The 57,671-nt window shown below is 52.6% G+C and carries 50 protein-coding genes and 1 pseudogene (2 of these 51 only partly in view); 14 read left to right on the top strand and 37 right to left on the bottom strand.

Features of this window, described 5'->3' with window-relative positions; translation table 11 throughout:
* From LKE13_RS10805 to LKE13_RS10790, 4 genes are all read right to left on the bottom strand, one after another.
* Positions 1-327, bottom strand: partial view of an NADPH:quinone oxidoreductase family protein gene (locus LKE13_RS10805; protein WP_227951177.1) — the 5' end (the start) only. 648 nt of this gene lie to the left of the window's left edge; only the first 327 of its 975 coding nucleotides appear in the window; its start codon is at positions 325-327; its stop codon lies beyond the left edge, outside the window.
* Between the two features lie 95 nt (positions 328-422).
* Positions 423-1,457: a TAXI family TRAP transporter solute-binding subunit gene (locus LKE13_RS10800; protein WP_227951175.1), complete on the bottom strand. Its 1,035-nt coding sequence runs from the start codon at positions 1,455-1,457 to the stop codon at positions 423-425.
* Between the two features lie 41 nt (positions 1,458-1,498).
* Positions 1,499-3,394, bottom strand: coding sequence for a TRAP transporter permease (locus LKE13_RS10795; RefSeq protein ID WP_227951173.1), 1,896 nt, complete (start codon positions 3,392-3,394; stop codon positions 1,499-1,501).
* Between the two features lie 24 nt (positions 3,395-3,418).
* A complete protein-coding gene (locus LKE13_RS10790) occupies positions 3,419-4,663 on the bottom strand; it encodes an acyl-CoA dehydrogenase family protein (protein ID WP_227951170.1) in 1,245 nt (414 codons plus the stop codon).
* Between the two features lie 105 nt (positions 4,664-4,768).
* On the opposite strand from LKE13_RS10790, the gene LKE13_RS10785 reads away from it, so the two are divergent.
* From LKE13_RS10785 to LKE13_RS10765, 5 genes are read left to right on the top strand one after another with little or no spacing between them, the layout of a single operon-like run.
* On the top strand, positions 4,769-5,980 hold the full coding sequence (locus LKE13_RS10785; protein WP_227951168.1) for a CaiB/BaiF CoA transferase family protein: 1,212 nt from the start codon (positions 4,769-4,771) through the stop codon (positions 5,978-5,980).
* Positions 5,977-6,810: an IclR family transcriptional regulator gene (locus LKE13_RS10780; protein ID WP_227951166.1), complete on the top strand. Its 834-nt coding sequence runs from the start codon at positions 5,977-5,979 to the stop codon at positions 6,808-6,810. Before LKE13_RS10785 ends, LKE13_RS10780 begins: the two co-directional genes overlap by 4 nt.
* A gap of 28 nt (positions 6,811-6,838) precedes the next feature.
* Positions 6,839-7,930, top strand: a complete 1,092-nt coding sequence (locus LKE13_RS10775; protein WP_227951164.1) for an NAD(P)H-dependent flavin oxidoreductase — start codon at positions 6,839-6,841, stop codon at positions 7,928-7,930.
* Between the two features lie 40 nt (positions 7,931-7,970).
* Positions 7,971-9,146, top strand: a complete 1,176-nt coding sequence (locus tag LKE13_RS10770) for an acyl-CoA dehydrogenase family protein (RefSeq protein ID WP_227951162.1) — start codon at positions 7,971-7,973, stop codon at positions 9,144-9,146.
* A gap of 59 nt (positions 9,147-9,205) precedes the next feature.
* A complete protein-coding gene (locus tag LKE13_RS10765; RefSeq protein ID WP_227951160.1) occupies positions 9,206-11,443 on the top strand; it encodes an arylsulfatase in 2,238 nt (745 codons plus the stop codon).
* Positions 11,444-11,462: 19 nt separating this feature from the next.
* On the opposite strand, the gene LKE13_RS10760 is transcribed toward LKE13_RS10765, so the two are convergent.
* Entirely contained in the window at positions 11,463-13,097 is a 1,635-nt protein-coding gene (locus LKE13_RS10760; RefSeq protein ID WP_227951158.1) for an acyl-CoA synthetase, read from the bottom strand.
* Positions 13,098-13,171: 74 nt separating this feature from the next.
* Entirely contained in the window at positions 13,172-13,996 is an 825-nt protein-coding gene (locus tag LKE13_RS10755; RefSeq protein WP_227951156.1) for an enoyl-CoA hydratase/isomerase family protein, read from the bottom strand.
* A 208-nt stretch (positions 13,997-14,204) separates the two neighbouring features.
* On the opposite strand from LKE13_RS10755, the gene LKE13_RS10750 reads away from it, so the two are divergent.
* The 3 genes from LKE13_RS10750 to LKE13_RS10740 all read left to right on the top strand — a co-directional run bounded on the left by LKE13_RS10750 (position 14,205) and on the right by LKE13_RS10740 (position 17,964).
* Positions 14,205-15,215: a lipid A deacylase LpxR family protein gene (locus LKE13_RS10750; protein WP_227951153.1), complete on the top strand. Its 1,011-nt coding sequence runs from the start codon at positions 14,205-14,207 to the stop codon at positions 15,213-15,215.
* Positions 15,216-15,354: 139 nt separating this feature from the next.
* Positions 15,355-16,863, top strand: a complete 1,509-nt coding sequence (locus LKE13_RS10745) for an aldehyde dehydrogenase family protein (protein ID WP_415776527.1) — start codon at positions 15,355-15,357, stop codon at positions 16,861-16,863.
* A 15-nt stretch (positions 16,864-16,878) separates the two neighbouring features.
* Positions 16,879-17,964 (top strand): saccharopine dehydrogenase, encoded by a 1,086-nt coding sequence (locus tag LKE13_RS10740; RefSeq protein WP_227951149.1) that lies wholly within the window; start codon positions 16,879-16,881, stop codon positions 17,962-17,964.
* A gap of 78 nt (positions 17,965-18,042) precedes the next feature.
* On the opposite strand, the gene LKE13_RS10735 is transcribed toward LKE13_RS10740, so the two are convergent.
* The 14 genes from LKE13_RS10735 to hemP form a co-directional block, all read right to left on the bottom strand.
* Positions 18,043-19,788 (bottom strand): AMP-binding protein, encoded by a 1,746-nt coding sequence (locus LKE13_RS10735; protein ID WP_227951147.1) that lies wholly within the window; start codon positions 19,786-19,788, stop codon positions 18,043-18,045.
* 115 nt (positions 19,789-19,903) lie between these two features.
* Positions 19,904-20,797, bottom strand: a complete 894-nt coding sequence (locus LKE13_RS10730; protein ID WP_227951145.1) for an alpha/beta fold hydrolase — start codon at positions 20,795-20,797, stop codon at positions 19,904-19,906.
* A 91-nt stretch (positions 20,798-20,888) separates the two neighbouring features.
* Complete coding sequence (locus LKE13_RS10725) at positions 20,889-21,992, bottom strand: cis-3-hydroxy-L-proline dehydratase (RefSeq protein WP_227951142.1); 1,104 nt, start codon at positions 21,990-21,992, stop codon at positions 20,889-20,891.
* Between the two features lie 10 nt (positions 21,993-22,002).
* Complete coding sequence (locus LKE13_RS10720) at positions 22,003-23,004, bottom strand: 4-hydroxyproline epimerase (RefSeq protein WP_227951140.1); 1,002 nt, start codon at positions 23,002-23,004, stop codon at positions 22,003-22,005.
* A 9-nt stretch (positions 23,005-23,013) separates the two neighbouring features.
* Positions 23,014-24,273 carry an NAD(P)/FAD-dependent oxidoreductase gene (locus LKE13_RS10715; RefSeq protein ID WP_227951138.1) on the bottom strand — a complete coding sequence of 420 codons (1,260 nt, stop codon included), beginning with the start codon at positions 24,271-24,273 and terminating at the stop codon, positions 23,014-23,016.
* Positions 24,274-24,361: 88 nt separating this feature from the next.
* On the bottom strand, positions 24,362-25,126 hold the full coding sequence (locus LKE13_RS10710) for a heme ABC transporter ATP-binding protein (RefSeq protein WP_227951136.1): 765 nt from the start codon (positions 25,124-25,126) through the stop codon (positions 24,362-24,364).
* Positions 25,123-26,166, bottom strand: coding sequence for a FecCD family ABC transporter permease (locus LKE13_RS10705; RefSeq protein ID WP_227951134.1), 1,044 nt, complete (start codon positions 26,164-26,166; stop codon positions 25,123-25,125). The genes LKE13_RS10710 and LKE13_RS10705 overlap by 4 nt, the downstream gene beginning before the upstream one ends.
* Positions 26,163-26,996, bottom strand: coding sequence for a heme/hemin ABC transporter substrate-binding protein (locus LKE13_RS10700; protein WP_227951132.1), 834 nt, complete (start codon positions 26,994-26,996; stop codon positions 26,163-26,165). Before LKE13_RS10700 ends, LKE13_RS10705 begins: the two co-directional genes overlap by 4 nt.
* On the bottom strand, positions 26,993-27,424 hold the full coding sequence (locus LKE13_RS10695) for an ExbD/TolR family protein (RefSeq protein WP_227951129.1): 432 nt from the start codon (positions 27,422-27,424) through the stop codon (positions 26,993-26,995). Before LKE13_RS10695 ends, LKE13_RS10700 begins: the two co-directional genes overlap by 4 nt.
* Positions 27,421-28,029 carry a MotA/TolQ/ExbB proton channel family protein gene (locus LKE13_RS10690; protein WP_227951120.1) on the bottom strand — a complete coding sequence of 203 codons (609 nt, stop codon included), beginning with the start codon at positions 28,027-28,029 and terminating at the stop codon, positions 27,421-27,423. The genes LKE13_RS10695 and LKE13_RS10690 overlap by 4 nt, the downstream gene beginning before the upstream one ends.
* Positions 28,019-29,110 (bottom strand): hemin-degrading factor, encoded by a 1,092-nt coding sequence (locus LKE13_RS10685; protein ID WP_227951118.1) that lies wholly within the window; start codon positions 29,108-29,110, stop codon positions 28,019-28,021. Before LKE13_RS10685 ends, LKE13_RS10690 begins: the two co-directional genes overlap by 11 nt.
* A 15-nt stretch (positions 29,111-29,125) precedes the next feature.
* Complete coding sequence (locus tag LKE13_RS10680) at positions 29,126-29,989, bottom strand: energy transducer TonB (RefSeq protein ID WP_227951116.1); 864 nt, start codon at positions 29,987-29,989, stop codon at positions 29,126-29,128.
* A complete protein-coding gene (locus LKE13_RS10675; RefSeq protein WP_227951114.1) occupies positions 29,983-32,019 on the bottom strand; it encodes a TonB-dependent hemoglobin/transferrin/lactoferrin family receptor in 2,037 nt (678 codons plus the stop codon). The genes LKE13_RS10680 and LKE13_RS10675 overlap by 7 nt, the downstream gene beginning before the upstream one ends.
* A gap of 83 nt (positions 32,020-32,102) precedes the next feature.
* The gene (gene hemP / locus LKE13_RS10670; RefSeq protein WP_227951113.1) at positions 32,103-32,276 is read right to left on the bottom strand and encodes a hemin uptake protein HemP; all 174 of its coding nucleotides are present in this window, start codon (positions 32,274-32,276) and stop codon (positions 32,103-32,105) included.
* 306 nt (positions 32,277-32,582) lie between these two features.
* Here hemP and LKE13_RS10665 point away from each other — a divergent pair, with 306 nt between their 5' ends.
* A complete protein-coding gene (locus LKE13_RS10665; RefSeq protein WP_227951110.1) occupies positions 32,583-33,359 on the top strand; it encodes an SDR family NAD(P)-dependent oxidoreductase in 777 nt (258 codons plus the stop codon).
* A gap of 27 nt (positions 33,360-33,386) precedes the next feature.
* A complete protein-coding gene (locus tag LKE13_RS10660) occupies positions 33,387-34,634 on the top strand; it encodes an acetyl-CoA C-acetyltransferase (protein ID WP_227951108.1) in 1,248 nt (415 codons plus the stop codon).
* A gap of 66 nt (positions 34,635-34,700) precedes the next feature.
* Here LKE13_RS10660 and LKE13_RS10655 read toward each other — a convergent pair whose 3' ends face one another.
* The 12 genes from LKE13_RS10655 to LKE13_RS10600 are packed head-to-tail and all read right to left on the bottom strand — an operon-like array spanning position 34,701 to position 48,935.
* On the bottom strand, positions 34,701-36,041 hold the full coding sequence (locus LKE13_RS10655; RefSeq protein WP_227951105.1) for a metal-dependent hydrolase family protein: 1,341 nt from the start codon (positions 36,039-36,041) through the stop codon (positions 34,701-34,703).
* Between the two features lie 12 nt (positions 36,042-36,053).
* Positions 36,054-36,824, bottom strand: a complete 771-nt coding sequence (locus LKE13_RS10650; RefSeq protein ID WP_227951103.1) for an alpha/beta fold hydrolase — start codon at positions 36,822-36,824, stop codon at positions 36,054-36,056.
* A 3-nt stretch (positions 36,825-36,827) separates the two neighbouring features.
* Positions 36,828-37,694, bottom strand: coding sequence for a fumarylacetoacetate hydrolase family protein (locus LKE13_RS10645; protein WP_227951100.1), 867 nt, complete (start codon positions 37,692-37,694; stop codon positions 36,828-36,830).
* Positions 37,691-39,196, bottom strand: coding sequence for a zinc-binding dehydrogenase (locus tag LKE13_RS10640; RefSeq protein ID WP_227951098.1), 1,506 nt, complete (start codon positions 39,194-39,196; stop codon positions 37,691-37,693). Before LKE13_RS10640 ends, LKE13_RS10645 begins: the two co-directional genes overlap by 4 nt.
* A 1-nt stretch (position 39,197) precedes the next feature.
* Positions 39,198-39,635, bottom strand: a complete 438-nt coding sequence (locus LKE13_RS10635; protein ID WP_227951096.1) for an SRPBCC family protein — start codon at positions 39,633-39,635, stop codon at positions 39,198-39,200.
* Positions 39,636-39,637: 2 nt separating this feature from the next.
* The gene (locus tag LKE13_RS10630; protein WP_227951094.1) at positions 39,638-41,695 is read right to left on the bottom strand and encodes a flotillin family protein; all 2,058 of its coding nucleotides are present in this window, start codon (positions 41,693-41,695) and stop codon (positions 39,638-39,640) included.
* A gap of 14 nt (positions 41,696-41,709) precedes the next feature.
* The gene (locus tag LKE13_RS10625) at positions 41,710-42,543 is read right to left on the bottom strand and encodes a phosphoenolpyruvate hydrolase family protein (protein WP_415776523.1); all 834 of its coding nucleotides are present in this window, start codon (positions 42,541-42,543) and stop codon (positions 41,710-41,712) included.
* Complete coding sequence (locus LKE13_RS10620; protein WP_227951092.1) at positions 42,530-44,782, bottom strand: ABC transporter permease; 2,253 nt, start codon at positions 44,780-44,782, stop codon at positions 42,530-42,532. The genes LKE13_RS10625 and LKE13_RS10620 overlap by 14 nt, the downstream gene beginning before the upstream one ends.
* A complete protein-coding gene (locus LKE13_RS10615; RefSeq protein ID WP_227951090.1) occupies positions 44,775-45,566 on the bottom strand; it encodes an ABC transporter ATP-binding protein in 792 nt (263 codons plus the stop codon). The genes LKE13_RS10620 and LKE13_RS10615 overlap by 8 nt, the downstream gene beginning before the upstream one ends.
* Positions 45,567-45,581: 15 nt before the next feature.
* Entirely contained in the window at positions 45,582-46,829 is a 1,248-nt protein-coding gene (locus tag LKE13_RS10610; protein WP_227951088.1) for an ABC transporter substrate-binding protein, read from the bottom strand.
* 18 nt (positions 46,830-46,847) lie between these two features.
* Positions 46,848-47,921, bottom strand: coding sequence for a branched-chain amino acid ABC transporter permease (locus LKE13_RS10605; protein WP_227951085.1), 1,074 nt, complete (start codon positions 47,919-47,921; stop codon positions 46,848-46,850).
* Positions 47,922-47,924: 3 nt separating this feature from the next.
* Positions 47,925-48,935 carry a branched-chain amino acid ABC transporter permease gene (locus tag LKE13_RS10600; RefSeq protein WP_227951083.1) on the bottom strand — a complete coding sequence of 337 codons (1,011 nt, stop codon included), beginning with the start codon at positions 48,933-48,935 and terminating at the stop codon, positions 47,925-47,927.
* 542 nt (positions 48,936-49,477) lie between these two features.
* Between LKE13_RS10600 and LKE13_RS18900 the strand changes: the two are divergent.
* The 3 genes and pseudogenes from LKE13_RS18900 to LKE13_RS10585 all read left to right on the top strand — a co-directional run.
* A pseudogene (locus LKE13_RS18900) lies at positions 49,478-49,663 on the top strand (winged helix-turn-helix domain-containing protein); the annotation flags it as partial.
* Between the two features lie 39 nt (positions 49,664-49,702).
* Positions 49,703-50,140 (top strand): FadR/GntR family transcriptional regulator, encoded by a 438-nt coding sequence (locus tag LKE13_RS10590; RefSeq protein WP_227951914.1) that lies wholly within the window; start codon positions 49,703-49,705, stop codon positions 50,138-50,140.
* A gap of 35 nt (positions 50,141-50,175) precedes the next feature.
* Positions 50,176-50,874, top strand: coding sequence for a hypothetical protein (locus tag LKE13_RS10585; protein ID WP_227951081.1), 699 nt, complete (start codon positions 50,176-50,178; stop codon positions 50,872-50,874).
* On the opposite strand, the gene LKE13_RS10580 is transcribed toward LKE13_RS10585, so the two are convergent.
* From LKE13_RS10580 to LKE13_RS10565, 4 genes are all read right to left on the bottom strand, one after another.
* Complete coding sequence (locus tag LKE13_RS10580) at positions 50,866-52,605, bottom strand: phosphoenolpyruvate hydrolase family protein (RefSeq protein WP_227951079.1); 1,740 nt, start codon at positions 52,603-52,605, stop codon at positions 50,866-50,868. The two genes, LKE13_RS10585 and LKE13_RS10580, sit on opposite strands and share 9 nt — an antisense overlap.
* 130 nt (positions 52,606-52,735) lie before the next feature.
* A complete protein-coding gene (locus LKE13_RS10575) occupies positions 52,736-53,728 on the bottom strand; it encodes an ABC transporter substrate-binding protein (RefSeq protein WP_227951077.1) in 993 nt (330 codons plus the stop codon).
* Between the two features lie 14 nt (positions 53,729-53,742).
* Positions 53,743-54,954: a Gfo/Idh/MocA family protein gene (locus tag LKE13_RS10570; RefSeq protein WP_227951075.1), complete on the bottom strand. Its 1,212-nt coding sequence runs from the start codon at positions 54,952-54,954 to the stop codon at positions 53,743-53,745.
* The gene (locus tag LKE13_RS10565; RefSeq protein ID WP_227951072.1) at positions 54,944-55,897 is read right to left on the bottom strand and encodes a PDR/VanB family oxidoreductase; all 954 of its coding nucleotides are present in this window, start codon (positions 55,895-55,897) and stop codon (positions 54,944-54,946) included. The genes LKE13_RS10570 and LKE13_RS10565 overlap by 11 nt, the downstream gene beginning before the upstream one ends.
* Positions 55,898-56,002: 105 nt before the next feature.
* Here LKE13_RS10565 and LKE13_RS10560 point away from each other — a divergent pair, with 105 nt between their 5' ends.
* Entirely contained in the window at positions 56,003-57,307 is a 1,305-nt protein-coding gene (locus tag LKE13_RS10560) for a Rieske 2Fe-2S domain-containing protein (protein ID WP_227951070.1), read from the top strand.
* 16 nt (positions 57,308-57,323) lie between these two features.
* Here the strand turns inward: LKE13_RS10560 and LKE13_RS10555 are convergent, their stop codons facing one another.
* Positions 57,324-57,671, bottom strand: partial view of a MarR family winged helix-turn-helix transcriptional regulator gene (locus tag LKE13_RS10555; protein WP_227951068.1) — the 3' portion only. It continues 213 nt past the right edge of the window; only the last 348 of its 561 coding nucleotides appear in the window; its start codon lies beyond the right edge, outside the window; the stop codon is at positions 57,324-57,326.

Here is a 57,671-nt window from a genome sequence, read left to right as displayed (position 1 = left end):
CGGCAAGGAAAATACTTCGAAAGCCTTGGCGCAAACGAATTCAGCATGGCCGCCTTCATACACCAGTGCGGCCACTCGATCCCCAACATCAAAATCCGATACATCGGGTCCCAGTGCTACAATCGTGCCGACAACTTCCATACCAGTGGAAAAGGGTGGTTCATGCTTGTTCTGATGCTTGTTTCTGCTCATCAGCACATCGACAAAGCTAATCCCGGCGGCAATCGTCTGAATTAATACTTCGCCTACAGCAGGTTCAGGCCTGTCAACTTCCGCCACATAAAGTGAAGACGGTCCATCATACTTTGAACAGATAAGCGCGCGCATTCTTTATCTTTCTTATAGCCGCCGAGCATCATTAGAAAAGCATGGGTTGCGCCGCTGCATCCAGATGCGAAACGGCACAACCCTTGGGAGAAACCTTACTTTGCTTCCGGCGGAATGATTTCTTCCGGAACATCGATACCAATTTCCTTGTAGTATTTATACGCACCGATATGCAGTGGCATATTCATCTGGCTCAAGGCCGTCTCCGGGGTAATGACTTTCATCCAGGCTGCAGCCTGCGCAAGGTCCGCAGTATGCGTTAAAATCCCCTTGGTAATGTTATAAGCGTCTTCTTCGCTCATCCATTTGTTCGTACCAAGGCCAACGATTGAGTTCAGAACACGTACGTCCGTTTCATTGACCAGGTTTTCGTACAAACCTTTCGGCAGCATAATGAATTCACGACCCGGCAAGCTTGACGCAGCCTTCATCTCATCAGATTCAAGTGCTGAATCAGGAATGCCGAGAATCCGGATTTCACCGATGGACGAGAGCTGAGCCATTTGTGGGCTTGGGACAGAGGTCGGAACGAAATACGCGTCAACTTGCCTATCCTGGAAAGCCTGCAAGGCTGAGTTAAAGTCAAGATTGATCGCTTCATAGTCTTTTTTGGGCTCATAACCGGTTGAGCCTTTAATGATCTGCTGCGAGACCGTCCGCGCGGCACCTGAAGGAGGGCCGGTAAAGACACGTTTTCCCTTCAAATCTGCGAAAGATTTAATGCCGGAATCAGCCCATACAACCGCATGATACGGCCCGATCGGGTAATTCAAAAGTCCGCGAAGATCGCTGAAAAGCTCTTTCGAGTCCTTCATTTTGGCATACATTCTGGTGCCGGTTTTCATGAAATGGTTAATTGAAACAGCGGTCACGAATAGATCCAGATCTTTCTTGGCGGCATCAACTGCCTGACGTGTCGCCGGAGCACCAGTTTGGAGTTGGATTTTATAGCCATAGGCTTTTTTCAGGATTTCAATCGCCGCAATAGAGAATGTCGTTGTTGAATTAGCGGCACCAAGTGACGCCATTTTAAACGATTCTGCTGCGCTGGCGGTGTGCGACATTGATAGTGTCGCCACTAACCCGAGGGTGGCCACCCCCATTGATTTAAGCAAGTTTCTTCTTTTCATTACTCTCTCCCTTTTCTTTTTTAGTTTAACGGAAACACCTTCTAGTTCTGCAATTTACGACGAGACCGGACGGTCCCGAAGGTAATCAACGACAATCCGATTACCAGAAAGGCAATCTGCAAGGTTGGTATTTGGATAAGCAATCCGGCACCCGAAAGCCCTCGCAATATTCGCTCAGCCGGTCCAAGATCTTGCCGTTCGTATCCAATCATAGCGGTATTTATAAGCCAGATGGCAAGGGACAGACAGACAGCAACCCGTACGAAACTCATCAAGTCGAATGTGCCAACCAGCAATAATGACGGTTCATAAATGAAGATAAACGGAATAATAAATCCAACAAGAGCAAGCCGGACCGCATAGACCGCCGTTGTAAATGGATGAGCATTTGCGATGGGCGCAGCGGCGAACGCACCAATGGCGACTGGCGGCGTTATCGCGGACAGAACACCGAAGTAGAACACGAACATATGCGTCGCCAGCAGTTCGGCACCCATTCTTTGCATAACCGGCCCAAGGACCAGAATAATAATCAGATAAGCCGGCAATGTCGGCATGCCCATACCCAGAACTAGCGCCGCAAGCGCTGTCGTGATCAAGGCCGCGAGCAATGAAAACTCACTAAACTCCGCGACCACTGAGGCGAAAGAAATACCTAGGCCTGTGAGGTTCAGAACGCCAATTATGACACCGATACAACCGACAGCGACAATAATCCAAGCGCAAGATCTTCCCGCTTTCACCAATGCTGTCCAGATAACCGAGGGATTTTCCCGGTTTTTCCTGTTAAACGCGCCCATGATGACGGCGGCTACAATCGCCCAGAACCCCGCAAGAGCCGGTGACCGCCCCATTACCAGCACAAAGACAATGATGGCTATGGGAATGACAAACATCAGGCACGCAATCAGATCTTTGCTGTTCAATGGAGGGCGCTCAGATTCTGGCAGCGGCTCGATGCCATCGGCTCCGGCCTGAATGGAAATAGAGGCAAACAACGAACCATAATAAAACAGCGCAGGAATAAGGGCCGCAATACAGATCGTCGTATAGGCCTCACCCGTCAGGTCGGCCATCAGGAACGCGGCCGCGCCCATAACGGGCGGAACTATCTGGCCACCGGTCGAAGCGGCCGCCTCAACACCACCAGCCATTGGCGCGGAAAACCCCCGGCGTTTGATCATTGGTATGGTGAAAGATCCGGTCCCTACCACATTGGCCGTCACGCTGCCGGACATGCTTCCGAACACGGCACTGGCAACGACAGCGGAATGCGCAGGTCCTCCCCTTGTTTTTCCGGTCAAGGCAACGGAGGCCCGGATAAGGGCATCACTCGCGCCGGTGCTTTCCAGAATAACTCCGAAGACCACGAAGATCAGCACCACCTGTAGGACAACACCCATCGGCAAGCCAAAAACACCCTGGAAGCTGTACCAGATCGTTTGCATGGACCGATTGAGACTGAAACCAGAATGATTAAGGAAACCCGGTAGATACTGGCCGTAAAGGCAATAGATGATCCCAAGCGATGCGATAATGACAATTGGCAAGCCGAATAGACGTCGCGTTGCCTCCAGTAGCACAAGAACAGCCGCGAATGCCGCCCATATATCTATTGATTCATATTCAAATATGGTTTCCTCAATGAGGATTTGTATGTCTATGAATTTCAATGTGCCGTAAATAAAAACGGCAACAAGGGCTAAATCGACCCCCCAAAGCAGCCATGCCGGAAGCCGGCCCGTCACCCCTTTGCTATATGAAGCCCTCTCTGCAAGTGGATTACCCAGCAATGCTATGACAACTGCGCCACAAAGGATCCATGATCGACCATAGGTAATATCCCAACTACCTGAAATGGCCACATAAATTGCCTGTAAAGCGAGAACGACGCCGACCAGCGCGACTCCCCAGGAAATGAGGGATTTGAAACTCATGCTCACGAAGACTCTCCTCTTTTCCTAAAACCCGTCAGGGGCAATATAGGGGCAATCGGCAATGGACCATTCCGGAACGGGTTCAGTCTTGAAAATCTGTCTCAGATGCACTTCATCTGGGCCGTCGCCGATACGAAACCAGCGGGCGTAAGAATGAGCATGATGAATCAATGTATCATCTGTCCCCCCCATGGCGCCGAAAAGCTGGACCGCTCTATCGGTCACTTTTTGTAACATGCGCGGTACAGATACCTTTACTTGCGATACGATCCGCCAGGTATTCTTGTCCGGACTTGTATCAAGCAGCCAGGCTGCCTTTTGGATAAACAAGCGATTCAGGTCTATATCAATGCGTGCTTCGGCAATCCATTTCTGAACCGTATCATACTCGATAATCGGGCGTCCAAACGTTTTCCGCTCATGCGCTCTGGCGACCATCTGCGCGAGAACCATTTCGGCCATCCCGACACACCGCATGGAATGATGAATACGCGCCGGTCCCAGTCGAACTTGCGCTCCCTTGAAACCCTGCCCTCGCTCACCCAGTAGGTTAGCTTTCGGAACGCGGACATTCTTCAGTTCAAACTCACCGATGGGCGCCACAAAATCTTCCCATCCCATAAAACGCAACTTACGGACCAAGGTAAGGCCAGGCGTACCGATCGGAACAATGACCATACTGTGCTGACCCGTCCGGCCTGCATCAGGGTCAGAAATCCCCATGACAATCAGAAAGGAACAATCCGGATGCGCGCCGCCAGTTGCAAACCACTTGCGACCATTCAGGACTAGCTCATCCCCCTCTTCATGGATTTTTGTCGCAATGTTAGTCGCATCGGAAGAGGCAACGTCCGGCTCCGTCATAGCAAATGAAGAACGAGTTTCCGCATTGAGCAGAGGGCGCAGCCATTTTTCTTTCTGTTCCGGCGTCGCGATGTCCTGAAGCATCGCCATATTCGGCACTTCTGGCGCGTGACAGTTAAAGACCTGAGATCCCCACGGCAATCGACCCAGAATCTCTGCAATCGGGGCAAATTCAAGATTGGTCAGCCTTGTTCCCGGCTCGTCATCCGCGAGTTGAGGCAAAGCAAGGTTCCAGAGACCTTCCTCCTTCGCTTTATCCTGAATTTCCTTAATGAAAGGAGCAGGTTTGCGCTCATGACAAACAGTCTGAACCCACTCGCGATGCCGCGGCAAAACTTCCTGCGAAAAGAAGCTTTCTGCACGCAGCCTGATATCATCGGCTTCCGAGCTTAAACTAAAATTCATTGTCCCCGTCGTTTTAATTATTTTTATGTTTGACGATAGTGTTTTATATATAGTAACAAACCATGTCAATAACTACAAAAATAAAAACAGTACTCGGAAGACTACATGACAGATAAAAACTCATCCGGCCCTCTAACCGGTCTGCGTATTCTTGACATTGCCACGATTATCGCTGCCCCCTTTGCCGGCACATTGCTTGCGGATATGGGTGCAGATGTCGTCAAGCTGGAACTGCCGGGCGTCGGCGACGGCATGCGCGGTTTTCCTCCTTTCAAGGACGGAAAATCTCTCTGGTGGAAGGCCGCGAACCGCGGCAAGCAATTCGGCACCTTGGACCTTCGAAAGAAAGAAGGTGCAGAACTTCTCCTCGAAATGCTGCCGGAATTTGATGTCCTGATCGAGAACTTTAAACCCGGCACTCTTGACCGCTGGGGCCTTGATGTAGAGAAACTGTGGAAGGCGAACCCAAAACTTGTGATTCTCAGGACAACTGCCTTTGGTCAGACTGGCCCGTATATCGACCAGCCAGGATTTGCGCGTATTTTTGAGGCCATGGGCGGCCTTACCCACATCACAGGGGATCCTGACCGCCCCCCTGTTCATACCGGTTACCCAATCTCGGATGCCTTTGGTGGCGTGTTCGGTGCGATGTCCATTCTTGCGGCCGTCCATAAGGTACGGGACGACGAAACTGCCATGGGCGAAGAGATCGACCTCTCGCTGACGGAGGCAACATTCCGCCTGCTTGACTTTCTCGCCATTGAGTATGACCAACTAGGTGTCGTGCGCGGACGAAGCGGCAACCGCAATCAATACTCGGCCCCCTCCGATGTTTACCTAACAAGTGACAAGAAATATGTATCTCTCGCAGGTAGCACCAACACCACCTTTAAAGGAAATGCCGCAGCCGTTGGACGACCCGAGCTTATAGATGATCCCCGCTTTGCGAACAATGGCCTGCGGGTGGAAAACGCCGAAGAACTTGACAAGATTTTCGGTAGCTTTATCTCATCTCATACACTTGAAGAAGTATTGGCCGCCTTTTCCAAGGCCAAGGGAACCATCGCGCCGATCTATTCGGTCGAGCAAATCTTCAATGATCCGCAGTATCAGGCGCGTGAGGCAATTACCTCTGTTCCGGACGAAGATTTTGGTTCCGTCCGGCTACAGAATGTTGTCCCTAAATTTTCCCAGAATCCGGGGAAAGTCAAATGGACGGCGAAAGACCTTGGTGCAGATAACGACGCTGTTTTCGAACGGCTTCTCGGGCTCACCAAAGAGGAAATAAATGCCTATCGTGAACGAGGTATTATATGAGCAGTGAGCATACCAATCTTATCGATCGCGTCGAAAGGCGCCATATCCCACTGGATGAAATGGTCGATGGCGATAGTTCACTTTCAACAACCCTGATCCGGGGGCTGGATATCCTTGCGTGCTTTCTCGACGGCGATCAAACCCTTACGAATGCGCAGATAGCCGCGCGGATCGGCATTAACAAGGCAACCGTATCGCGTCTTTGCAAGACCTTGATTGCTTTGCATTATCTTCGGCGCGACCCAAATGGAGGCTTCAAGCTTGCCCCCGGCCTACTTGCGCTATCCTATCCTATTCTCTCCCATATGAAATGGAGACGACAAGCGATCAACCTGATGCAGGATTATGCCGATTTCTCTAAAGGTAACGTCTCTCTTGCCGTCTTCAACGGAGGCGATGCCGTTTATATCCAAACCATCGGCGACATCACAAATTTCCCTCATGTCCCGGAGATGGGCATGACGGTTCCGGTGGCCGATTCCGCAACTGGTCGGTCATTACTTTCTCTGTTATCTGACGAGGAACGTGCAGAGAAATACCTGGAAGTTGAGAGTGCCTATCCCGGCGCTCTGGAGCGCTGCAAAGAAAAAATCGACAAGGGAATAAAGAGCTGTAAGGAGCATGGTTTCTGTACGTCTTACGGTGAGTGGCGTGAAACTATTTACGCAATGTCCGCGCCTGTCGGTCGGACTTCGGACGGTCTTGTTGTTACCCTGTCCTGTGGTATTCCCGCCTATCGTGCGCGCAAGGATGAAATAGAAAATGACCTTGCGCCACGCCTCGCGGCGGTTGCGGAAAATCTGCGTCAGTTCAACATTTTTGATACCTGACTAAAAAAATAAAAAGAAGGAAAAGATCATGGCCTTGACGTCACCGTTATGCGAGAAAATGGGAATTCGTTATCCGATCTTCGGTCTCGCCCACAATATTGACGTCATGGTGGCTCTGGGGAAAGCGGGTGGATATCCCGTTTTCGGTGCCGCGCGAAGCATGCCGGACGAAATTGCAGACATTGCCAGAATAATGAAAGAAGAACTTGGCGATCTGCCCTTCGGTATTGACCTGATGTTGCCATCGACTGTCGGCGACGATACCGACCGAGACGGAACTAAGACCAACCTGCCCGAGGAACATAAAAAATTTATTCAGGATCTAACGGGAAAATACAAGGTTCCGCCCGCTACGAAACCAACCTTCTTTTCCTCACAAATCCGATCGCAACAATTGTTTGAGGAACAGTTGGCAGCAACCCTTGAATCCGATGCACACAGTTTTGCCTCCGCCGTTGGCATGCCTCCAGAAATGATCAAAAAAGCAAAGAGCTACGGAAAGATCACTTTCTCCCTCGTCGGAGCGCCGCGCCATGCAGAAAAGGCGAAGGCAGCAGACGTAGACGTCATTGTTGCGCAAGGCTACGACGCAGGCGGTCATACAGGCCCAATCGGAACTTTCTCCCTCGTCCCGCAGGTTGTTGACGTCGCTGGGGATATCCCTGTTCTGGCAGCCGGCGGCGTGGGTCATGGACGGCATATCGCGGCTTCATTCGGCCTCGGCGCGCAAGGAGTATGGCTCGGTACTGCGTGGCTCGCCTCAAAGGAACATGCGCTTTGCGACGCGCTTTTGAACAAGCTGCTCAAAGCGAACAGTCTGGACACCACCATCTCCCTCAGCCATAGCGGAAAGTCCTGCCGTCTTATAAAGTCCGCCTGGTCCGAGGAATGGGATCAACCGGGTGCACCCAAGCCCCTCAAAATGCCCTTTCAACAGGTGCTCACGGCGGACATCATTGCCGGCATAGACGAGCATGAGATTGAACCGCTGATCTATGAGGCAACGGGCCAGAGCATTGCCTGGTTCAATGAACTCATGTCCGTTGAAGAAATTGTGCAGCGGCTCGTTTCCGAAAGCAATGCGGCACTCTCCAATATGAGAGACCTATTGGCCAACTGATCAGCCCCCGACTGCCATTATATTCAAAAGAGACAAACACATGATCCGCGATAAAGAACAACTAGAAAAACAACGCCTTGATGTCCGGGAATGGGTGGAAAAAGTCGCCATTCCAAACGAAGACAGGGTGGCGGAACTCAACGAGGTGCCTCAGGATCTCGTTGATGACATGCAATCACGCGGCTATTTCGCCTGGGCAATCCCAGAAGAATATGGCGGGCTTGGCCTGACCACGGAAGAATTGGTGCTGATGGCATTTGAGCTTTCCTACTGCTCAGTTGCCTATCGCGCCCGCGTTGGCTCAAATACCGGGATCGGTAGCGAGTCCCTCATCGTCGATGGGACGGAAGAGCAAAAGCGGAAATACCTTCCTAAACTGGCCGCCGGTGAAATTGTTGGCTGTTTTGCGCTCACCGAAAGGGAGGCCGGCTCTCAGGCCACGGCACTGACCACAACGGCCATCAAAAAAGGTAACCACTATGTCATGAACGGTTCAAAAGCGTTCATCACCAATGCGCCGATTTCAGATCTATTCACGGTTTTCGCACGGACGGATCCTGACGATGACAGCCATCGCGGCATCAGTGCCTTTCTGGTGGATAAGGACACGCCCGGCCTAACCGTTGGCCCGGCCTATAAAATGATGGGGCAGTCCGGCTCCCCCGTTTCAGAAGTTCATTTCGAGAATTGTGAGATCACACCTGATCGACTTTTGGGCGAAGAAGAAGGTGTTGGCTTCAAGACCGCGATGAAGGCACTCAACAAACAGCGTATTCATCTTTCCGCCCTTAGCACCGGACCGGCGATGCGAATGCTGGATGATGCGGCAAAATATTCCTTGGAAAGAAAACAGTTTGGACATCCTATTGGCGATTTTCAGCTCGTCCAGGCAATGATTGCTGACAGCCATGTGGATGTTGCGGCCGCGCGAACTTTAATCCTTGATACCGCGCGCAAACGTGACGAAGGGATCGATATCACTCTGGAAGCCTCCATGTGTAAATATTTTGCGACGGAGATGTGCGGTCGGATCGCGGACCGGGCCGTCCAGATATTTGGCGGGTCCGGCTATGTCGCGGATTACAGCAGTATTGAGCGGTTCTACCGCGATGTTCGGCTGTTCCGGCTGTATGAAGGAACCAGCCAGATCCATCAGCTCAATATCGCCCGTAAAACCCTTGATCAGATTGGGAAGACAGGCACAGTGCGGATTTAACGTCTATCCGTACGGAAAAACTATAATAAAGAACGCGCAAAGCGAGAGGGAGTAGTTCAATGGAAGAGTATAAGCCTTTTTGGCCGGAACCCGCAAAAGCACCGGATGGCGCACCGAACATTCTTGTGGTTCTCTTTGATGATGTGGGTTTTTCCGATTTTGGCTGTTACGGCTCGCCTATCAAAACCCCGACTATCGACAAACTCGCCGAAAAAGGCGTCCGATATACCGGATTTCATACGACAGCTATGTGCTCAACCACTCGCGCGGCACTCCTGACCGGACGGAATCATCATTCTGTCGGTGTCGGCTGCCTTGCCAATTTCGACAGCGGATATCCCGGCTATCGTGGCAAAATCGCAAAAACCGCCGGAACTCTCGCCGAGATGCTGCGCCCGAACGGCTATCGCAACTATATGATCGGAAAATGGCATGTAAACCCGCTCAACGAAAGTGGACCGACCGGCCCCTTCGATGGCTGGCCCCTGAGCCGCGGGTTTGATCGCTTCTACGGGTTTCTGGATGCTGAGACCGATCAATACGCCCCGGAACTGGTGCGGGATAACACCCATATTGATATACCGGGCACATATGCCAGTGGATATCACCTTACCGAGGATCTTGTGGATCAGTCTATCCGTATGCTCGCCGATCATCAGGCGGGCGCGGAAAAGACGCCCTGGCTTCTCTGGTGCGCCTTCGGCGCCTGTCATGCCCCCCATCAGGCGCCGAAGGATATTATTAAAAGCTATGACCCGATGTTTGAGGGCGGCTGGGATAAAGAGCGTGAACAACGCCTCGCCCGCCAGAAAGAACTCGGGATCGTCCCTGAAAACACCGAAATGCCGCCCCGCAATGACGGCGTCAAGGCGTGGGATGAACATACCGAGGACGAACGGCGTCTCTATACGCGGCTGCAGTCGGCCTACGCCGGTATGCTCGATCACACGGACCAGCATATTGCGCGGATTGTTGAATTTCTGGAAGAAACCGGCCAGATGGACAACACTCTGATCCTTATTCTCTCTGATAACGGCGCGAGTCAGGAAGGCGGGCGCAATGGGCTGGTCAATGCGATGGGACCGTTTAACCTGCGCCCAGAGCCAATGGAAGAGAAACTCGCTCGGATTGAAGATATCGGCGGGCCCGACACCCATACAAACTTTCCACATGGCTGGGCTATGGCTGCGAATTCTCCGCTGAAACGCTATAAACAAAACACCCATGGCGGCGGCATCCGCGATCCATTGATTATCAGTTGGCCGAAAGGTCTTCCCGCGCGCGGAGAGTTGCGGCATCAGTTTGCCCATTGCTCCGACGTGGTGCCGACCCTCCTCGATATTCTGGATATCGAAGCGCCAGACACCATCAACGGCGTAAAGCAACAACCAATTGAAGGACAGAGCTTCAAGGACAGTTTGTTCAAGCCGGAGGCACCCTCCCGCGACAAACCGCAGTATTTCGAAATGTTCGGACATCGCGGAATCTGGCAGGATGGCTGGAAAGCGGTGGCCTTTCATCCCATGGGAACACCGTTTGAGAATGATACCTGGGAGCTCTATAACCTCGACGAAGATTTCTCCGAAAGCCGGAACCTCGCCGACGAGCACCCGGAACGGCTGGAAAAAATGATCGAAAGCTGGTGGGAAGAGGCAAAAAACAATCAGGTCCTCCCGCTGGATGACCGCTTCGCACCTCGTTTTGCAGAAAATGCTGAACGGTTGCAGGGCGACCGAAATATTGCGATTTTCCATCGTGGTGTTGGTCATATTCCCTCAGATGTTGCGCCGGACCTCCGCAGCCGCGATTACCGGATTGAGGCGGACGCAGATATTCTGAACGAGGCAAGCAACGGTGTCTTGATCGCCCATGGCGATACAACGTCAGGCTACAGCTTGTTCATGAAAGACGGTTATCTGGTGCATGATCTTAATATTGGCGGGGAACATGTGGTTGTCACATCCGGCAAGAAAGTTGCGCCCGGTCGCCGCCTGCTCGGTCTCCGGGTTGAACGCCTGACTAAAGAAGAAAAGCCGCGCATGGGCAAAGGTATGGGACGGAGCCGTTATACACTCACTATTGACGGGGAAGACGCCGGATCAGTCGAAAGTCACCTCGGATTCTTTATGCTCATTTCTTGGTCCGGCCTCGATATCGGGCGGGATCGCGGAAATCCGGTCGGTGATTACGCGTCGCCGTTTGAATTTGACGGTTTCTTACGCAAGGTCACAGTCCATATGGATACGCAAACCCTCGACGGCGAAGGTGTTGGCAAAGCGGAGATGGCGCGGGAATAACCTGCGCCATCCCAATGCCCTAGCCTCCTTCGCGTAGCTCCACCCGGCGGATCTTGCCAGAGATCGTCTTCGGCAGACTTTCCACGAACTCAACCTGCCGGGGATATTTATAGGGTGCCGTCAGATTTTTGCAGAAATCCTGTATATCGGTCATAAGGTCCGGACCTGCTTTTTCCGGGTTCTTTAGAATGATATAGGCTTTGACCAGTTGTCCCCGCATCTCATCGGGAATGCCAATTACTGCACTCTCAACCACTTCCGGATGCTCCAGCAGTGCGCTTTCCACCTCGAACGGGCTAATCCGGTAGGCACCGGAACTGATCAAGTCATCTGCCCGCCCCTCAAACCAGATATAACCATCGGCGTCACGTCTTGCCGTATCCCCGGTAAAGTACCATCCATGACGGAATGACCCGGTATCCGGTTCGCCGCCGGTGTAATAACCATCGAACAGGCCAGGTGGCCAGCCTCCATCGTCTGTTCGGATCGCAATATGGCCCACCTCCCCATCCGGCTGGCGATTGCCGTCGTCATCGATGATGTCGATGTCAAACCCCGGAACCGGCTTGCCCATGGAGCCAAATCGCGGCTCCATTCCCGGAAAGTTTCCAACGATATTGATGGTTTCCGTCTGACCATAGCCATCGGCGATAACATTGCCGGTATGTTCCTGCCAATAGCGGATGACTTCCGGGTTAAGTGGCTCCCCGGCACCCAAGGAACGGCGCATCGTGTCCAGGTTATATCCGCTTAGATCATGTTGGGCGAACAGACGATAAACAGTTGGCGGGGCGCAGAAGGTAGAAACCCCCAACCGTTCAATCATTTTCAGATGAAAATCAACATCAAACGCCCCTTCCCCATCATAGAGGACCACTTTAGCACCGGCCAGCAACGGCGGAAACAGCAACCCCCAAGCCGCCTTCGCCCAGCCTGTATCTGTTAGAGTCCAGTGTACATCACCTTCTTTCAAATCCATCCAGAAGAGCGCCGTCGCTACATGGGCCAGCGCATAGCCAAAATCCCGCGGAACCATTTTCGGCATGGACGTCGTGCCAGAGGTGAAATAGGCCATCATCATATCGGAGGCCACCGTTGATGGCGCGTCCTTACGATCCAGCATTGGCGACGCATTCGCAACAAGCTCATCGAACGACAGCCAGCCCGGGTGCGTGCCGCCCACAACGATAAAATGCTCCAGGGTCGGGCATTCATCCCGTACCGCCTCCACCTTCTCACAATGCTCCGGCGTGACAACCACAAAGCGCGCCTTGGATCGCTGCACCCGATAGGCGATATCCTTGGCGGTCAAAAGGTTGGTCCCCGGCATCGAGATAGCCCCGACCTTCATGCAGGCGAACAAAACCGTATACCATTCCGGAATTCGGCCAATGACCATACAGCCAAAATCGCCTTTCGTAATGCCAAGAGACAGAAATGCATTCGCAAGGCGCGCTGACTGCTCCGCATAATCTGAATAGGTGATTTCCTTTATCGTCTCGCCATCACGGGATACCGCGATAACGGCAACACCGTCCTTACCCTCTCCCCGCTTGTCGATAACGTCATAAGCAAAATTAAAATCATTTGGAATATCAATGCGATAATCCTTAACCGCAGAAACATAATCGCGGTTGAACTGACCCAAATCCATCGTCACCTCCCATACTGACGTTGTCTTAGTTTTTATATTTCTCGGCGCAGCTTATCTTATTGCGTGCGCTTGTCTCAATTTCTTTTAAGCTGCGCAAGTGCCGGATCGCGTATATCGCGCTCCCCCGCCGCCATCTTACGCATTTCCTCCAGCCCTCGTTCATCAACCATCAAATCGCAGAAAAGCGTCCGTTCTCTCGCGAAGCCGTCTTCAGCGGAACGATTATTCACACCTTGGATCAAGTCCTTGATATGGCTGACAGCACGCGGCGAGCGGGACGCCAGAAGCGCTGCAACCTCAAGCGCTTTCTCAAGAACATTTTCTTTCACACAGTAACTTGCAAGACCCAGGTCCGTGGCCTCTCGCGGGGTCATTGTCCGCCCAAGTAGCATTAAGTCCAGCGCCTTTGCCTTGCCGACAAGTCCAGTTAGCCTTTGCGTGCCGCCCGCGCCCGGTAATATGCCAAGGTTAACCTCGGGCAACCCCAAATCATAGGGACCGTCTTTCACAATCCGAATATCACAGGCAAGCGCAAGTTCGAAGCCACCGCCCATTGCGCTGCCGTTGATTACTGCGATAAAAGGCTTGCCCATGGCTTCTATACGCCGATAGCATTTATGAATCAGGGATTCCGGCACTGGTCGGGTTGGATCGAACTTAAGGCCGCGCTCTGCCATTGCCTTACTCCTCTCATACAGCACTCCGACGTCATAATGGCGAATAAAAACATCATTATCCGCACCGGTAATAATCACGACCCGTATTTCGGGATCCACCTCAACTTCCGTCAGCGCGGCATCAAGCTCACTTTCCGTCTCGCCATCCATAAATCCCAGCGGCGGATTGCTGAAACGGATGATCCCGATATTATCCTGCCGGTCGATTGTGAGTTGAGCCATTCCCTGTCCCTTCATTTTCTTGTTTTGATTAATTTTAGGCGATTTGTGTCACCCTGTTATTTTTACAACAGTATAGAGCAATAAAAGGTAACAGAACGACCAAAATAGCCAGACGCGATCTCTGCACGTGACAAAGCATTGGCGCTTCGCTAAATAATCGCATCTAAGTGGACAAATTCTCACCATTATCTTTGGATAAGAGCAGCGGATGAAATCGCTCCGAACCGTCATAGTCGCCCTTGTTCTGCTGTTATTGCCAGCCACGCAAGTGCTTGCCAACGAGGCTGCCGAGGCCGATGAAGAAGAATCCGGTACATTTACGTTCGTGCTTGAAAATGATTTGTTCTTCGGAATCGACAGGGACTATACAAATGGCGTGCAACTTGCGTGGATGTCAGAGCCAGACTATGCACCTCAATGGGCTTTGAAGGCGGCGCGGCTTCTCCCTTTTTTCCCGGACAACGGCAAAGTTCGATCGACCTATGCCATTGGGCAAAATATGTATACGCCCAATGATATCTCCGATACGAACCCGCCGCTGGACGAGAGGCCCTATGCGGGCTGGCTTTACGGTGCCGTCGGAATCGTTGTCGAAACAGGAGAAAAGCAGCTTGATCAATTGCAATTGCAACTTGGCATGGTCGGGCCTGCATCTTTTGCAGAACAATCACAGAAATTTGTTCATAAAATCGTCAATTCTCCAGAACCACAGGGTTGGGACACCCAACTCAAGAATGAGCCTGGGCTGGTCCTAACCTATCAACGGAGTTGGCGCGCTCTCGGCTCGACGGAAATCAAAGGATTTTCAATTGACGCAACACCGCATATCGGCGGCGCGCTTGGCAATATATACACCTACGCCAATGCTGGCGCGACACTGCGATTTGGCTGGAATCTGCCCAACGATTATGGCCCTCCTCGTATCCAGCCAGGCCTTCCCGGCTCCGGCTTTTTCGAACAACAGGACGATATCGGTTTGTACTTTTTTGCCGGACTGGACGCGCGGGCAGTTGCACGCAATATCTTCCTTGATGGCAACACATGGGCCGACAGCCGCAGCGTAGATAAAGAACCCTTCGTCGCCGATGCACAAGTCGGCGTGGCATTCACGGTAAAATCCGCACGCCTCGCTTTCACCCATGTCTTCCGGTCTCGCGAATACAAGGGCCAGGCGAGCAGTGACGAGTTCGGCGCGGTTAGTCTATCTGTCCCCTTCTAGACCAAGTGTCATTTCGAAAATCTTCCGCGGCAGTTTTCTTGCCCTTTAAACTCATGCCAATAAGCGATAGAAGTAATTCCAACAGAGCGATGTAATGATCGCCAGAAGCTGGCTGATTGCAAAAGAAGGAATAGATGCGATGCATATGGCTGAAGAAACCACCCAAATTCTCACGCGGCTCGGGGTTGCCAAGACAGCCTATACAGGCGGCGGCCTTATTGTTACGAGTCCTTTGACAGGGGAAGAGATAGCGGCGGTCCCGGCCAACAATCCGGCTGACGTTGCTGCGGCAATCAAGCAGGCGAAGGCCGCCTTTTCGATCTGGCGTACAGTGCCCGCTCCCCGCCGCGGCGAACTCGTCCGGCTGCTTGGAGAGGAATTGCGCGCGTCGAAGCATGACCTCGGTCGGCTGGTTTCCCTAGAAGCTGGAAAAATCCCCTCTGAAGGGGATGGCGAAGTTCAGGAAATGATCGATATTTGCGATTTTGCCGTTGGCCTCTCCCGTCAGCTTTACGGCCTGACCATCGCCACGGAACGCCCGGGTCACCGGATGATGGAACAATGGCATCCGCTCGGCCCGGTAGGCGTTATTTCCGCTTTTAACTTCCCCGTTGCGGTCTGGTCATGGAATACGACCCTCGCCCTTGTCTGCGGGAACCCGGTTATTTGGAAGCCTTCCGAAAAAGCACCACTGACTGCGCTTGCCTGCAAGGAAATCATGGCCCGCGCCCTGGAACGTTTTGGTGATGCACCCGAGGGGCTTCTTGCCGTTGTCAACGGAACAGGCGATATTGGCTCAGCATTAGTGGAAAGCCCCGATATTGCGCTAATCTCCGCCACGGGCTCGACACGGATGGGCCGGATTGTTGGCCCCAAGGTGGCAGAACGGTTTGGCCGCGTCATTCTGGAATTAGGCGGGAATAACGCCGGTATCGTCGCACCAAGCGCGGATATCGATATGACACTGCGGGCTGTTGCCTTTGGTGCCATGGGAACAGCAGGACAACGCTGCACCACGTTGCGGCGCCTGTTCGTGCATTCCTCTGTTTATGACAAACTGGTGCCGGGCCTCAAGAAAGCTTATCAGACCGTTTCAGTCGGGAATCCTCTGACGACTGATGCACTCGTCGGGCCGCTTATTGACAAGCAAGCATTTGACCAGATGCAGAAAGCCCTTACCGCCGCGAAGAACGCTGGTGGAAAGGTAACAGGAGGCGAACGGATCGAGGATGGCCATGCAAATGCCTATTATGCCCGCCCGGCGTTGGTTGAAATGCCCGCGCATGAAGGCGTCGTGCTTGAGGAGACCTTCGCGCCGATCCTCTATGTGATGAAATATGATGATCTTGAAGACGCCATTGCCACGCATAACGCGGTGGGGGCGGGTCTTTCCTCCTGCATCTTCACGCTTGATATTCAGGAAGCAGAACTGTTCCTGAGCGCGGCGGGGTCCGATTGCGGCATTGCCAACGTAAATATCGCGACTTCGGGCGCGGAAATTGGTGGCGCCTTTGGCGGGGAGAAGGAAACCGGCGGCGGCCGCGAAAGTGGATCGGATGCCTGGAAAAGTTATATGCGGCGTGCAACCAACACGATCAACTATTCCAAAGAACTCCCTCTTGCCCAAGGGGTTTCTTTTGATATTTGAGAAAAAGAGAAAAATATGACGCATCTTTGGGTTCGTGCAGAGCAGCGCGAAAATGAACAACGGGTCGGTATTACGCCAGACGGCGTCCGCTCCTTATTGTCCGCCGAATTTCGGGTAACGGTAGAGGAAAGCAGTAGTCGCGCCATCCCCATCTCCGCCTATCGTGCCACCGGCTGTGAGATTGCCGCAGAAGGAAGCTGGGCCGACGCGCCCGCCGATGCAATCATATTTGGCCTCAAGGAACTACCCACGGCAACGACGCCACTTCCCCATCGGCATATCATGTTCGGCCATGCCTTTAAGGGGCAGACCGATGGGCCCGCCCTTCTCCGACGGTTCAAGGAGGGAGGAGGCAAACTCTATGATCTGGAGTACCTGACCGATGAGGCGGGCCGCCGCGTCGCCGCCTTCGGCTATTGGGCTGGATTTGCAGGCGCGGCCATTGCGCTGTTGGTCTGGACAGCAGAGCAAATCGGCAAGGGCCCCGGCCCCAGTAAAATAGATGTCTACGCCGGACGCGACGCACTGATCAGTGAATTGAGGGAAAGCCTTACGCACGCGCTTGATGCTGGCGGTAAAAAACCCAATGCGATCGTTATCGGTGCCCTTGGCCGGGTTGGCAAAGGCGCAAGCGACTGCTTCGAAGCGCTTGGTCTAAAGGTAACAAAATGGGATATCGCGGAAACTGCCCATGGTGGACCTTACCCCGAAATTCTAGAACATGATATATTTGTAAACTGTATTCTAGCGCAGGAAGGCGTTCCCGTTTTCGTGTCCAAATCTGCTCTGACTGCGCCGCGCCATCTTTCGGTGATTGCCGATGTCTCCTGCGATCCCAGCAGTCCCTATAATCCAATCCCAATCTATGATCATGCCACATCCTTTGATGATCCAGTTATTCGGATAAGCGACGGAACTCCCCCCCTCGATGTAATGGCAATCGATAATCTCCCTTCCATGCTCCCCATGGAAAGCAGCGAGGACTATGCCGCCCAACTTCTTCCGTCACTCCTCGCACTCGACCAAATTGAGAACGGAGTATGGGGTAGAGCTGTATGTATTTTTGAAAAAAAGATGTCAGAAATAAATTCATATGAATAGTATTAATTATTTAATATCAATATATTAACATGATTATATAATCTAATGCACTAATTCTAATTAAATTAATTTAACCGGTTAATTTTCTATATTAAGGATCTCAATCATTTCATCACGCATAATGAATTTCTGCGGCTTACCGGTGACAGTCATCGGAAGCTCAGGAACGAACCGCACATGGCGCGGCACCTTGTAATGGGCAATTTGATCCTTGCAGTAGGCCTTAACCCCCTCTTCATCTAGAGTTGAGCCCTCGCGCACAACAATCCAGGAGCAAACCTCTTCGCCGAATTTCTCATTCGGCACACCGAAGACCTGCACTTCCTGAATATCCGAATGAGTGAAGAGGAACTCTTCTATCTCCCGCGGATAGATATTTTCGCCGCCGCGAATGATCATGTCTTTCAGGCGGCCTACGATCTCGCAATATCCCTCCGCATCAAGGACGGCAAGATCACCCGTACGCATCCACCCGCCATCAACGATCGCCTCCCCTGTTTTTTCCTCGTCATCCCAATAGCCGCGCATCACGGAATAGCCACGCGTCCAGAGTTCGCCTTGCGCACCAACTGGAACATCTGCGCCGTTTTCATCGACGATTCGAACCTCCACATGCGGATGAATACGGCCAACTGTAGAGACCCGTTTCTCGAGCGGATCGTCAACACCGCTTTGGAAGGAAACGGGAGAAGTCTCCGTCATGCCATAGCAAATAGTGACTTCCGACATATGCATATGATCAATCACCTTTTTCATCACTTCAATCGGACAAGGTGCGCCTGCCATCACGCCAGTACGCAGGCTGGAAAGATCGAGTTCCGCAACAAGTGGATGATCAACCATGGCGACAAACATTGTCGGAACCCCGTAAAGCGCCGTGCAACGCGCAGTTGCCGCGGCTTGCAGAGTTTCCACCGGATCAAATGCTTCGCCGGGAAAGACCATTGCCGCGCCTGTACTGACACAGCCCAAGGAACCCATCACCATCCCGAAACAATGATAAAGCGGTACTGGGATACAGAGCCGGTCCTCCTCGGTAAAGTTCATGCGCCCGACGACATGGGCTGCGTTATTGACGATATTATAGTGAGTCAATGTCGCTCCCTTGGGCGCGCCAGTTGTTCCAGAGGTAAACTGGATATTGATCGGATCATCGGACGCCAGGCTATCCGTAATCGTATCGAGTTCGGCCCGCTCCTTATCACTTGCCAGCCCTGCGATATCGGAAAACGCATACATTCCCGCGCCGGGGTTATCGTGTATGCCGATAACAATCTTGAGTGCCGGCAGCTTCGCGGCATTTAGTTGCCCGGGCTCGGAGTTTTCAAGCTCCGGCGCCAGCGTCCGGATCATCTTGAGATAATCTGACGTCTTGAACTTATCCGCCGCAATTAACGCCTTGCAGCCCGATTTATTGAGTGCGTATTCCAGCTCTGATAGGCGATAGGCCGGATTAATATTCACAAGGATCAGCCCGATCCGCGCCGTCGCATATTGAGTCAGGATCCATTCGAGATTATTGGGCGACCATATCCCGATACGATCGCCAGTTTCCAGTCCAAGCGCGAGAAGTCCGGCCGCCAGTGCATCCACTTTCCGGTCAAATTCAGCATATGTAAGAGTAAGATTCTGCTGCGGAAAGATGAGCGCCGCACGCGTGCCATATTTCGCAACTGTTTCTTTCAACATCTGGGGAATAGTCTGCCGCCGAAGCGCGCTTGTTCTTTCCCCTGCCACATAAGACCGATCCTTGACCGGTGCTATAACCGACTGAAACTGATCCCGCGCACTGTCTACAGCCTGAGTATCCTGCACAGTTGACATAATATCCTCCCCATTCATGTCTCTGTTTTCAGGAAGTTTACGTCAATAGATCCAGCTTGTCACATCAACTGTCGACCCGGCGAATAATTGCGAGTTATTCGCCGGACTAGATCTATTAGGCTGCTCTTTTTGCGTTCTTTAAGATTGCCTCAACCATGGCCGTGACGGCCTCGTCCGGAATGTCATGCGCCATTCCATCTATCACAATCATCTCGGTGCCGGGGATTGTGTTTTTCACATCTTCCGCGCAGCCAAGCGGAACGAGCGGGTCTTCCCGTCCGTGAATAACAAGTACTGGCGCGGTTATTTCGGATAAATGCGCCACTCTGCTATCACCCGAGGCCAGGCTCGCCAGAAGATGGCGCCCGTTCCCTTCAGGGTAGTAGGACCGCTCAAAAAGGGCGACGGCGCGTTCTGCCAAAATCTTTTCATCCACAGGGAAGGCCGGGCTTCCGATGATCTTTGCCGTCGCGATCGCATCCTCCACCGCGCCTTCCCGTGTACCGGCGGGGTTACGCGGCTGACTGAGCCATTTCGCGGCCACCTCAGTTGGGCGGGGCAATCCACGCCGGCCGGACGTCGCCATGACCGAGATCAGAGATTTCACACATTCAGGCCGTCGATAGGCCAAAGTTTGCGCGATAGCGCCGCCGTTTGAACTTCCAAGGATATGTGCCTTTCCAACCCCAATCGCCGCGATCAGTTCAGCGGCATCATCGGCCATATCCTCCAACGTATAGGGAGCTGAAACTTTTTCCTTTGCCCGCGCCTGAGCAAAGGCCGCAGGAATATCCGCTGGTCCCCAGTCATCAAATTTAGTGGACAGTCCGGCATCGCGGTTATCATAGGAAATGACATGAAATCCTGCTTCAACCAGCGCCTCGATAAAAGTTTCATTCCAGGAGGTGAGCTGCACTCCAACTCCACCAACAAGGACAATCGGGTCGCCCGAGGCATCACCCCGTGTTTCATATTCAATTTCGATACCGTTTGCGGAAATTTTTGACATTTCTTCTCTTCTTTCTATCGGTCTGTGGCCTTGCAAGGTTCCTTTGAAATCAGTTTTACGCGCTTAACGTAGAACAGCGCAAGCGAACTCATCAGGATATGGTTAGGACTGGCTCTCCAAGTACGTCAAAATCCGGCGTTATGCTAAGACCAGGCACATCAGACGCTGTCATCCGGCCATTAACTCTTTGAGGCGATCCTTCGGCAATTGTCACTGTGCCATAGGAATTGAAATCTGTGGCCGAGAAGCAGAACTCCTCAGGCGTTGACCGTGCAAGATGAGCAATAGCCGCAGTCGTAATGTCGCCGCCCCATGTATCCTCAATCGTCATGGGGATGCCGGAGGCGATACAAAGATCACGCATCAGCCGTGCCCGCGTCAGGCCACCTACTTTTGAAATCTTGAGATTGATGACATCCATGGCATCTTCAGCAATCCCCCGCACCAGAACACCGGGACCGTCAATTACCTCATCCAGCACGAAGGGAAGCGCCGTGCGCCGACGGATCGAGACTGACTCCTCATAGGTCATGCAGGGCTGTTCGATATAAACATCCAGATCAGCGACCGCACTGACAACACGCGCCGCCTCGTGACGGGTCCAGCCAGTATTGGCGTCTGCCACCAGTATATCACTTTTCTTCAGGATAGCGCGTGTGGCATGGATACGATCGATATCCTCATTCGCGTCACCCCCGACTTTAAGCTGGAACTTCGTGTATCCTTCTGCGCTGTAGCCCTCTATCTTCGCGGCCATTTGCTCCGGGCTTTCCTGCGAGATGGCCCGGTAAAGTGCCACATCCTCCTGCATCGCCCCGCCGAGGAGCATATAGACAGGCTGTCCTGCTGCCTTTCCGAGAATATCCCAGCAGGCGATATCAATTGGTGCCTTCGCGTAAGGATGCCCCCTCAGGCTGCTGTCCATAACCCGGTTGATTTCATGGAGGGCAAGCGGGTTCTGTCCGATCAGATGTGGCCCTATTTCTGCGAGACCAGCGCGCACTCCCTTCGCGTAGGATGGCAGATAGGTCGACCCTAATGGGCAGCATTCGGCATAACCGGTTATGCCCTCATCCGTTTCGATGGCAACGACGGTGCTATCAAACACCTCAACGAAATTGCCATTGGACCAGCTATAGCGCCCCTCTTTCAAGGGCAGATCCACCTGCCAGGCTTTGATCGCGGTTATTTTCATGCTTTTCTCCTTATCTCACGACAAACCCGTGGGCAAACGGATCCCGCTCATCAATGATGATCCTATTGTATCCTGTCACGCGCGCCCAGCCCCCGATGGACGGGATAATCGCATCGATGTTTGCGACTCTAACTTCCCCCTCCACACGACCATTAAAGAGGGAACCGATAATGCTCTCGTGAACAAAGTCGTCACCAATTGCCAGGTCCCCGCGCGCGCGCCATTGCGCCATACGGGCCGAGGTGCCTGTACCGCAAGGGGAGCGATCAATCGCCTTGTCGCCATAGAAGACCGCATTCCTTGCCGTTGCACCCGCTACCGTCGGCCTGCCCGTCCACATAATATGGGTGAGACCTTTTATGTCCGGTTGCTCGGGGTGTACAAAATCATACTTTTCATTAAGCGCCGCGCGCAAGCCCGGACTCCATCGGATCAGGTCCGCCACGGAATAATCGGCCATATCTGTGAAATTCGCCTGCGGTTCAACGATCGCATAGAAATTACCGCCATAGGCCACTTCGACAACCAGCTCCCCTAGCATGGGGCAGGTTGCGCTCAATCCTTGCGCATAGAGAAAAGACGGCACATTGATAATCCGCACTTCCTCTAAATATTTTCCTTCCATACGATATTCCGCGACGACTTTCCCCGCCGGGGTATCAAGGGTAAGTCTTCCAGGCGTTCTCGGGATGACCAACCCCTCCTCTATCGCGATGGTGACGGTGCCGATGGTGCCATGGCCGCACATGGGCAGACAGCCCGAGGTTTCAATAAAAAGGACGGCAATGTCGCAGTCATCGCGAGTGGAGGGATAAAGGATCGTTCCCGACATCTGGTCATGACCGCGCGGTTCATACATCAGGCCTGTGCGGATCCAGTCGAAATCCCGCATAAAATGCGCGCGGCGGGCGAGCATGGTCTCGCCCTTAAGGTTCGGCCCGCCTGAAGTGACGACCCGCACCGGATTGCCGCAGGTATGCCCATCTATGCATTGGAATATATGTTGTGTCATTCGCAGACCTTAAAAGCGCCGGGGACTATAGGGCAAGAGATCAATATCATTCTTTATCCCCATCACCAGATCCGCCACCAGCTTGGCGGTTCCCGCCGATTGGGTCAAACCAAGATGGCCGTGCCCGAAAGCATAGGTGATGCGGCGGGACCGACTAGCAGGGCCGATAACGGGGATCGAATCCGGCAGGCTGGGCCGGAAACCCATCCACTGCCGTCCGCCCTCGATTTTAAGACCGGGAAGGAACCCCTTCGCCTTGTTGAGCAGAGCATCCGCCCGCCGATAGTTTGGCGGCAGCTTCAGCCCGCCCAGTTCCACCGCACCGCCAACGCGAATACCGCTCGATAGCGGGGTCACCACAAATCCATGCTCCTCGAACGAAAGCTGCCGGTTAAGATCAAACGCCCCTATCGGAAGCGTCGTGTTATATCCCCGCTCCGTCTCCAGCGGGATATGATCGCCAACAGTGCGGGCAAGGTGGTGCGACCAGGCTCCTGCTGAAACCACTACATGATCCGCCGATAACTCTGTTCCATCCTTCAGGCGCACGGAAACGCCCTCCGCCCCGTGCTTGAGCGCCACGGCCTCCGCGATGTCAATCTTGCCGCCTCTTGATTTGAAGAATTCGCCAAGCTGGACTGTATAATCCTTCGGATCGGAAATGCCATACCAGTCATTCGTCGCGATGGCCGCGACAAATCGTTTGTTGATTCCCGGCTGATATTCCGCAATCTGATCTGGGTCCGTTAGCGCCGTGAATTCAGTCCCCCGCTCGCCCCTTGCGTGCCAGACAGGCAAATTCTCCTCAAATGATTTGCGATGTTCATAAAGCTGTAAATTACCGTGCTGGCGCAGCATATTATGGGTGCCCGTCTGCTCCATGAAAGGAATAAGCCGGTCGCGGGACACTGTCATCAGTGTCGTGAGCGCCTCTATCCCCCGTCTCACCTGCTCGGGCCGGCTCGCGCTTAAGAAGCGAAACATCCAGGGGAGAATCTGAAGGGCGTAGGGAAGCGGAACGGAGAGCGGGCCCAGCGGATCCAAAAACCATTTCGGCGCTTTCCGGATAATACCGGGAGAAGCAACAGGCGACGCATCGGAAAAGGCAAAAGCGCCGGCATTACCTTGGGACGCACCCGCCGCGACACCGGCTTTATCCAGCACTGTCACCTTTGCGCCCTTCTCCTGCAATTCAATGGCCGATGTGATGCCGATGATCCCAGCACCGATCACTATAATATCTGGAATATTTACTGCTTGCCCTGACATCTCGCCCTTCCCCTTGCCGATCCGTAACGACGGCAAGGCATGTTAATCCAAAGGCGGCCGTCTCAAAAGCAGAGAATGTGAGGATGGGCTAACCGGCAAGATCCATGCCGAACCTCATCGCGGCATATTTCTTCGGCAGATCAAATATGTCGGAAATGGTATCGGCGGTGATTAACTTTTTCGACTCTCCGCCACCTTGAATCCACCCTTCCCGGATGAAAAAGCAACGATCCGTACAGTGATGGGCGAGATTGAGGTCGTGCATAACTATGATAACCGTGAGATTCTTCTCGCGACAGAGCTTTTGTACCAGATCCATTAACTGATGCTGGTGTTTTAAATCCAATGCCGACGTCGGTTCGTCCAAAAAGAGACAAGCCTCCTCCTGCTCCCATATCTGCGACAGCACCCGCGCAAACTGGACCCGCTGCTGCTCACCGCCGGAAAGGCTCGGGTAGGATCGATCCCGGAGATGCCAGGCATCTACGAGAGTAAGCGCCTCATCGGCAATCTCCGCATTTGAGGCGGTTGTCTTTTCGAGCGAATAGGGATTGCGGCCCATTACCACGACTTCATGCGCGGTGAATGGAAAGCTAATGGGGTTTGCTTGCGAGAGAACGGCACGGCGACGTGACAGCTCCGTCAGGGAATAGTGCCGCAAATCCTTTCCATCCAGGGATACCCGGCCCTCATCCGGCTTAAGCGCCCCTGTCAGGCATTTCAACAACGTCGATTTCCCTGCGCCATTTGGGCCCAGGATCGCCGTTACATCACCAGGCCTGAAGGTCGCATACACATACGCGAGGATTCTCTGCCCACCAATGGAATAGACTATGTTTTCCGCGTCAATCACAGGCCAAACCTTCCTGAAAATTGCTTCATCAACAGCCAAAGGAAGAACGGTCCGCCTATCATACTGGTCAAAATACCAACTGGCATCTCCGCAGGCGCAACAACTGTGCGCGCAACAGTATCGGCGAGCAAAAGCAGGATCGCCCCTAAAAAGGCCGATGCCGGAATCAAAAGCCGATGATCTGGCCCGAGCGTCAAGCGGATCAAATGAGGCACCACAAGACCAACAAACCCGATGATCCCACTAACAGAAATTGCCGCACCAACTGACAGCGCCGTGCAGATGATGATCCTTCGTTTCAACCGCTCAACATCAACGCCGAGATACCGCGCCTCACTCTCCCCGAGCAACAGCACATTGAGCTCTCGCGCATTCTTTACAAGGATCAGGGCAGACGGAATAATAATTGTCGCGGCAACAATAACGGACACCCACAAAGCACCACCGAGGCTACCCATGGTCCAGAAAGTCAAGGTCCTGAGTTGCTGATCATCGCTCAGGAATGTCAGGAACCCGACACCGGCCGCAGACAGGGCATTTATCGCAATACCGGTGAGCAACATATAGGTGACAGAAAACGTCCCGGTCAGCTTGGCAAATCGGAAAATCACGAAACAGGCGCCGAGTGCTCCACCAAAGGCAGCAATGCTCATGGCATAAAGCCCGAAATATCCGACAATTGGCCCTGCCAACACAATGACAATGGCAACGGCTAATGCCGCACTCGTCGAAATACCGATTAAACCCGGATCAGCAAGAGGATTGCGAAACAGCCCTTGCATTGCGGCACCGGATACGGCTAATGCACCGCCGACAATGACCGCTAAAACGACGCGCGGCAATCTGATGGAGTTCAGAACGGCCAACTGTTGATCTGCCAGACTACCCCCGAGAATATCAGAGAGCGGAATTGAAACTGCTCCGATCGAGGCAGAGACCAAGGCAACGGCCAGCAGCAGAAGGCCTAGCAAAGGCAGTGCCGAGAATTTTATCCGTTTCAGGAAAAACGGCGTGCAGACCGCTTTGTCAAGCAAGCTCATTGACGGTTCAACTGTCTGTTAAGTTCGAGGGCAGCCTCGGCCGTCCGCGGTCCGAAGCCGAGCAGCAAAAGGGCGTCCATCGCTACAATCCGCCCATTCTTTGCCGCTGGCGTAAGCGACACTCCCGGAGCCGCCAAAAGCGACGCTTTGCCCCCCGACTGTTCAAGCCCCTGAGTAGTAACCAGCAATACATCAGGCGCTAAGCTCGTTGCCGCTTCCGGTGACAAGGGTTTATATCCTTCATATCCCGTAACGGCATTTGTGGCACCGGCCAGCTTGATAATGCTGTCCGCCGCGGTTCTTGATCCTGCAACCATCTGAGCTCCGCCACTATGCTGCAAAATAAATATTACCGATTTGGATTCCTGCCCGGCGGCGTTAGCTTCTTTCAATTCGACTTCAGCTTTGTTGATGCCGGCAATCAATTCGGCACCCTTTTCTCGCTTATCCAATGTTTCTGCAAGAATTTCGATGTTTTCCTTCACATCCCCGATCGACCGACCGGCCTTGAGTACCAGCAGGGAAACACCGGCAGATTTTAACTGCTCAAGTACAGTTGGTGGGCCTGATTCTTCAGACAGTATAACAAGATCCGGGTTTAGCGAGAGAACGCCCTCCGCACTCAGTTCGCGCATATATCCGACCTTGGGCGCCGAGGCGGCGGCCGGAGGATAATAGCTTGTCGTATCGCTGCCAACGACAAGCCCCCCGGCGTCCAGCGCATAGATTGTTTCCGTAATTGCGCCCCCGACGGAGATGATCCTTTTCGGTGCCTCGGCATGGGCTGCCGCAGAGATGAAAACGCAGAGTACTAATAAAATTCTGATCATTGATTGGTTTCTTTTTGCATTAGAATATTGGCGGCCTCTATCCCCTGCGACTGCAGGTATGTCAGCACTTTAAGCAGTTTTTCGATTGAAATCTGGCGATCCCCGGCGACAATGATCTCATGATCGGAATGAGCAGCCCGACTTTCCTTGATCGCTTCTTTTAGCTCGCCAAAATGAGTGAACTCCTGACCATCAAGTGCGTAAGAGCTTTCCCGAATTTCAAGCATGATGTGCCGAGGTTCATTCAACTGTTCCAATTCCTCCTCTACGGCGGAGGGAAGCTGCAGATCAAGCGAACGCATAACTGTTCCGACCGTCAGCAAGAAGAACACGAGAAGAATAAACAGGATATCCAGCATCGGTGTCAGATCAGGCGCCAGCTCCCGCAAGGTTCCCCCGTGCGGATCTTCGGACTGAAGTGTGATCATGACCGGCGCGCCTCTGCGTTCAGAGTAACAACTTCAGATGCAGGCTCGTTCTTCGCCATTTCGAAAGAAAGCGACAGACGATTTAGCTCCAGGCAAAAGCGCTCCAGTTGGCGATCACTGAACGCACTGAAGAAATGCGCCATAAGAAGTGCAGGCAGTGCAATCATCAGACCCGCTGCTGTGGTCAACATCGCCTCCCACAACCCATCTGCGATCAACGCAGGCGAAACTGGCCCTGTCTGCACAGAAATCACCTTAAACGCGGCAATAATCCCGAGAATAGTACCCAGCAGACCTATGATCGGGCTGATCATACCAATCAGCCGTAACATCTTGATCCCACTGTAATAGGGACGCCGGAAATCATTCAGCGTCACCCCAACGAGTTCATCCCGTACAGCTTTTGGATGGTTCCTGTTCGCCCGCAAGTAATCGGCCAACCGCTCATAATGTGCCTTTGCCTTGATCGCCGCCCGAACGGTAAATACAAGCCGCTCCAACCCGACCGCAACAGCCAGAACAGAGCATATGGCAAGCGGCCAAGCCATCAATCCCATTTGGAAAAACCAGTCAGGAAGTATGAATGAAAGCCACTCAGGCAACATTCGATACCTCCTTGCGTGGCAGGCTATCGACAATTTCGCTCCATTCTGTCAGCTCCGGCACGCCGGGTTTCCGCTTGCCGAAGAAGGTCACTATGAGTTCGTTGTTCTTATCGAAAACTTCAACGGCCGTGATAATGCCATCGACAGAGGGCTTCTTTGTTACCCAGCTATGGCTGATTCCGCCCTCATCCAGATGCAGATTAAATTTGGGGTCGAGGACATTGCACCATCCCCCCGCCTCTACCAGCTTGTTCACAGGACCAGTGTGTATTTGGATACAGCCTTTGCTTCCGACAAAGACCATAATTTCACATTGACGGTCCCGCGAAAGTTCGAGTACGAGCCGTGCAGCACTGTTATCAAGTTCCGCAGCGAAATCCGTTCCGATTTTCTTCAAAGCCTGGACGCGGCCCACTTTGAATTTCCGGAGCATCGGAAAAAAGTCATGCGTATCTTTCAGTTTTTCCCAGGCGGAACGGAAACCTTCCCAGTCAATTTCTGAATCCGGGCGTTCTTCCGGTTTTGGTTTTGTGCCTTCAATTTCGATTGACGTATTTTGTTCAGCGTGGCGATGCATTGCAACCAGATCATCATAGGCGGCCTCGTCAGAATGGTTAGTCAGATAGATTTTGTGGATAGCATCACCGGCGCCATCAAAAAACTGCAGGCTTTTACGAACACCCGCTTTCCCGGTTTCTGTTACGGCAAAGCCATGTTTCCATTGCCCCATAAACAGACGAAGATCAATATCGGGATTGACAAACAAGCCCGTCGTCATGGGACCATGCTTAAAGAAGCTTGGGTTTTCATAGATGCCTTTCCGCTCATGAACACAATGCTCATTACGGGTCAGCGCCATCACCTCTCCAAGAGAGACCACAGACTTCAGGATTGCTTCGGCGTTATCGCTAAGGCGGGTAGCAACCGTTCCGACACGCGCCGCCACTAGCTGGCCTTCAGAAATACCCATTTCATTGGCCGCATTCCGCGCGCGCATTCCTTTTTCCTGGCTAAGCCGCTCATACTCTGCTCTGATTTCTTCCGGTGTCAGCTTTGTCGCTGTTTGAACTGATTCACTCATTGTCATTTCTGGCTCCTAATGGATAACAAAATTCACGGGAACACGAACCCAACTGACCACGGCATTCCCGTCGACACTAGTTGGTTCGAATTTCCATTTCTTAACGGCCGCCATGGCCGCCATATCAAGCAGGCGATGCCCGGAGGACTTGGCAATTTTTAGATCCCGCGGTGTGCCGCTTGGCAAAACTTCCGCATGCAACGTGACTGTTCCTTGGTGCCCAAGATCAAGCGCACGGCGCGGATAGGATGGCGGGACCTGATGGCGATAACGCGCCTCATGAATGACGGTCGAGTTGTCTTCTCCAATGCCTTTGCTGGTATCCGGGAGCGTGGCAACAACCTTGGGCTCCGGCGCAGGTCGAGGCTCCGGCTTGGCGACAACCTTTCTCACAATTTTCTTCTCCGGGATTTTCTCAACAATCTCCGGAACGATCTTTGCCATCTCGATCGGGGGAACCGCCTTGGTCTCGATGGGCGGTTCAAGCACCACGGCAGGCCGAACCATAGGACGCGGAACCGGCTGGGCTTTCGCTTCCTTTACAGGTTCGGCCTTCGGTTGCGGCAGCTTGGGAATAACCGCAACCTTCTCCGGTGCAAAGGGGGTTGTGACAACAGGCTTGACACGAACCGCCTCTGGTGGTGGAGGTGGTGGTACCTTTACAGGCTCCACCTTGCTTTCAACCGGCGGACTTGAGACCGCCGGACGAGCCAGCGTCATCAAATTCACCTTCAGAATTGGAATATCGTAAATTGGCTCGATTTTTGGTATCGGGTGGACCTGCGTCAAGAGAATGGCGTTCGCACAGACGGACAGGCCAAGAAAGACAACCCATTTCTTGCCCCAATCTGTCGGTTGTGCGAACGCCGCCCCTACCATTTATAGGCTACCCTGACATTATAGCTGCGCCCTTCTTCAAGAAGACCGGCGAAAGCTGTTGTGTAAGCTTTATCAAGAACGTTCGATACTCCGAGATCGACAGTGAGGGTATCGAGACCTTTCTCGCTCGGCGCCCAGCGATAGTAAACGTCATAGACGGAGTATCCCGCGGTCGGCACCTGTGAACTGGACACATTATCATTGGCGGCTGCAAATCGTCCGCGCAGACCGAAAATGCTATCAATTTCATCGGCGCTGTAAGCAACATCAGCAACCAGTGTCAGCGGTAGATTGTTGGAGAGATACTCCCCCGTGTCCTTGTTTTCCGCCTCAACATAGGAAAGGCCGAGTTTTGTCGTCACCGGATGAAGATTATACTGCGCGTCAACCTCGAAACCAGATAGCCGGGCATTCGGGATATTGACATATTGTGTCGTTCCGCCTGCGGTATTCACCACCTGCGTGATAAAATCATCTCCTTCACTGATGAACCAGGAACCCTTTACGGCGACCTTGTCATTGTCCGCGACGACATTATCGAAGTTTATGCCAGCACCAACTTCAAAAGTGACAACGGTTTCCGGCCGGAGGTCCGGATTTGGAACAAAGAAGTTAGCCGGAAAAAACGGGGGGACTGCAGGGAAATGCTGCCCCGACGCATACATTTCGGTGAGGTTTGGTGCGCGGAAGGCTTGCGCAAGACTACCAAAGAACATCACATTATCGTTTGGCAGATAGCTCGCCGATATTTTCGGAGAGACCTTATGTTCACTTTGGGAATTACCAGCATTGTCACTGCTGCGGTAGGCATCAAACCGTGCCGCCGGAATGATCAGGAAGCGACCCGCAGACGTCTTCAAATCGATTTCGTCCTGCAGATAAACCCCGTAATTAGTGGCATCCGCGTTTGGAACACCCGGACGCGTGCCACCCCCGGTTATGGTACCCGTCTGATCGTCATGGTACACTTCCAAGCCATAAGACAATGTATGCTTCTGCGTCTCGCTCGCCGTGAGCACCGTCTGATTGTCGGCCGTGAAGCCGATGGTATCCATGTCACGTGTTTGCACACGACCCAAATTTGTTCCCGAGATATCTTCTTCGCGAACTTCGGTGGTGTTGTAATAGAGATGGAGCTTCGGGTTCAGCCAGCTATTACCTGGATCTTCAAATGCATACTTCAATCCGAACTGGTTATCATTAACCCGCTTATCGACAACCGGGTTAGAAACCGTAATGGCGCCGCCACCATTATTCGGCTCCTGTCCATCATTGTGAAGACCCTGATAAATAAACTGCAGGCTGTTGAAGTCGTTAAAGCTATAACCAATCTTGAAGGTACCCGAAACGAGGTTGTCTTCGGAAATAAGCTTATTGCCGTCACCCTGCTCGATATCACCGGAATTGCGAAGCGCGGCGATTCCGATGACATCCAATGCCCCCGTCCGACCGTAAGCAGAGACAACCGGAGAATATTCCTTGTTCGCCGTCCGGTATCCCATTGAAGTATAAACACCCCAGTCCTCTCCGGGTTTCAACATGTCTGCTGCATCCTTGGTATCGAACGCAAGAACGCCGCCGATCGCGCCGCCACCATAAATTGCCGAAGAGGCACCCTTCACGATCTCCACCCGCTTGAGAAGCGAGGGGTCAACGAAAAATCGACCATCATGGGCCGCCTCGAAGTTCTGGCGACGTCCATCAATCAGGGTAATAATGGCTTCGCTATCAAATCCGCGGATAGAGACAGTCTGCCCATTCCGACGTGGCCCACCAGCCACCTCAACACCCGGTGTGAATTCAAGAAGATCTCCCGTATCCCCTGCCAATGCGTTTCCCGGCGCATCTGTATCAATATTCGAAGTCATCGCCGGCACCTCAAACGAGGATTGCGGCGTGCGGGTCGCATAGACCGTCATCGCGTCAAGCGATACAGTCGGCGTTTCGTCTGCCGCTGCAACAATGGCAGGCGTCAGAAAAGTACTTGAGAGGAGCGCGCCCAGACAGGCGAGCGGCAGAGTTCGGCGCATAACAACAGCTTTCTAGTTGTATCGCGTTTGCTTGCTGCCTGGCTGCCGAATATGTCGGGTGGCTGGGTGGCGGGCTAATTGCTTTATTTTGTTAAGATCAGTTTTCCATTTCCAGTAAGCCGCAATTTGTATGAATCACCGTTGTGAGCAATCGTGAGTTCCTTGCTGGTGATAAATAATTCACCGCTCTGCAGGGTTTCATCCACAAGCATAATCATCCGCTTACTGCTTTTGCGATCGGATTGATTATCCAACATTTTTTGACCGTTCTTTTCGTATGCAATTACAATATATTGGCTTATTTCTAGGAATGATTATCAATAGCCTCGATAAGAGTCAACTTCATTTTGCGAATTATTATCAATATCAGTTAGTTGAATTCCAGAAAGACGGCCCCCGTCCTAAAAGATGGAAAATTGTTTTTTTCTATCTTTATGGTATCTCTCTGCTTAAATTACGTCAGATAAAGCTTATCCAACGTACGGCTGCCAAGAAGCATAAGCATAAAGAACAACCGTATTTTATTCTCTGAATAAGAAAATTAAGAAGGAGAAGGAACGACAATGAATCTCGATGGAACAACTGCGATTATAACAGGCGGCGCGTCCGGCCTTGGCGCAGCAACGGCGCGAAAACTTGCTAGTTTTGGCGTAAAAGTAGGAATTTTTGATCTGAACGAAGAATTGGGCGAAGCCGTTGCAACCGAAATCGACGGCGCTTTTGCAAAGGTGAATGTTACCTCAGAAGAAGATGTCGATGCCGGGTTCGCATCCATTCGCGAAAAGCTCGGCCAGGAAAGAATTCTTGTAAATTGCGCAGGAACCGGTAACGCCGTAAAAACGGCTAGCCGGGACCGGGAAACCGGCGAAATCAGGCACTTTCCGTTAGATAAATTCGAGATGATCATCCAGATCAATCTCATCGGTACCTTTCGCTGCATCGCAAAGTCGGCAGCCGGCATGATGACCCTCGACCCGATCGACGGGGAGCGTGGTGTGATTATCAATACTGCTTCCGTCGCAGCAGAGGATGGTCAGGTAGGGCAGGCCTCCTACTCCGCCTCAAAAGGCGGCGTTATCGGGATGACCCTTCCGATTGCACGCGATCTTGCGCAGGAACTCATTCGCGTCAACACAATTTTACCGGGTCTATTCAATACTCCTCTGTTGCAAGGCGCGCCTGACAAGGTGAAAGCCGCCCTTGCCGCGCAAGTTCCGAACCCGTCCCGTCTGGGGCAGCCTGAGGAATATGCCTCTCTTGCTCTTGAAATGTGCCGGAATGGATATTTTAATGGGGAAGACGTCCGCCTGGATGGCGCAATTCGTATGGCGCCACGTTAGAAACAAACAATAACAAGGATCAAAATAATGACTGAAGCTTACATTATTGATGCCTGCCGTACTCCACGTGGTGTCGGCAAGGTTGGCAAGGGCGCCCTCGCCCATCTCCACCCACAGCATCTTGGCGCGACCGTTCTCGGTGCTCTTGCTGAACGGAATGATTTCAATACTGCCGATGTTGATGACGTTATCTGGGGAACCTCGACACAAGTCGGCAAGCAGGGTTATGACCTCGGCCGGATGTCGGCCTTGTCAGCTGGCTATGACATCAAAGCCTCCGGTATGACGCTGGATCGCTTTTGCGGTTCTGGGATCACGACTGTCAACCTCGCGGCGGCCCAAATCATGTCCGGCATGGAAGATCTGGTCATTGCGGGCGGTACCGAGATGATGAGTTATACCGCCTCAATTGCCGATCCCAGCAATCCGGCAATGCTGGATGCGGGCAACACCGCTCTTCGTGATAGTCATCCCCAGTCACAGCAAGGTGTTTGCGCTGATGCTATTGCCACGCTGGAAGGGATTGACCGGAAAGCCCTTGATGAACTCGCGGTAGAGAGCCAGAAACGCGCAGACAAGGCAATACAGGAAGGCCGGTTCAATAAATCGCTCATTCCAGTTAAAAACACGGATGGTTCAATCGCTCTCGATCGGGAGGAATTTCCGCGCCCCGGCACGACTATGGAAAGCCTTGCGGGGCTCAAGACAGTCTTCAATATGTTTCGCGATGTCGTCGTTGACGACGCCGGCAACACATATGGCAGCCTGATTACGCGCAAATATCCGCAAATCAAGGAATTTGATCATGTGCACCATGCTGGCAACTCCTCAGGTGTTGTTGATGGTTCCGGGGCACTACTTCTCGCATCGGGTGACTATGCGAAGAAGCATAACCTGAAACCCCGCGGCCGTATTGTTGCGACGGCTAATATGGGTGATTGCCCGACATTGATGCTGAACGCGCCAGTTCCAGCTGCGAAGAAGGTACTCGCCAAGGCAGGCCTGACAACGGAAGATATAGATCTTTGGGAAATTAACGAGGCTTTCGCCATCGTTACCGAAAAATTCATTCGCGACCTGAAACTTGACCGTAGCAAAGTAAATGTCAATGGCGGCGCAATGGCGCTTGGGCACCCCATCGGAGCCACCGGATCGATCCTGATCGGCACGTTGCTTGATGAACTTGAGCGGCAGGATAAAAAACGTGGATTGGTTACCATGTGCGCCGCGGGCGGCATGGCCCCTGCGATTATTATCGAACGTCTCGATAGCTAAAGAAAAGGTCTAAAAATCAGAGGGCGACGCAAAACTAATAGTCGCGTCGCCCTTTTTTTGCCTGCTTTACGCGCTGACTCTCAATCCGACACCCAGATTTTCCGGTGCCTTATGGAACTTGCCATCCTTCATGATGGCCATCAGACGTTTCTTGTCCTGCAACACTTTGACGTCCCGGGAGGGATCCCCGTCGACAAGGAGCATATCAGCGAGATAGCCTTCCCGGATCATGCCGAGTTCATTGCCCATTTTCATCATCTCACCGCCGATTTTCGTTCCCGCAAGAATGGCTTCCATCGGCGTGAATCCGAGTAAATCAACGAAATACTCCATATCCTTGGCGTTTGTACCCATCGGTGTCCAAGCGAAGCCATAATCGCCTCCGATTGCAATGCGAATACCGCGTTTATGCATCTTCTTCATGCTTTCAATGGCGTTCTCCAGCTCCCGCTCATAGGCGATGGTCAGTGGACTACCGGGCATGATGCCATAATCACCCGCGTTTCGCGCCGTATTAATCAGCCAGGCAAGGCCCGGGGCGACAATATGCTTGTCCTTCGCAGCCTCCAGCATATCCAGCGATTCTTCATCTGTGAAAGAAGCATGATAGATCGTCTCAATGCCGTATCTGACGCAGAGCTTAATCGACTCGGCTGAGCGGGCATGGGCAGCAAGCGACCTTCCGCGCCGACGTGTTTCGGAAACCGCCATAGCAATTTCCTCATCCGACATCTGGTTTTCTTCTGCGCCCATTCCGGCGACTTCCTCGCCTGAAAGGTTGAGCTTAATCGTATCATTGCCCCACTTGATCATCTCCCGCACTTTTTTCCGGACTTCCTCCGGTCCGGAGACCACGATGCCAAGGTTTAGCCCTTCATGCTGAATATGCGGCGGCGATGCATCGCCAAGCCCACCGGTTGTCGTAATTTCCGGGCTAGCGGCTGTATAGCGCGGTCCGGGAAACCGCCCCGCGTTGATGGCATCCCTGATAACGACGTCAAGCCGTGGTTTGGCCGCTGCCGCACCGCGCCCAGCTGTAAATCCGGCATCCAGAACAATTTTGGCCATTTCAACACAGACAAGAACATGCTCTTCCAATGGCATCATCTGGATCGGATCGACGCCCGGCGCATTGTTCCAGCTTAGATGCAGGTGGGAATCAATAAGGCCCGGCATCAAGGTCATACCCCGCCCGTCAATACGTTGACCGCCACTTCCGTTGCCCCAGCTGCCGCCCATGGCAGACCGGTTAATCGATTTTATCCGGTTTCCCGATACCGTGACCTCCCCGGAATAAGGCGCCTCCCCCGTCCCCTCTAGTATGCGCACATTGTTGAAGGTTATATCGGAATTCCCGCTACTCCCGTTACTTCTGCCACTCCAGTCAGTAAATGTATTTTCGGCCATGATTTAGTCTCCCTAGCTAATTCTGTTGGCGTCTAGATGGGCACGTAATAATTCAGCGGAGCGCGTCGGCGCTTCCATCATCATCCAATGCGCTACCCCAGGTATGATTTCGAGCTGCCCTTGGGACAATTTCTGCATCATTTGCTCCGCCATGGCGACCGGCGCCACCGGATCTGTCTCCCCCGCAATCAGTAGTGTAGGGCAGGTAACTCTCGCGAGATCTGCAGCCTTCGCGCTGCTAAGGGCCTGACAATGCGCTGCATAGCCGCTCGCATCCTGTCGAAGCAGGCTTTCCCTGACGAAAGCGGACGCGACCGGTTTGCCCTTAGAAACACTTGCTTTATGGACGGCTTCGGCAATGCCAGCCATCCCCTCGCGCTGCGCCGCTGAGGCCCGTTCACTTAATCCTGCGCGAGCGGCGGCGGGTGGCTCTGAAATGGGACCGAACAGGGTCAGGCTTTGCACCATATCCGGATGATCGGCGGCAAGATACTGGCATACGATCGTCCCCATGGAATGCCCAACAAAATGTGCTTTTTTTACACCTGATGCGTTCAGACAATCCAGAACGGCGGCAACAAGCCCCGCAATTCCCGGTCGACCAGGTCGCAACGGGGACCGTCCTGCACCCGGCAAATCTGGCCGCAAAATACGATATCCGTCCAGTGTCGAAATCAAGGTCTGAAAGCTGTTCGACGTGCCGCCGAGACCGTGGATCATTACCACAGCCGCCCCCTCTCCCTGATCCTCAACTTTCATGCTCCCGACTGAAATATCCGGCATGGCTTAATAAGCCTCCACCGGATTTTCCAGCGTTCCAATACCGCCGATTTCAACGCGGACCTTATCTCCGGGTTCCAGATATTTCGGAGGATTGAATCCAATGCCCACACCTGCGGGCGTCCCGGTTGCAATGATATCCCCGGGCTCAAGCGTTATGCCGTTTGAAATTGCTTCAATGATCGTCGGGATATCGAAAATCAACAAACCAGTATTGGAATCCTGCCGCAACTCTTCATTTATCCAGCATTTCACTAGTGTATCCTTGAGATCAATTTCATCTGCGGTGACCGCCCAAGGCCCCATCGGGCAAAAGGTATCCTGCGATTTGCTGATCAGCCATTGGCTGTGACGGCCCTGCAGATCCCTCGCTGTAACATCATTGACAACCGTGTATCCCCAAACATGCGAGAGCGCGTCTTCCTTTGAGATATTCCGACCGGCCTTACCGATAATCACGGCGAGCTCTGCCTCATAGTCAATCGCTGTGGATACTGACGCATCAATCCGGATCGCTGCACCATTTTTGACAACTGTTTCCGGCAGCTTTGAAAACACAATCGGCGCTTCCGGTATTGCCCCTTTCGCCGCTGAGCTATCAAAGCCGGAAGAGGCAAACTCCTTGGCATGTTCGTGATAGTTTTTTCCAACGCAGAATATGTTTCGTGATGGACGCGGCACCGGCGCCAGCAACTCAACCTCGGATATCGGAACCGTTTCAACAATCTTTGGCGACGCTCCATCTATCAGGGCGACGACACCATCCTGCTTAATTGAGGCCTCTGGTATATCAAAGCATTCTATGGCGTTCTCTGCTTCGATAACGCGCCCGATCTGGGTTTTGCCCTTCCAGTAAAAAACGGCGAATTTCATTTTTGACCTTTCTGATAATCGTCAGGAATAAGAATACTTGAGCCAGTCGTTTCCCGCGCTTCCAGCGCACGATGTGCGTCTGCGGCCCGGGAAAGTGGATATTGCCGCCCCACATCTACAGTGATGACATGCCGTCTGATCGCTTCGAACAGCCGATCTGTAATGGCGGCGATCTTCTGGGGCGTATCGGTATAATGGCCAAAGTTCGGCCGGGAAATCGTAACCGACTTTGACGCGAGAGAACTAATATCGCGTTTGCCAATATCACCCGACGCCTGACCGAAACTAATCAGGTGTCCGCAGGTGGCAAGAGCCGCGACGGAATGATCGAAGCTGTCTTTTCCAACCGCATCGAAAATCACATCTGCACCATGTTCCTTGGTGATTTCCATCACCTGTTCTTCAAGGCTGCGATCCGTCGGTAGGACCACATGATGCGCTCCCGCATCGCGAGCAGCACGGGCCTTTTCCTCACTGGAGGTTGCGCCGATAACCGTCGCGCCAAGGTTATTCGCCCATTGGCAAAGAATGCGACCTACACCTCCGGCGGGGGCATAAATAAGCACAACATCGCCTTTTTTAACTTGATGCACGCGATGCAAAAGAAATTCCGCTGCCATCCCCTTCAGCAAGCCTGCCGCGGCAGTTATGTCATCAATATCGTCCGGGATTGGAAAAACGAGCGCCGCCGACATCGTTCGAACAGAGGCATAGGCGCCGACTGGCGGACAAGCATACCCAGCCCGCTGTCCCGGCGAGAGATGCCGCACGCCCTCTCCCACAGACTCAACAAGACCAACAGCTTCCATCCCCGGTACTCCGAGCGGCGTAAGCAGATCAAAATATCCGGATCGGCAATAAACATCGATATAGTTAACGCCTATGGCGGTCTGTCGGAGGCGAACTTCACCCGGCCCCGGCGGTGCTGCGGTCACTTCAATCGGGCGCATTTCCTCCGGCCCGCCATGACGATCTATGCCAATCGCCATGCCGGAAAGTGCCGCCTCATTTGCAATCGCAGCAGACGTCGAAGAAGACTGGAGCGCTTGCTGTGCAAATGGCTGACGAGCCGTCACCCGCGACCGAACGGCCTCGAACCCGGCCTCATAAACCACTTCCGCAACCAGCTTGGCAAGTTCCTGTTCCCGTCCCTTTGGCGTCTCAAAGCGCGACGACCACGACCAAAACGTGCAGTTTCCGTCCGTCACGGGTTTTAGCGAGACTTCTGCAATGTAATTCTGCAACGGAATATCGCTTTCTACCATTGAATAGCGAAAGCTGTGATCTTCATCAGACATAGACAGAAGCTGTTCGCGCAGATGTTCCCCTTCAGTCAGTTCAAAATTCCGGACAGCGCTCACCTGATCAGTTCGCTTGCCGCCATCCAGATGGCTCCGCCGGACGGCCGGATGCCATCGGTCATGCCCGTTAAAATCGCGCAGGATTTCCCAAACCGCCTCAATCGGTGCATCAATGACAGTGCTGCGGCGGACAGAAACCAACTTATCCCCCCATCCGATTTTTGAGGGACGTCAACCCTCCGAGAAAGACATTTGTGCCGATATGATCGATAAGCTCCTGCTCCCGGCCGGATGCGCAGTCAAACTCCGCTGACCATTCCGCGAAGGTATGACCGCCGTCTGTTATCGGAAAGAGCTTGACCGTTGAGATATAATTCTCCACGCCCATAGGGCTTTCCAGAATGGCGTAAGAAAAGCTATAGTCATAGTCGGAAAGGGCCAGCAGTCTTTCCCGGATAACGCCACCATCTGCGAGCCGAAAAGCCCTCACACAGCCGATTTTATCAGACGGCAGCCCTTCCTCTATCCGGCTATCGACGACGAACTCCGTCCAGTCAGGTAATGCATTAAAGTCACGGATAACGGACCAGACACGGTCCGCTGGCGCGGCTATAACGGTTGATGTGTACACACTGGGCATTGCTAGTCGTCCTCGCTCTTATCCGACTTCGCGCCTTTGGCAAGAGCCTGGGCATCTTTTGCGGAACGGAAAATATCACCCATTTTCGTCACGCCCGGGTTTTCGACACCGATTTCCCGCATCATCTCATCAATCAGCGGGGCCTGCGCGCGATACCGAAGTGCGCTTTCGATGACCTCGTCAGTTGGCGAACGATGATTGTTGCCACCGCCACCATTCATGCCGTCGACATGCAGGATCTTGATGCCTTCGATATTCTCCATCGGTTTGACGCTCTCGCGCACGATGCCTTCCAGACGATCCAGCATCTTGGACCGCAAACGACCGGCCCGCGCATCCTCGCTGAGGATGTTTTCTGCTTCATTCTGCAGCCGTTGTGCTTCCGCCTGGACAGTAGCGGTAATCTTGTCGGTTTCCGCTGCAATTCTGGCGGTATCCGCATTCTTTTCCGCTAACAGCCTGTCGACCGCAGCGATGCGTTCCGCGATGACAGTTTCCCGTATGGTGGAGACTTTCTCGGCGGCTTCGACGGCTTTGGCTTCCGCCGCTTCCGTTGCAACGCGCGTATCCGCGACAGACGCCTGCTCTTTCAAGATCAAAATCTGGCGCTCAATCTCAGCCAGTTCAAGTGCTTGATCCCGCTCTATTTCCAGCCTTCTGAGGTCCCGCTCCTTCAAAATTCGGGCTTCATCAAGTCCACGTTCTGATGCGATCCGTGCCCGCTCCAATTCTTCCTGAGCAGATATCTCATTTTCTTCTATCTGCTGGCGGAAAGAGATTTGTTGCGAGCGCAAGACACGATCGCGCTCGATACGAGCTTTATCGAGCACTTGCTCCTGTGCGATCCGCGATGTCTCGATCGCCTTTTGTGCGGCAATCTTCGAGGTTTCAATTTGCTGGTTCCGGGCAATATCACGGTTTTCCGTTTCTTCCTCGGCCATAATCCGCGCTTCCTGAAGCAGTCGATCGGAAACAATCCGCGCCCTCTCCACATCTTCATTTGCGGAGATTTCAGCGGAGTCAATTTCATGACGTTGTTGTATTTGCTTTTCCCGAATCATTCGATCGCGGTCTATACGAGCAGCTTCAAGCTCCTGCTCCTGTGAGACGCGCATTTTTTCGATTTCCTCTTGCGCCTTTATCTCCGCTGCCTGCAACGCACGTTGCCGGGCAATTTCTATTTCACGGGTTTTCTGCTCATTCAGAATACGGGATTTTTCCCCTTCAGCTTCTTTTTCTGATCGCGTATGCGTAATTTCAGCTCTCTGCATGGCGCGCAGGGCTTCCAAGTCTCGCTCCTGCGTCAGGCGGGAGCTTTCACTTTCCTGCTCAAGTTTGAGAGTTTCCTTTTCCGCTTCGAGATTTCGGGCGCGAATGGCTACGACAGAAGATTGCTCAATATCATTGCGGAGTTTCCGGCGGGTCTCGATTGTCTCAATCAACTGAGTAAGACCTTCCGCATCAAAGCGATTGGCGGGATTGAAAAACTCAAGTTCCGTCTGATCGAGATCCGTGATCGCAACGGTTTCAAGTTCCAACCCATTTCGTGCCAACACATCAGCGGCCCGTTCATTGACACGCTCCACGAAATCGCCGCGCTTTTCGTGCATTTCATCCAGCGACATTTCCGCAGCAACGGAACGAAGTGCACCTACAAACTTACCTGAAAGAAGATCGGCAAGAGCCTCTGGTGACATGGTTTTCCGGCCCAGAGTGGATGCCGCAGCCGCAACGGCCTTTTTCTCCTGTATGACGCGAACAAAGAATTCCGCCTCGATATCCACGCGCATACGATCCTTGGTAATGACAGCATCTTCCTTCGTTCTGGTGACGGGTATCCGCACCACATTCAGGTTGACCGGCGTTACTTCATGAATGATGGGTAGAACCAGTGCACCCCCGTTTATGACAACGGTTTCGCCGCGGAATCCTGTCCGCACGAAGGCTACTTCCTTGGTACTTCGATGGTAAAGCCAGTGAAGAAGATAGGCGATCACCGCGATGACTATAATCGCAATGATAAGCCAGAGAATTGTCGAGCCAACCACGCTGCTTGTCATTCTTTCAACCTCCCTTAACCTAAGCTCAAAGCCTTGAAGGCTTCTGTCTGTTTTGTCAGCGCGACTTCTGTTGGCAACCGCTCCATCGAGGAGGCGCCATAGAAGCCATGACATGTTTTTGTGTTATCGAGGACATATTGCGCATCCTTCGGCATTGAGACCGGTCCGCCATGCACAAGAACAATGACTTCCGGGTTTACATCGCGGGCCGCTGCTGCCCAGCTATCAACCATGGCAGGGCAATCCTCCAGTTTGAGCGCCGTATCCGCACCGATGGAGCCTCCGGTGGTCAGCCCGAGATGGCAAACAATGATATCCGCCCCTGCTGCCGCCATGGCCGCTGCATCCTCTTCGCAGAAAACATAGGGCGTCGTGAACATGTCTTTTTCGTGGGCGAGGCGTATTACATCCACTTCCTGGGAATATGACATGCCCGTTTCTTCCAGATTGGCGCGGAACGTCCCGTCAATTAGCCCGACTGTCGGAAAATTCTGTATACCCGAAAAGCCGATCGCTTTTACCTGATCGAGGTAGTTGTCAAACTGACAAAACGGGTCTGTGCCATTTACCCCGGCGAGAACAGGTGTATGTTTGACAACGGGTAAAACTTCCTGCGCCATATCCATGACAATTTCATTTGCATTGCCATAGGCAAGCAGCCCCGAAAGCGACCCTCGGCCCGCCATGCGATAGCGACCAGAGTTATAAATTACGATCAGGTCGATGCCGCCGGCTTCCTCACATTTCGCGGAGAGTCCGGTTCCGGCACCCCCGCCGACTATGGGGATACGCCGTCGTTTCATATCCTGGAATCTTTTGACTAACTCCATTCGTTCAATACGCGGCATTACGCTTGCTCCTTGCGGTTGGATAAATTTCTTCGAGTGCGGCAATAACGGCCTGTGTAAAGGCCATATCGTTGATATGATAAGGGGTGCGGATCAGACGACGTTGAGGGGTCTCGCGAAAGCGGGACGCCAGCGCGTCGAAAAGCGCGCGATCCGCTTCCGGATCATGGAATGGCTGCCCCGGCGCATCGAGTGCGGATACTCCTCCTTCGGGGATCAAAAACCGGACCGGACCCGTCATCTGATTAAGCTTGTCCGCAATCCACTCTCCCATACGGGCATTTTCAGCCGCAGTGGTGCGCATCAAGGTGATTTGCGGATTATGCTCGACAAACTTTCTGTCACGGTAGTGGTCCGGCACCGTGCTTCTTGCGCCAAAATTGACCATATCCAGTGCCCCAACAGAACCTACATAGGGAATGCGCGTGCGGATAAAGGCATCGAAGCGTTCCTCCGTCGCGGCAAAGAATCCGCCCATCATCATGTCGCATATTTCGGTTGTGGTGAGATCAATTGCAGCTTCAAGCAGGCCGCTATCAACGAGTTTTTCCATGGACCGACCGCCCGTTCCTGTCGCGTGGAAGACCATGCATTCAAATTGATCGTCCAATTCTGCAGTCAGTTGCTGTATCGCCTGCGTGGTGACACCAAACATCGTTAGCCCAAGCCCTAGTTTGTCTGCCGAAGACGCCCGTTTATCAGTATCCTTTTTCGCGTCCGCGACCATGCCGGATATCGCATTGGCACCATTGGCAAGAACTCGACGAGAGATTTTATTCAACCCCTGCACATCGGTCACCGAATACATCATCATAATATCCGTCGGTCCGACATATTGACCTACCTCGCCGGAGGCAACTGTGGAAATCATGACCTTTGGTACACCGATTGGAAGTTGACGCATGGCCGGCGTGACAAGCGCGGTGCCCCCCGATCCCCCGGCGGAGATAATTCCGCCCAAATCTCTTTGACGCCGGATCCAGTTCTCGAAGGCCTCAGACATCGCGCGGACGGATTTCCCCCGGTCCCCTGTAAAGACCGCGCTAGCGCCTCCCGGATGATAGGCAGCGACCATATGCGGCGGCACATCAGTGGAAGACGGCTTTTGCGTTGTGGATAAATCAACTGTTCTGACCCGCAAGCCATGACTTACTATTCGGTCCCGAATGTAGTTGAGTTCCACTCCCTTCGTATCAAAAGTCCCAGCCACCAAAACATCCCCACCTGACATAGCATCGAAAGAAATCGGTGGTTCATGAAAGAGTGGCTCAGGGACGGTATCGAATGGTCTCACCGTTTGGAGATTTTTGGCTGGCGTGACAACCTTCTCTTCCCATGCATTCCGGGACCAGCGGGTCGGAGCGCTATAAACCACTGTCTTCCGGGTAGGCTCTGACTCAACCGGTGGAACAGGCGCATCATCACTAGGTATGGCAGGCTCTGCCAACGGCACTTCCTCGATCTGCGTCATTTCAGTGAATTTGGGAAGTTCTGTTTCGTCATGTGAATGCCGCCCGACACCAAGAAGCCGCTCCTGCAGCGCCCGATCTGATGCGAGTTCTCTCGCTGGCATTACGCGGTTTATGCGGCCATTCGCCATGATCGCCACATCCTCGGATATCGAGGTGGCAACCGATATATTCTGCTCGATCAGCAAGATAGATACATCCGCGTCGGCGGCAAGCTCCGCCAGCAACTTTTCGACCTGATCCACGATCACCGGGGCAAGTCCTTCAGTCGGTTCATCCAGGATCAGAAGTTGTGGGTCTTGCAGTAGCGCCCGCGAGATAGCGAGCATTTGCTGCTCCCCGCCTGAAAGCTGGCCCGCGCCATTGCGGCGTCGCTCAAATAGTCGCGGAAATATTTCATAGATGCGGTCGATCGTCCAGGAGCCGCCGCCTTCACACAGCTTAAGATGCTCATGCACAGTTAAGGATGGCCATAACCGGCGCCCTTGCGGTGTGTACCCAATCCCTGAAGAGGCAATTTTATAGGGCGGCATGCCCGTGATATCTTCACCGTGATAGCGGATGGAGCCTCGCCGGATTGGCAACAGTCCCATAATTGCATTACAGAGGGTTGTTTTCCCCATACCGTTACGTCCGACGACGGCGTGAACGCCATGGTCAAGAGTAAGATTCACTCCCTGTAAAGCGTGAGATTGGCCATAGTATACATGCAGATCCTTAACCTGCAGAATGGCAGCCGGTGCCGAGCGTCTGTTGCTACGATCAGCCATGTCCACCTCCGTGGCCGAGGTAAAGCTCCTGCACTTCACCGTCATTCTCGATTTCTTCCGGCGTACCGTCTTTGAAAATGCGCCCGTTATGCATCATGGTCACTCTTTGGGAGACCTTGAGCGCGACATCCATGTCATGTTCGATAATGATATATCCAATATGCGACGGGAGGCTTTGCAATATTTCGACAAGCAGCGTCCGTTCAGTTGGCGATAGTCCCGCAGCCGGTTCATCAAACAAAATGAGGCGCGGTGCGCCGGAAAGCGCAAGCGCAATTTCAAGCTGGCGCTGTTGTCCATAACTCAGCTCTGCGACCTGTTTGTCCTTTACATCATCGAGATGAACCGCTTCAAGCAGGGACTGCGCTAATTCCATTGACCCGTCATCCCGCTTCGGACGACGAAGCGAGAACCGTCCCCGGGTAACGCCCCGGCAGGCCAGAAACGTATTTTCCAGAACGGTAAGGCCATTGAATAATAATGAAATCTGATAGGTTCGGCGAAGACCGCGACGGATCCGCTCATGACTAGGCAGATCCGTTACGTCTTCTCCGAAGAGCCGGACCCGACCTGTTGTGGTCGGAAAATCCCCGGTAATCGCATTGAACAGTGTCGTTTTACCAGCACCATTCGATCCCAGAACCGCGCGCCGCTCCCCCGCTTTGACGGTCATATTAACGTCCGCCAAGGCTACCAGCGCACCGAAATGGCGACTGACAGCTTCAAGCTCTAGCGCATATTGGCCAGTGCTTTGCAAGCGAGAGAGAGCGTCGGTTCCAGGCATTCGGGTTATCTTCCCTTAGCTACAAGACGGATTTTCACGACCAACTTGGCCATATTCCAGGAATTTCTCGTAAGAAACACCAAGAGTCTGGTTAACCTGCGGGATAACCTTGATGGTTTTATTCAACAGATTTCCGTCCGGCCCTTCGATCACTTCCGTCAGGAATATGTCGGCAACCGCATTGCGGCGTTCGTCAACACTGACCATGCCCGTTGGTGTCTCGAATGACAGCTTGGAAAGCGCCGCGCGGAACTTCTTTTCGCCATCGGAAAGATCGCCATTGACCTCATTAAGCGCCAACAGAGCAGCCTTGGTATTTATGTAATAGGCATGCGCGAAAAGTGACGGTGACGGGAAGCCATCTGGAAATGCCTTCTGATAGGCTGCAACAAACTCTTTCCAGCGCGGATCATCCCAGGTATCCGAAACCGGACCAGCTGAAGGTGTTCCGACAACAAAGCTCCGAGCCTTCCCTTTGGAACCAAGAACAGACTGGTCAACCGTGATAGATCCACCAATTAGCGGAAGATCACCGCCGGACTGTTCATATTGGGTCAGGAAATTGACTGCATCCGCGCCGCCAAGAGCCACGAAAATAGCATCGACATCATCCGGCAAAGCTGCGATCACAGAGGAATAATCCTTATTCCCGATCGGCACCCAAAAGCGTGAATCAATTGCTGATTTTCCGCCTAACCGACAGAAAGGCTCAAGGAAACCGAACACCTGCGTATAAGGGAAGGAATAGTCTTCCGCCAGAACCGCTACGTTGCGGTAGCCTTTTTCATTGTAGGCATATTCTCCGAGACCGGCCATCCATTGCGCCCCTTCCGTGCTAAAACGGAAGAAGTTTTCAGCAGGACTACGCAGTGTCGTATCCTGCGCAGCGGAAGAACCGTTCAAGAATGTCACGTTCGGCTGCGTCTTTGCATAATCCTTTACCGCCAACCCCTCAGACCCAGAAAGCGGACCGATGACGAGTTGCACGCCGTCCTGTTCCACCAGTTTCCGGACAGCGCGCACAGCGCTGTCCGGGGAGGCGTCAGACGACCCCGTGATCAGCTCAATCTTCTTGCCGCCAGCCATATAATCAAATTCCTGAAGCGCGAGTTTAACGCCACGCATCCCATCTTCACCGAGGACAGTGAACGCGCCTTCCAATGTTGCCAGCGCACCCATTTTGATATCGTCCGCCGCGGATACTGCGGGGACAGTAATTGACAGCGCCAATGTCGCCGCCATTAAATGCTTTAGTTTTCCCATAGCCGTTACTTCCTCCTGTTATTCAGTTTTCTCTAATGATCCGGTACTGGCCGGACCATCCTTGTTGACGCGCTCATCTCCCAGCAGCGCGTTCCCTCTGAACCGAAGCCTGTCACGGAAACGGTTCCAAAGCCCTAGCAAGCCATCTGGTGAAAACAGGACAACGAGCAGAAATGCTGTCCCGATGACCATGTTGAACCGCTCCCGGTCGATCAGGTCGATGGCAAAATTCTCAAGCAGTACAAAGGCAATTGCCCCAAGAAACGGACCGATCGGGTGGCGCATCCCGCCAACCACCGCGATGACGAGGATATCGATAGCGACATCGACACCGACTGTACCGGGCGATACCCGTCCGTTGAACCAGACGAGCAAGACGCCCCCAAATCCGGCAATAATTCCCGCAAAAAAATAGGCAACGATACGATGTAGTGTCACATTAAAGCCAAGCGCCCGCATCCGGCGGGGATTATCGCGTATTGCCTGAAGTCCCAGCCCGTATGTTGATTGCGCGCAATAATAAACGGCGGCGAAAAAACCGATGGCGACCGTCAGGCTCAAATAATAAAATGGAACCGGATCTCGCCAGTAGATCCCGAATAAAGTCGGCGGCTCAACACCTGCAAATCCGGTAAAGCCGTTGAACAGCACATAGTTCTGCCGCACGAAATAGAAAAAGGCGACGGCGACGGCAAGGGTGATCATAATAGTATATATCCCCTCCGTCCGGACAGAGACCGCGCCGATAAAGGTGCTGAAAAGGGCCGCTCCTAAAACGGAAACGATAACGGTCAACCACCAAGGCCACCCCAGGCCCATTACGTCCATACTGTTTTCCCCAAGGATTGCCATCAGATAGGCGGCAAACCCAGCCACCGTCAACTGTGCGAGACTGACCATCCCCCCATATCCGGCGAGCATCATGAGGGAGAGAGCAATCGTTCCAAGGATGAGCGAGTAAGCTCCTATCTGGAAGATAAAGAAATCAGTAGCAAAACTTGGATAAGCCAACAGAAACACAGCAGCTATCAGCACCGCCGGATGAATATCCTTGAAAGAGATCGAACCCGAGAAAAGTCGTCGTGAATCCATGTATCAGCGCCCCCCCATCAGTCCCTGCGGGCGCACCGCAAGAACGACTACCATAATCAGAAAGGTGAGCACCACTCCGTAAGTCGGGAAATAGGCAAGCCCGAACTGTTCTGCGAGGCCAATGATCAAGGCACCGATCGCTGCGCCCGTGATCGAGCCGAGTCCGCCGACAATCACCACAACCAATGATGCCAACAAGTACCGTATGTCTTCGCCTGGGGCGACGGAGAGCGCTGTGCCTCCAATGACCCCCGCAAATCCGGCCAGTCCGGCACCTATCGCGAAAACGAGAACGAACACAAGCTGTACGTTCACACCTGTTGCAGCCAGCATTTCCCGGTCATTGACTCCGGCGCGGATCATCATGCCAATGCGCGTCCGGTTCAGGAAAATCCAAAGACTAATTCCAACAGCAACGGCAATTACCAGGACCACAAGCCGGAAAACCGGGTATTTAATATAGACAGCAGCGCCCGAAGACTTGATCACGGAAATAATCGGCAAATTAGCCGCACCGAACAACCAGTCAGGCGGCGAGAATTGATAAGTTGTCCCCGTCCAGATTGCCAGCATGGCATCTGCGGCAATAATGGAGATACCGATTGTGACAAGGGTCTGCCGCAAGTCATCGTTAGCCATTCGCCGGAAAATGAGCACCTGAAGCAGCACACCGCTGATGGCGACACTAATAAAAGCAGCGGCAAGTCCGAGGAACCAGTTGCCGGTCAGGTCTGCCACCTCATACCCAATATAGGCCCCAAGAAGATACATCGAGCCATGCGCCAGATTAACATTTCGCATCAAACCGAAGATCAATGTGAACCCACTCGCGACCAGGAAATATAAACCGCCCAGCGTGACCCCATTAAGGAGTGTGTTAACGAAAGTCTTCTTGCGACCAAGCGCATCGACAAGCCAATCCGGCCAGACAGCAAAAATCATCCAAAGAAAAATTACGGCGACAAGCAACAGGACAATTGCCCAGAAGGTATGACGTTCAACGAAATTTCTCATGGCTTATGCCACACGGGCGTTGTGCGTGAATCGTCAAACGATTTGTCAAACCGGTACATCAATTTGTAATCCCGCTCCGCGCTTTTATTTAAAGCGCTCTCCCTGTTTTCTTTTGCGACCACCAGCTTTTCTCGTTTGATTTGTTGTGCTGTGTTATCGCTTTAGTTCATTTAACAGTGCCTTAGTCCAGCTAGGCCGTGCAATATAGTAAATTTTCTCAATCGGGTAAAAATGGGTAATTTATAAAACTAATATGCGAATCACGGTGAAGTACTGATACTTAAAACTTGGAAATCACCCCTTACGCACCAGAAATAATTCTTGAGAATGCATCAAAGTCCCTGAATTTCATAAAGCTCCCATTTTCATTAGTTAACCTGCCGCACTAACAATCCAATTTATTGAATTGGTGTCAAATTTTTTACTGAAACTTATAATTTTATATGTTTTTCAAATAGTTATACCTTACATAAATTTATACCAATCAAAAAATTGGTATGTTATTGTTAGATTGATAACCGGATCAAAGAGAATCAGCCAACATGTCCTCAAAAATTTCCACTGTCACGGAACTCAGGAATTTAATTAGAACGACCTATTTCGCGCCGCAGTCAAAGCTCCCTTCTGAGAGAAAGCTCGCAGAGATATTGAAAGTATCACGGTCTACTTTGCGAACGGCTTTAGACACCTTAGAGTCTGAGGGGGAGGTCTGGCGCCATGTCGGGAGAGGTACTTTCGTTGGGAAGCGTCCCTCCGAGAATATAGAAGTGTTTCCCCTGCCCGCCGACATGACTAATCCGTCCGAGGTTATGGAAGTACGCCTCATTATCGAACCGCAGATCGCTGACCTTGCCGCTCATCGCGCGACAATCAATGGTATTGAGTTTATGAAACAATGCCTTGAAAAAGGCGAAGCGGCAGAAGATACAGCCTCCTATGAAATGTGGGATGGCGCATTACATCGCGCAATTGCGGAAGCCGCGCGGAATACTCTCCTATTGGCCCTTTTCAACGCCGTGAATGCGATCAGGGAGCATGCCGTCTGGGGACAACTAAAAGAGGCAACCCTGAATGATCAGAGACGTAGACGATATTCGATCCAGCATAAAAACCTTGTGCGGGCAATTGAACGACGCGATGCCGTCGATTGCCAGCGATTAATGCGCGAGCATCTTGCCGCGGTTCGGGATGATATGCTCAATTAGTCTGCTGTTCAGTAATAGCGATTTTGGAATAAAGAATGATCGAATTAATGAACTGGCGCATTGTGCTAAGATCGGAGAGAAAGCCCGCCCTGACGAGCGTGCCATCGTCTATCCTGACCATCGCCCCGCAATTTCATCACGAGAACCTTCCCAGCGAAGTTGGTCTCCTGCTACCGACCAACAGTGGTCCCAGAGCATTAATTGATACCGTTGTTGAAACACCAAATCTATGCAGGGACGCGGCGCTCGGGTTGTTTCTTGCGGATCCACTCCTGAATTTGACGCGAGAACATCGCCGCCTTTCTGATGCCAAAGTCGAATGGGTTTCGAATTTACCTAGCACTGAACAGCAGGATATTGAGTTTTCGCAACAGCTATCTGACGTTGGACTGGACTATAAACGGGAGCGAGACATGCTCGCGAGTTTTCGCTCTGCCGGCTTTAAGATTGCGGCCGTTGTTACCGATGCGACGGCGGCAGCTGCCATGACCGAAGTATATCCGGAAGTTGTCATTGTCCTTCCGCGAATTGCTGATTTTGCAGCGGGCTTTCCATCTCTTCATCAGCGAGGCTCCATGACGCAGGAGATTTTCCATGTTTTGCAGGATGCTGGGTGGTCGGGTATTTTGCTGTGTCTCGGGGAAACCAGCGAACTTGCCCATGAAAGGCAATGGCCCGATAAAGTAGATGGCCTGATATGCCGCCCTGAGCTCGTTTCGAGCGCCCTATCCTGAGAGCCCGTATTTCTTGATTTTGTTATAGAGCGTTTTACGAGATATACCGAGGACTTCTGCCGCCTTGGAGCGATTGAAACTATTCCGCCAGAGAGCGTCGACAATCAAATCTTTCTCCGTCCTCCCCTTTCGCTGCCGGCCGACACTCGGCGCAGACTGCAACAACGGCTCTAACTCCTCAGTTTGAACAGGCAGTCTCGAAGAGCGGCCGGCAAGGCGTCCAATAATTGTGCGGAGTTCAGCCTCATTACCAGGCCAGTCATGGGCCTGCAATCTTTGCAATGCGCCAGAGGAAAACTCCCACTGGCTCCCCTCCGCTTCCGCGTCTATCAAAAGGGGTAGATCAGAAATTCGCTCCCGAATAGGCGGTAACCGCAAAACCCAGCCTTCCATATAAGAAACCAGTTCCGGCTCCAATCCGGCGCCAAGCAAGTCTTCAACTTGCGCTTCATCCTGAACATGGATATCGCATAGCAACACTATGCGAGGCTCTATTTTCAAGGATCGGCGTGATCCCGCCATGCGAAAAACGCCGTCCCGCAAAGCGCGCGCAAGGCGCCGCTGAAGTGCCTGAGTCAATTTTTCAGGCGCGCGGATGACGGCAATTTCAACGGATGGGTCGGCCAGAATTGGGGGACGTATGTTGCTGGCATCCCGATGTCCAAACAATACATTACGTGCCCGCGCAGGAAGATCCTGTTCGGCAACATCAATTTGAACCATATTCAGGGACCGACTTCTCGCTTTGGTCGCACCTAATGCGCGCACGAAAGGCAACGAACCTTGCCCCGGTTCTGCGACAATCAGAACCGGATCACGTGCCGACGAAAGTGCCTGCAATCGTCTCAATACCGCAAGATGAGTTTCTGACTGGCCTACAATACCAAATTGTTTCGACCAATTGACAAGACCAAGACTTTCTTCATCTATTCTTGTCGGCCGAAGGCTTGCGCGCCGAAATCCATCGATCATACTGGCAACTGAGGCTTCCAGAGGCAGTCTATCGATCGTCGATCCCCCGACATATCCATCTAGCGGCGCGAGAGAGAGTACACGGGATAAATCTTCAGGCGCAGCAATTGGGCCACCTTCCAATAGGAACCGTGTCTTCGGGCTGATGCGCTTAATCAGGCGGCCAATTTCCCTTGCCTCCATGGCGACCTCCTCAATTGTGGAACGGCTGCGGTGTCCGAGCGCACCCCCAACGTTCCAGCCAATATTGAGGCAAACAAGATCAAGTCCTGCGTCTGCCGCGAGCCGGGCTTGCGTACGCGTAGAGCAGTAAAACATGGACATCATGCCAGCATCCTGAACGGCCTTAAGCAGTGCAACTTCCTGCTCAATACCACGGCCCGCACGGGACAGTATCTGCTGCATCGGTCTGGAATAATGCATGCAGCTTGGAAAATTAACGGCGCCGGCAAATCCCCCCTCTCTTATCGTTTCCGCCTGAGCCACTGGATTAAAGTCACGTCTCCATACATTCACGCCGAGGAGAACCGGCTTTTTGCAGAGGGCAAGCAATTCCTCTTGTGCGTAATCATCCGTCAGGCTGTCGGCATCCAGAACCGGCAACATGCTTGCGATGGAAGGAACGCCCATATTACGCAAGCGACCTGCGTTGATGGCGAGCAGAAAATCCGCCCCACCCCGTTCAACGGCCAGCGCATTGCTGCCGGAGCCGATAGCAGCTCCTATCAGAAAACCGGAATTTAATTCCTGTGTCAGCAATGAACAGTTCCCAGTATATATATCCCCGCCCGGATTTATTGGCTTTGCCAGCCTTTGTCCGAAAGTACTCGTTTTTTAGAATACAGGGAAACTGCCAAGTAGTTATATTGCTATTTTTGGAACGAAGCGATCACAAGCTATAGCTTTCCGCCACATTCTTTGGAAAAAGTTCATCGATTGTGACCCGCCGCGACGACAACCCCTGTCGATGATGATGGTCTAGAAATGTGTTTAAGGCCGCTTCATTGCCGTTAATGCCATACGACCAGAAATTTTCCCCCATCAACTTCTTCGCCTCATTCAGGTGATCTTCGACGAATGGCATTGTTACCTTGGTAGCGGAGGTATCTGCCAACAGTGCCTCAGCGGACGCTTTTGACGCACTGAAGGCTTTCATAAGGGCACCAGCAAGAAACGGGTGCGCCTCCAGAAGTTCTCGGCGCACTCCAAGAAGGTGCATAATCGGAAAGATGCCGGTTTTCTTCCAGTAGACACTTGCGACTTCTACTGTATTGCCGAAAAGTCTGCCGACATTCGAATTTTGCTCATCAAAGCAATTCGGGCTGCGCGGTCCGATAAACCCATCTATCTCGCCGGAGATAAGAAGGTCATTCAGGGATTTATCCTCGGGCGCAGTTGTCATTTTGACATCTTCGGGCAATTGAATGGCTATTTTTTCGGGTCGCCCGGGCGAATTCATACCCCCCCGCACCCAATGTATATCGGACGGCTTGACGCCATATTCGTCTTCCAGAATGGCGCGAGCCCAGACGTTCGCACTAAGCTGATATTCCGCAATTCCGATTTTTTTACCCTTTAACTGTACCGGGCTTTCGATACCTTTATCTGTCCGGATATAGATGGCGCTATGGCGAAAGGCTCGCGACAAAAATATCGGCAGCGCCTGATATTTTGAACGATCTTGCGCAATGCTGACAACCTGACTTGCAAAAGAAACTTCCGAAATATCAAAGTCCTGATGCCGAAAGGCGCGAAAGAACATTTCTTCAGGCGTAAGTGCCATAAAAATAGGATCGACCCCGTCAATCTGCACCCGCCCATCAATCAAGGCACGGTTTCGATCATAGTCTCCAATGGCAATTGAAAGCTTTAATTTACTCATCTATCTGTTCCCTGTTATGTCGTTGCCGGATAGCCCGGAACGGGCACCTGCTCCCGCATGATCTGAACCTCGCCGGATCTCCCGGAACTCAAAATACCGTGACAAACTTCAAGCGTGGCATGGCCCCATCGCCCATCCTGAACCGGCGCCTTGTTTTCCCTGACCAAACCCCAAAGTGCGCTCAGGACATTGCTCCGCCTCCCAATGACAGGCAGGACTGGCTCACTCCTAATATGATCCTCTCCATATATTTCAAGCATTTGTGGCGTAACCCGGATATCCGCATGATCAAACGTCAGGGTCAATTCTCCGAAGTGCTCGTTTCCAGATACGTCTTGAAAGTTTACAGCCGAACCAAACATGCGCTGATTTTTGAGGTCTCCCTCAGACTTGCCGTTCACCGTCCTAAGCAGCTTTCTTGCTGCGCCATACTGCGCAGGATCTTTCTTCATCCCTAGTTCCGACATCCAGCTAAATGCCGCGTCAGTATCGTAATGGGCGTAACCAGAATAATGAAGGTTGGCAGAAATACCGTTTTCAAATTTCAGAAGTGCCGTATAGGCCCCTTCGGTCGGCCTTTTTTCATCCCAATCACCGGTATGGGAAAATACCTGTTTCGTCAGCCCCCCGGCAAGCAGACGGACGATATCAACCTGATGGACGGCCTGACTGAAAACAACTCCACCGCCGTCCTCGGTCCGCATTTCTTCTGGTCGGCGCGGTCGATACATGAAATCTGTGTAATAGCTCGTTCGTATCATCCTAAGACGCCCAAACTCCTCGGACTTAACTATATCCAGGCAGGCTTCGATTTGTGGGTCAAAACTATGGCTAGGACCAACAATTACACTGCCTTTACTGACAGCTGCGGCCTCAATGATTGCGCGGCTAGCGGAAAGTTTAATGGCAATCGGCTTTTCAATCAGAACATGCTTATCGGCCGTCAGTGCCGTGATGGCATGCGCCTCGTGAAGTTGATGCGGACTAGCAATGTAAACAGCCTCTACGGACGGATCGGCAGCAAGTTTCTCTACGTCAGAGTAGGCTGCCGCAGAGTATCGAGTAGAAAAACTATCCCGTGCTTCAGCTCTTGTGTCACAGGCCGCGACAAGATTAAAGCGCGCATCGCCCTCAAAATCCGGTCGCGTGAGCATGAAAGCGCGCCCCAATCCAACAACGCCTACCCCAATCGCATCGATGCATTTATCCGCCTTATTAAAGGTCAAGGGTGATCTCTCCCCCCTTCGCCCGCGAAACACAGATCATGATGAAATCTTCTCTCTCATCATCGGTGAGTACCAGATCCCGATGCTCGACGTCACCGGCAAGCAAACCGGTCTTGCAGGATCCGCACGTTCCACTTTCGCAAGATGACCTCAGGTCATAGCCGTGATTACGCAACGTTTCGAGGATTGTCTGATGCTGCGGGATGGTGATCCAGATATTGGATTTCTTCAAATAAACAGTGAAAGATACATCGTCCTGCTGAATAACTTCTACCGGGTTAAAATCTTCAAAATGAATTTGGCTTTCGGGCCAATGACCGGAAAAATCCTGGATCGCTTCCATCATCGGCTTCGGACCACAACAATAAACATGTGCATGGGTGGGTGTTTCAAAATGCGGCCAGAAATCATAGTTGTTCGCAATATTCCCTTCGTCATGGTGAAGGATGACGTGAGGGGCAAGTTCCGCCTCTGCCAACTGATCGGCAAAAACTGTACTTTCAAGCGACTGCGTGCAATAGATCAGACGAAAGTTTGAATGCCCATCGGACAACAGCTTTCGGCACATCGCCAGTATGGGCGTAATACCAATTCCGCCGGCGATAAAAAGGTATTCACTTGCCGGGATCAGTTCAAAATTATTCTCAGGCGGCTGTATCTCAAGAATGTCGCCGACATTTGCATCCTTGACGAGGCTAAGGGAGGCTCCTCTCCCTTCATTTTCCGCCTTGACCGCCAAAAGATAGTAGTCCCTTTCCGACGGACTATTCGCGAGAGAATAATGACGCATCCCTCCCTGTGGTGTTTTTACGGAAATATGCGCGCCAGCACTGAACTCAGGCAGGTCCCCACCCAGCACCGAGCAGAGTTTCAATACGCAGTAATCATTCGCGATAACCTTCTTCTCAGTAATCACGACATCTAAAAAATCAGTTTGCATCATAAGGACCTAGTGGCTATATTCTAAAAATAATATTAGATATCTAATTATAAATTTGCAAGAACTAGAAACACTCTTGCGAAAGATAGAGAAAAGCTGGAGACCGTTATGCTGACATCAGAAGAGAATGATCTCTTATGCCGTGTAGAGGGCGACGCTCCGATGGGCCAGATGATGCGGCGCCATTGGATCCCTGCCCTAATGTCAGAAGAGCTTATTGCCGACGGCAAGCCGGTTCGTGTCCGGCTTATGGGCGAAGACCTGGTTGCGTTCCGCGATAGTGACGGAAAGATTGGTCTTTTGGATGAATTCTGCCCGCATAGAGGTCCATCTCTTGTTTATGGCCGGAATGAACAATGCGGCCTTCGTTGTCTTTATCACGGTTGGAAATTTGATGTCGCGGGCAATGTCATCGAAATGCCGTCCGAGCCAGCGGATAGCCCAATGAAAAGGAAGGTGAAGATCAAATCCTACCCAACGGAGGAAACGGGAGGATTCGTTTGGGCCTACATGGGGCCGCCAGAAAAGATACCTGCATTTGAGCGCCCCCCATTCGCCCCGGATGATCAAACTCCGATCTCCATCGCTAAAGTCAAGGTGCCCTGCAATTGGGCCCAGATTCAGGAAGGGCAGATTGATTCCGCGCACTCCTCTACTCTTCACTCCACAGACATGGTGCCGGCCCGAGTTGACTCCGCTGGCGCAACAGAAAAGAACTGGACACGCCCGTCGACGGACAAGGCTCCCAGAATGATCACTCAAACCACACCCTATGGGTTTCGCTATGTCGCGCTCAGAAGGCCGATCAAGGATGCGCGAACACACGACTATGCACGGGTCACGGTATATGTTGCGCCATTTATCTCCCTGATCCCGCCGAACTCATCCTATAACGTCGCCAGTATCGTTGTGCCAGCCGACGATGAAAGCAGCTGGTTTTACTTTCTATCCTGGGGCGGCGAAGCGACAGTCGGCACGGAACAATGGCGGCAGTTCAATCGGCTCGTCATGGGGGAGGATATAGACAGCGACTACAACAGCACCCGAACCCTTGAGAATGATTTTTTGCAGGATCGGGAACTTATGAACAACGGGAGCTTCACCGGCCTCCCCGGCATACCCAATCAGGATATTGCCATGTGGGTGAGTATGGGAAAAACTGTCAATCGTAGCCGGGACACTCTAGGAGCAAGCGACTTTGCGGTAGTCGAGTTCCGTCGCCTGATGGTCGACGCCGTCAAAAATTTCCGAGATGGAAAGGCCGGCCCGATCGGAATTTCAGACCCGCATATCCCTCAGGTTGAAATTTCATCCTATCAGGGAATTATTCCGAAAGGCACCGATTGGCTCACTCTCGGGACCGAGGAGACTGAACAAATGTTCCTGAGTAACATGGGAAAAGCGGCGTCTTAATCGAACAAGGACAAATTCAGCTTCTTATGCCAAGGCTTCTTGTCGAAGGGATTTTCTTCCCATCGGCAAGCGCATGCGCTTCATCGACAGCAAGGTTATAGATCATAGTCAGCAAGCTGTTACGGACAATCATTTGTGTTTCATCATCAATCCCGGCAAGCGCAATCTTATTCACTTCCTGAGCGAGCGGTACAAGCTTATTTTCGAGAGCCCTCCCCTCCTTTGTCAGAAAGATATATTGCTTTTTCAGATTGCCTTCCTTACGACGGCGGCTGACATATCCCAGCTCTACCATTTTGGTGATTGCCGTGTGGGTTGTTGGCTCCGTCAAGCCGACCTGAACCGCAAGATCGCGTTGTGTCAC

Source organism: Sneathiella sp. HT1-7, from assembly GCF_020731145.1.
Classification (GTDB): Bacteria; Pseudomonadota; Alphaproteobacteria; order Sneathiellales; family Sneathiellaceae; genus Sneathiella.
This window is presented reverse-complemented; position numbering and strand designations above follow the sequence as displayed.

What these genes read in the sequence shown, in the direction of transcription:
- LKE13_RS10800 (WP_227951175.1), bottom strand. Translation starts at nt 1,457, where the DNA reads ATGAAAAGAAGAAACTTGCTTAAATCAATGGGGGTGGCCACCCTCGGG.
- LKE13_RS10795 (WP_227951173.1), bottom strand. Translation starts at nt 3,394, where the DNA reads ATGAGTTTCAAATCCCTCATTTCCTGGGGAGTCGCGCTGGTCGGCGTC.
- LKE13_RS10790 (WP_227951170.1), bottom strand. Translation starts at nt 4,663, where the DNA reads ATGAATTTTAGTTTAAGCTCGGAAGCCGATGATATCAGGCTGCGTGCA.
- LKE13_RS10785 (WP_227951168.1), top strand. Translation starts at nt 4,769, where the DNA reads ATGACAGATAAAAACTCATCCGGCCCTCTAACCGGTCTGCGTATTCTT.
- LKE13_RS10780 (WP_227951166.1), top strand. Translation starts at nt 5,977, where the DNA reads ATGAGCAGTGAGCATACCAATCTTATCGATCGCGTCGAAAGGCGCCAT.
- LKE13_RS10775 (WP_227951164.1), top strand. Translation starts at nt 6,839, where the DNA reads ATGGCCTTGACGTCACCGTTATGCGAGAAAATGGGAATTCGTTATCCG.
- LKE13_RS10770 (WP_227951162.1), top strand. Translation starts at nt 7,971, where the DNA reads ATGATCCGCGATAAAGAACAACTAGAAAAACAACGCCTTGATGTCCGG.
- LKE13_RS10765 (WP_227951160.1), top strand. Translation starts at nt 9,206, where the DNA reads ATGGAAGAGTATAAGCCTTTTTGGCCGGAACCCGCAAAAGCACCGGAT.
- LKE13_RS10760 (WP_227951158.1), bottom strand. Translation starts at nt 13,097, where the DNA reads ATGGATTTGGGTCAGTTCAACCGCGATTATGTTTCTGCGGTTAAGGAT.
- LKE13_RS10755 (WP_227951156.1), bottom strand. Translation starts at nt 13,996, where the DNA reads ATGGCTCAACTCACAATCGACCGGCAGGATAATATCGGGATCATCCGT.
- LKE13_RS10750 (WP_227951153.1), top strand. Translation starts at nt 14,205, where the DNA reads ATGAAATCGCTCCGAACCGTCATAGTCGCCCTTGTTCTGCTGTTATTG.
- LKE13_RS10745 (WP_415776527.1), top strand. Translation starts at nt 15,355, where the DNA reads ATGCATATGGCTGAAGAAACCACCCAAATTCTCACGCGGCTCGGGGTT.
- LKE13_RS10740 (WP_227951149.1), top strand. Translation starts at nt 16,879, where the DNA reads ATGACGCATCTTTGGGTTCGTGCAGAGCAGCGCGAAAATGAACAACGG.
- LKE13_RS10735 (WP_227951147.1), bottom strand. Translation starts at nt 19,788, where the DNA reads ATGTCAACTGTGCAGGATACTCAGGCTGTAGACAGTGCGCGGGATCAG.
- LKE13_RS10730 (WP_227951145.1), bottom strand. Translation starts at nt 20,797, where the DNA reads ATGTCAAAAATTTCCGCAAACGGTATCGAAATTGAATATGAAACACGG.
- LKE13_RS10725 (WP_227951142.1), bottom strand. Translation starts at nt 21,992, where the DNA reads ATGAAAATAACCGCGATCAAAGCCTGGCAGGTGGATCTGCCCTTGAAA.
- LKE13_RS10720 (WP_227951140.1), bottom strand. Translation starts at nt 23,004, where the DNA reads ATGACACAACATATATTCCAATGCATAGATGGGCATACCTGCGGCAAT.
- LKE13_RS10715 (WP_227951138.1), bottom strand. Translation starts at nt 24,273, where the DNA reads ATGTCAGGGCAAGCAGTAAATATTCCAGATATTATAGTGATCGGTGCT.
- LKE13_RS10705 (WP_227951134.1), bottom strand. Translation starts at nt 26,166, where the DNA reads ATGAGCTTGCTTGACAAAGCGGTCTGCACGCCGTTTTTCCTGAAACGG.
- LKE13_RS10700 (WP_227951132.1), bottom strand. Translation starts at nt 26,996, where the DNA reads ATGATCAGAATTTTATTAGTACTCTGCGTTTTCATCTCTGCGGCAGCC.
- LKE13_RS10695 (WP_227951129.1), bottom strand. Translation starts at nt 27,424, where the DNA reads ATGATCACACTTCAGTCCGAAGATCCGCACGGGGGAACCTTGCGGGAG.
- LKE13_RS10690 (WP_227951120.1), bottom strand. Translation starts at nt 28,029, where the DNA reads ATGTTGCCTGAGTGGCTTTCATTCATACTTCCTGACTGGTTTTTCCAA.
- LKE13_RS10685 (WP_227951118.1), bottom strand. Translation starts at nt 29,110, where the DNA reads ATGAGTGAATCAGTTCAAACAGCGACAAAGCTGACACCGGAAGAAATC.
- LKE13_RS10680 (WP_227951116.1), bottom strand. Translation starts at nt 29,989, where the DNA reads ATGGTAGGGGCGGCGTTCGCACAACCGACAGATTGGGGCAAGAAATGG.
- LKE13_RS10675 (WP_227951114.1), bottom strand. Translation starts at nt 32,019, where the DNA reads ATGCGCCGAACTCTGCCGCTCGCCTGTCTGGGCGCGCTCCTCTCAAGT.
- hemP (WP_227951113.1), bottom strand. Translation starts at nt 32,276, where the DNA reads ATGTTGGATAATCAATCCGATCGCAAAAGCAGTAAGCGGATGATTATG.
- LKE13_RS10665 (WP_227951110.1), top strand. Translation starts at nt 32,583, where the DNA reads ATGAATCTCGATGGAACAACTGCGATTATAACAGGCGGCGCGTCCGGC.
- LKE13_RS10660 (WP_227951108.1), top strand. Translation starts at nt 33,387, where the DNA reads ATGACTGAAGCTTACATTATTGATGCCTGCCGTACTCCACGTGGTGTC.
- LKE13_RS10655 (WP_227951105.1), bottom strand. Translation starts at nt 36,041, where the DNA reads ATGGCCGAAAATACATTTACTGACTGGAGTGGCAGAAGTAACGGGAGT.
- LKE13_RS10650 (WP_227951103.1), bottom strand. Translation starts at nt 36,824, where the DNA reads ATGCCGGATATTTCAGTCGGGAGCATGAAAGTTGAGGATCAGGGAGAG.
- LKE13_RS10645 (WP_227951100.1), bottom strand. Translation starts at nt 37,694, where the DNA reads ATGAAATTCGCCGTTTTTTACTGGAAGGGCAAAACCCAGATCGGGCGC.
- LKE13_RS10635 (WP_227951096.1), bottom strand. Translation starts at nt 39,635, where the DNA reads ATGCCCAGTGTGTACACATCAACCGTTATAGCCGCGCCAGCGGACCGT.
- LKE13_RS10630 (WP_227951094.1), bottom strand. Translation starts at nt 41,695, where the DNA reads ATGACAAGCAGCGTGGTTGGCTCGACAATTCTCTGGCTTATCATTGCG.
- LKE13_RS10625 (WP_415776523.1), bottom strand. Translation starts at nt 42,543, where the DNA reads ATGCCGCGTATTGAACGAATGGAGTTAGTCAAAAGATTCCAGGATATG.
- LKE13_RS10620 (WP_227951092.1), bottom strand. Translation starts at nt 44,782, where the DNA reads ATGGCTGATCGTAGCAACAGACGCTCGGCACCGGCTGCCATTCTGCAG.
- LKE13_RS10615 (WP_227951090.1), bottom strand. Translation starts at nt 45,566, where the DNA reads ATGCCTGGAACCGACGCTCTCTCTCGCTTGCAAAGCACTGGCCAATAT.
- LKE13_RS10610 (WP_227951088.1), bottom strand. Translation starts at nt 46,829, where the DNA reads ATGGGAAAACTAAAGCATTTAATGGCGGCGACATTGGCGCTGTCAATT.
- LKE13_RS10605 (WP_227951085.1), bottom strand. Translation starts at nt 47,921, where the DNA reads ATGGATTCACGACGACTTTTCTCGGGTTCGATCTCTTTCAAGGATATT.
- LKE13_RS10600 (WP_227951083.1), bottom strand. Translation starts at nt 48,935, where the DNA reads ATGAGAAATTTCGTTGAACGTCATACCTTCTGGGCAATTGTCCTGTTG.
- LKE13_RS10585 (WP_227951081.1), top strand. Translation starts at nt 50,176, where the DNA reads ATGATCGAATTAATGAACTGGCGCATTGTGCTAAGATCGGAGAGAAAG.
- LKE13_RS10575 (WP_227951077.1), bottom strand. Translation starts at nt 53,728, where the DNA reads ATGAGTAAATTAAAGCTTTCAATTGCCATTGGAGACTATGATCGAAAC.
- LKE13_RS10565 (WP_227951072.1), bottom strand. Translation starts at nt 55,897, where the DNA reads ATGATGCAAACTGATTTTTTAGATGTCGTGATTACTGAGAAGAAGGTT.
- LKE13_RS10560 (WP_227951070.1), top strand. Translation starts at nt 56,003, where the DNA reads ATGCTGACATCAGAAGAGAATGATCTCTTATGCCGTGTAGAGGGCGAC.